The organism is Paenibacillus turicensis (assembly GCF_017873435.1).
In the GTDB taxonomy this organism is placed as follows: domain Bacteria; phylum Bacillota; class Bacilli; order Paenibacillales; family Paenibacillaceae; genus Fontibacillus; species Fontibacillus turicensis.
This window is the reverse complement of the sequence record NZ_JAGGKG010000013.1, coordinates 57672-115342: the sequence shown is the minus strand read 5'-3', so window position 1 is coordinate 115342 and position 57671 is coordinate 57672. Positions and strand designations below refer to the sequence as shown.

48 protein-coding genes and 1 pseudogene (1 of these 49 only partly in view) are annotated in these 57671 nt (G+C 38.4%); 39 read left to right on the top strand and 10 right to left on the bottom strand.

The window, feature by feature from the left end:
- Positions 1-210: 210 nt before the first annotated feature.
- Positions 211-1470 (bottom strand): BaiN/RdsA family NAD(P)/FAD-dependent oxidoreductase, encoded by a 1260-nt coding sequence (locus J2Z32_RS14095; protein WP_210089819.1) that lies wholly within the window; start codon positions 1468-1470, stop codon positions 211-213.
- A gap of 199 nt (positions 1471-1669) precedes the next feature.
- Here J2Z32_RS14095 and J2Z32_RS14090 point away from each other — a divergent pair, with 199 nt between their 5' ends.
- The 5 genes from J2Z32_RS14090 (at position 1670) to J2Z32_RS14070 (ending at position 7543) form a co-directional block, all read left to right on the top strand.
- Positions 1670-3370, top strand: coding sequence for a two-component system sensor histidine kinase NtrB (locus J2Z32_RS14090; RefSeq protein WP_210089818.1), 1701 nt, complete (start codon positions 1670-1672; stop codon positions 3368-3370).
- Positions 3371-3576: 206 nt separating this feature from the next.
- A complete protein-coding gene (locus tag J2Z32_RS14085) occupies positions 3577-4011 on the top strand; it encodes a BrxA/BrxB family bacilliredoxin (RefSeq protein ID WP_210089817.1) in 435 nt (144 codons plus the stop codon).
- A 194-nt stretch (positions 4012-4205) separates the two neighbouring features.
- Entirely contained in the window at positions 4206-4592 is a 387-nt protein-coding gene (gene acpS, locus J2Z32_RS14080; protein ID WP_210089816.1) for a holo-ACP synthase, read from the top strand.
- 24 nt (positions 4593-4616) lie between these two features.
- A complete protein-coding gene (gene mutY, locus J2Z32_RS14075) occupies positions 4617-5849 on the top strand; it encodes an A/G-specific adenine glycosylase (protein ID WP_210089815.1) in 1233 nt (410 codons plus the stop codon).
- A gap of 233 nt (positions 5850-6082) precedes the next feature.
- Positions 6083-7543 (top strand): glycoside hydrolase family 1 protein, encoded by a 1461-nt coding sequence (locus J2Z32_RS14070; RefSeq protein ID WP_210089814.1) that lies wholly within the window; start codon positions 6083-6085, stop codon positions 7541-7543.
- Between the two features lie 87 nt (positions 7544-7630).
- Here J2Z32_RS14070 and J2Z32_RS14065 read toward each other — a convergent pair whose 3' ends face one another.
- Together J2Z32_RS14065 and J2Z32_RS14060 are read right to left on the bottom strand one after the other, a co-directional pair.
- Positions 7631-8395, bottom strand: coding sequence for a hypothetical protein (locus tag J2Z32_RS14065; protein ID WP_210089813.1), 765 nt, complete (start codon positions 8393-8395; stop codon positions 7631-7633).
- Between the two features lie 47 nt (positions 8396-8442).
- On the bottom strand, positions 8443-9009 hold the full coding sequence (locus J2Z32_RS14060) for a papain-like cysteine protease family protein (protein WP_210089812.1): 567 nt from the start codon (positions 9007-9009) through the stop codon (positions 8443-8445).
- 241 nt (positions 9010-9250) lie between these two features.
- On the opposite strand from J2Z32_RS14060, the gene J2Z32_RS14055 reads away from it, so the two are divergent.
- From J2Z32_RS14055 to J2Z32_RS13965, 20 genes are all read left to right on the top strand, one after another.
- A complete protein-coding gene (locus J2Z32_RS14055) occupies positions 9251-9949 on the top strand; it encodes a 4'-phosphopantetheinyl transferase family protein (protein ID WP_210089811.1) in 699 nt (232 codons plus the stop codon).
- Positions 9950-9963: 14 nt separating this feature from the next.
- A complete protein-coding gene (locus tag J2Z32_RS14050) occupies positions 9964-10281 on the top strand; it encodes a helix-turn-helix domain-containing protein (protein ID WP_210089810.1) in 318 nt (105 codons plus the stop codon).
- A 287-nt stretch (positions 10282-10568) separates the two neighbouring features.
- On the top strand, positions 10569-11384 hold the full coding sequence (locus J2Z32_RS14045) for a hypothetical protein (RefSeq protein ID WP_210089809.1): 816 nt from the start codon (positions 10569-10571) through the stop codon (positions 11382-11384).
- 16 nt (positions 11385-11400) lie between these two features.
- Positions 11401-12870 (top strand): class I adenylate-forming enzyme family protein, encoded by a 1470-nt coding sequence (locus J2Z32_RS14040; RefSeq protein ID WP_210089808.1) that lies wholly within the window; start codon positions 11401-11403, stop codon positions 12868-12870.
- The gene (locus J2Z32_RS14035; RefSeq protein WP_210089807.1) at positions 12867-13121 is read left to right on the top strand and encodes an acyl carrier protein; all 255 of its coding nucleotides are present in this window, start codon (positions 12867-12869) and stop codon (positions 13119-13121) included. Before J2Z32_RS14040 ends, J2Z32_RS14035 begins: the two co-directional genes overlap by 4 nt.
- Positions 13122-13297: 176 nt before the next feature.
- On the top strand, positions 13298-13441 hold the full coding sequence (locus J2Z32_RS14030; RefSeq protein WP_210089806.1) for a hypothetical protein: 144 nt from the start codon (positions 13298-13300) through the stop codon (positions 13439-13441).
- Between the two features lie 218 nt (positions 13442-13659).
- On the top strand, positions 13660-14166 hold the full coding sequence (locus J2Z32_RS14025) for a hypothetical protein (RefSeq protein ID WP_210089805.1): 507 nt from the start codon (positions 13660-13662) through the stop codon (positions 14164-14166).
- Positions 14156-14755 carry a CPBP family glutamic-type intramembrane protease gene (locus J2Z32_RS22725; protein WP_425343004.1) on the top strand — a complete coding sequence of 200 codons (600 nt, stop codon included), beginning with the start codon at positions 14156-14158 and terminating at the stop codon, positions 14753-14755. Before J2Z32_RS14025 ends, J2Z32_RS22725 begins: the two co-directional genes overlap by 11 nt.
- Positions 14712-15143 carry a hypothetical protein gene (locus tag J2Z32_RS14020; RefSeq protein WP_210089804.1) on the top strand — a complete coding sequence of 144 codons (432 nt, stop codon included), beginning with the start codon at positions 14712-14714 and terminating at the stop codon, positions 15141-15143. Before J2Z32_RS22725 ends, J2Z32_RS14020 begins: the two co-directional genes overlap by 44 nt.
- A gap of 35 nt (positions 15144-15178) precedes the next feature.
- On the top strand, positions 15179-16318 hold the full coding sequence (locus tag J2Z32_RS14015; protein WP_210089803.1) for an acyl-CoA dehydrogenase family protein: 1140 nt from the start codon (positions 15179-15181) through the stop codon (positions 16316-16318).
- Positions 16319-16337: 19 nt separating this feature from the next.
- Positions 16338-17093, top strand: coding sequence for an electron transfer flavoprotein subunit beta/FixA family protein (locus tag J2Z32_RS14010; RefSeq protein WP_210089802.1), 756 nt, complete (start codon positions 16338-16340; stop codon positions 17091-17093).
- An 18-nt stretch (positions 17094-17111) separates the two neighbouring features.
- Positions 17112-18104 (top strand): electron transfer flavoprotein subunit alpha/FixB family protein, encoded by a 993-nt coding sequence (locus J2Z32_RS14005; protein ID WP_210089801.1) that lies wholly within the window; start codon positions 17112-17114, stop codon positions 18102-18104.
- Between the two features lie 22 nt (positions 18105-18126).
- Entirely contained in the window at positions 18127-18972 is an 846-nt protein-coding gene (locus J2Z32_RS14000; protein WP_210089800.1) for a 3-hydroxyacyl-CoA dehydrogenase family protein, read from the top strand.
- 15 nt (positions 18973-18987) lie between these two features.
- A complete protein-coding gene (locus J2Z32_RS13995) occupies positions 18988-19242 on the top strand; it encodes an acyl carrier protein (RefSeq protein WP_210089799.1) in 255 nt (84 codons plus the stop codon).
- Positions 19243-19304: 62 nt separating this feature from the next.
- The gene (locus J2Z32_RS13990) at positions 19305-20558 is read left to right on the top strand and encodes an ACP S-malonyltransferase (protein ID WP_210089798.1); all 1254 of its coding nucleotides are present in this window, start codon (positions 19305-19307) and stop codon (positions 20556-20558) included.
- Between the two features lie 48 nt (positions 20559-20606).
- A complete protein-coding gene (locus J2Z32_RS13985) occupies positions 20607-29495 on the top strand; it encodes an SDR family NAD(P)-dependent oxidoreductase (RefSeq protein ID WP_210089797.1) in 8889 nt (2962 codons plus the stop codon).
- 27 nt (positions 29496-29522) lie between these two features.
- On the top strand, positions 29523-31322 hold the full coding sequence (locus J2Z32_RS13980) for an ABC transporter ATP-binding protein (protein ID WP_210089796.1): 1800 nt from the start codon (positions 29523-29525) through the stop codon (positions 31320-31322).
- Positions 31323-31477: 155 nt separating this feature from the next.
- Positions 31478-33193, top strand: coding sequence for an ABC transporter ATP-binding protein (locus J2Z32_RS13975; RefSeq protein ID WP_210089795.1), 1716 nt, complete (start codon positions 31478-31480; stop codon positions 33191-33193).
- Positions 33194-33230: 37 nt separating this feature from the next.
- Positions 33231-34277, top strand: a complete 1047-nt coding sequence (locus tag J2Z32_RS13970) for an HAD-IIIC family phosphatase (RefSeq protein WP_210089794.1) — start codon at positions 33231-33233, stop codon at positions 34275-34277.
- Between the two features lie 14 nt (positions 34278-34291).
- Positions 34292-36121, top strand: a complete 1830-nt coding sequence (locus tag J2Z32_RS13965) for a non-ribosomal peptide synthetase (protein ID WP_210089793.1) — start codon at positions 34292-34294, stop codon at positions 36119-36121.
- Positions 36122-36183: 62 nt separating this feature from the next.
- On the opposite strand, the gene J2Z32_RS13960 is transcribed toward J2Z32_RS13965, so the two are convergent.
- Complete coding sequence (locus J2Z32_RS13960; protein ID WP_210089792.1) at positions 36184-36726, bottom strand: hypothetical protein; 543 nt, start codon at positions 36724-36726, stop codon at positions 36184-36186.
- A 170-nt stretch (positions 36727-36896) separates the two neighbouring features.
- Here J2Z32_RS13960 and J2Z32_RS13955 point away from each other — a divergent pair, with 170 nt between their 5' ends.
- The 5 genes from J2Z32_RS13955 to ppdK all read left to right on the top strand — a co-directional run bounded on the left by J2Z32_RS13955 (position 36897) and on the right by ppdK (position 43873).
- Positions 36897-38024 (top strand): MFS transporter, encoded by a 1128-nt coding sequence (locus tag J2Z32_RS13955; protein ID WP_210089791.1) that lies wholly within the window; start codon positions 36897-36899, stop codon positions 38022-38024.
- Positions 38025-38532: 508 nt separating this feature from the next.
- Positions 38533-39150, top strand: a complete 618-nt coding sequence (locus tag J2Z32_RS13950; protein WP_210089790.1) for a helix-turn-helix transcriptional regulator — start codon at positions 38533-38535, stop codon at positions 39148-39150.
- A gap of 16 nt (positions 39151-39166) precedes the next feature.
- Positions 39167-39967, top strand: a complete 801-nt coding sequence (locus J2Z32_RS13945) for a pyruvate, water dikinase regulatory protein (protein ID WP_210089789.1) — start codon at positions 39167-39169, stop codon at positions 39965-39967.
- Positions 39968-40058: 91 nt separating this feature from the next.
- Complete coding sequence (gene glpX, locus J2Z32_RS13940) at positions 40059-41060, top strand: class II fructose-bisphosphatase (protein WP_210089788.1); 1002 nt, start codon at positions 40059-40061, stop codon at positions 41058-41060.
- 62 nt (positions 41061-41122) lie between these two features.
- Positions 41123-43873, top strand: a complete 2751-nt coding sequence (ppdK, locus tag J2Z32_RS13935) for a pyruvate, phosphate dikinase (protein ID WP_210089787.1) — start codon at positions 41123-41125, stop codon at positions 43871-43873.
- Between the two features lie 99 nt (positions 43874-43972).
- Here the strand turns inward: ppdK and J2Z32_RS13930 are convergent, their stop codons facing one another.
- Both J2Z32_RS13930 and J2Z32_RS13925 read right to left on the bottom strand, forming a co-directional pair.
- A complete protein-coding gene (locus J2Z32_RS13930) occupies positions 43973-44164 on the bottom strand; it encodes a hypothetical protein (RefSeq protein ID WP_210089786.1) in 192 nt (63 codons plus the stop codon).
- A gap of 216 nt (positions 44165-44380) precedes the next feature.
- The gene (locus tag J2Z32_RS13925; protein WP_210089843.1) at positions 44381-44995 is read right to left on the bottom strand and encodes a superoxide dismutase; all 615 of its coding nucleotides are present in this window, start codon (positions 44993-44995) and stop codon (positions 44381-44383) included.
- A gap of 533 nt (positions 44996-45528) precedes the next feature.
- Between J2Z32_RS13925 and J2Z32_RS13920 the strand changes: the two genes are divergently transcribed.
- From J2Z32_RS13920 to folE, 6 genes and pseudogenes are all read left to right on the top strand, one after another.
- Positions 45529-45963: a GNAT family N-acetyltransferase gene (locus J2Z32_RS13920; RefSeq protein ID WP_210089785.1), complete on the top strand. Its 435-nt coding sequence runs from the start codon at positions 45529-45531 to the stop codon at positions 45961-45963.
- A 137-nt stretch (positions 45964-46100) separates the two neighbouring features.
- Positions 46101-46661 (top strand): signal peptidase I, encoded by a 561-nt coding sequence (gene lepB / locus J2Z32_RS13915; RefSeq protein WP_210089784.1) that lies wholly within the window; start codon positions 46101-46103, stop codon positions 46659-46661.
- Between the two features lie 196 nt (positions 46662-46857).
- Positions 46858-48045, top strand: a pseudogene (gene queG / locus J2Z32_RS13910) (tRNA epoxyqueuosine(34) reductase QueG); the annotation flags it as partial.
- Between the two features lie 25 nt (positions 48046-48070).
- Positions 48071-49108 (top strand): HD-GYP domain-containing protein, encoded by a 1038-nt coding sequence (locus J2Z32_RS13905; protein WP_210089782.1) that lies wholly within the window; start codon positions 48071-48073, stop codon positions 49106-49108.
- Between the two features lie 125 nt (positions 49109-49233).
- Positions 49234-49473 carry a YneF family protein gene (locus J2Z32_RS13900; RefSeq protein WP_210089781.1) on the top strand — a complete coding sequence of 80 codons (240 nt, stop codon included), beginning with the start codon at positions 49234-49236 and terminating at the stop codon, positions 49471-49473.
- 82 nt (positions 49474-49555) lie between these two features.
- Entirely contained in the window at positions 49556-50149 is a 594-nt protein-coding gene (folE, locus tag J2Z32_RS13895; RefSeq protein ID WP_210089780.1) for a GTP cyclohydrolase I FolE, read from the top strand.
- Between the two features lie 341 nt (positions 50150-50490).
- Here folE and J2Z32_RS13890 read toward each other — a convergent pair whose 3' ends face one another.
- On the bottom strand, positions 50491-51609 hold the full coding sequence (locus J2Z32_RS13890) for a Fe-Mn family superoxide dismutase (protein WP_210089779.1): 1119 nt from the start codon (positions 51607-51609) through the stop codon (positions 50491-50493).
- Positions 51610-51674: 65 nt separating this feature from the next.
- Positions 51675-52685 carry an alpha/beta hydrolase gene (locus J2Z32_RS13885; protein ID WP_210089778.1) on the bottom strand — a complete coding sequence of 337 codons (1011 nt, stop codon included), beginning with the start codon at positions 52683-52685 and terminating at the stop codon, positions 51675-51677.
- 573 nt (positions 52686-53258) lie between these two features.
- On the opposite strand from J2Z32_RS13885, the gene J2Z32_RS13880 reads away from it, so the two are divergent.
- From J2Z32_RS13880 to J2Z32_RS13870, 3 genes are read left to right on the top strand one after another with little or no spacing between them, the layout of a single operon-like run.
- Positions 53259-54014, top strand: coding sequence for an IclR family transcriptional regulator (locus J2Z32_RS13880; RefSeq protein WP_210089777.1), 756 nt, complete (start codon positions 53259-53261; stop codon positions 54012-54014).
- 32 nt (positions 54015-54046) lie between these two features.
- The gene (ung, locus tag J2Z32_RS13875) at positions 54047-54706 is read left to right on the top strand and encodes a uracil-DNA glycosylase (protein WP_210089776.1); all 660 of its coding nucleotides are present in this window, start codon (positions 54047-54049) and stop codon (positions 54704-54706) included.
- 35 nt (positions 54707-54741) lie between these two features.
- Complete coding sequence (locus J2Z32_RS13870) at positions 54742-55395, top strand: GGDEF domain-containing protein (protein ID WP_210089775.1); 654 nt, start codon at positions 54742-54744, stop codon at positions 55393-55395.
- 4 nt (positions 55396-55399) lie between these two features.
- On the opposite strand, the gene J2Z32_RS13865 is transcribed toward J2Z32_RS13870, so the two are convergent.
- Positions 55400-56986 (bottom strand): alpha/beta hydrolase family protein, encoded by a 1587-nt coding sequence (locus tag J2Z32_RS13865; RefSeq protein WP_210089774.1) that lies wholly within the window; start codon positions 56984-56986, stop codon positions 55400-55402.
- 58 nt (positions 56987-57044) lie between these two features.
- Positions 57045-57671, bottom strand: the 3' portion of a protein-coding gene (locus J2Z32_RS13860) for a DUF1648 domain-containing protein (RefSeq protein ID WP_210089773.1). It continues 477 nt past the right edge of the window; 627 of the gene's 1104 nt are visible here — the last part of the coding sequence; the start codon falls outside the window, past its right edge; the stop codon is at positions 57045-57047.

The following is a 57671-nucleotide window of genomic DNA, read 5'->3' as shown; positions in this document are numbered from 1 at the left end:
AATCAGTACTTTACAACAACTGGAAGCTGGTAGCTACGTTCCAGAGAGTTCTTACGATTGTTGTTAAAATCATATTCCTTTTTATTGAAATAAATTTATGGATGGAATATGATTTTAAGGGACAATCTTCAGAATCTCTCTGTCTCTTCGCTAGTTTGGGTTAGCTGTCAAGCACTGATTTCAAGATTGAGCCTCTATTTGAGTTTGTTATCACCGTAAAGCAGCGTGATAACCAGCGGTATGTCCTGTAGAAAAAGCCGCGGTAATATTGTAGCCGCCAGTATACCCATGAATATCAAGCACTTCTCCACAAAAGAACAGTCCAGCCTTTAGCTTCGATTCCATAGTAGAAGGCACGATTTCCTTTAAATTCACACCACCACCAGTAACAAATGCTTCTTCGAACGAACGTGTGCCTGTCACTTCAAGCTTAAAGCCTTTCAACAGCGCAATAAAATTACTAAAGGCATCCTTACGCAAATGCTCAAAGGTAGTATCACCACTTAATTCGCTTCGTTCCAATAGTATAGGAAGTAATCTTTCAGGAATGGTTCCTTTTAGCACATTTTTTATTGCTTTCTTTGGTTCTGCCTTAAGCATGGTCTGTAATTGCTGTTCTAACTGACCTATTGATACATCTGGAAATAAGTCTAGTACCATGGTGACCGTAGGTAAGCCGCTTTTTTGCTTCACACCACGAATAAAACCACTACAGCGTAATGCGATTGGGCCAGAAAGTCCAAAATGAGTAAAGATCATATCGCCTTGGTGTGCGACCACAGGTTTTCCTTTGGCATTAAGAACAGCTAACTTCACATTACGAAGCGATAAGCCTTGTAGTTCTCGATTGGTGATAAAAGTCTCTTTAGAAATAATGGGAACCTCAGTGGGAAACAACTCAGTAATAGTATGACCTGCTGCTTGTGCCCAAGGATAACCATCGCCCGTAGAGCCAGTATGTGGTACAGATTTTCCACCTGTTGCAACCACAATGCTATTAGCTAAAATCATCTCCCCAGAGGTTAGCTGTACACCTTTAACTTCATGCTCGCGATATAAAATTTCAGAAACGGTCTGATGGACAAGTAGCTCAACACCAAGCGTCTTGGCATACCCAACAAGCGCATCTACTACGGTTTTAGCTCGATCGGAAACGGGAAACATTCGACCATGATCCTCTTCCTTAAGAGCAATGCCAAGCCCTTCAAAAAATGAAATAATGTCCTTATTATTAAATTGAGAAAGCGCGCTATGTAAAAAACGCCCTCCACCTGGGATATACGTAATCAGCTCTGAAATTTCTTTGTTGTTAGTCACATTACAGCGGCCTCCACCGGAAATCCCTAGCTTGCGCCCTAGCTTATTTCCTTTATCTAAAAGGGCTACAGTGGCACCTTGCTTAGCAGCCGCGATAGCAGCCATCAGTCCTGAGGGACCTCCGCCAATGACGATAACTTGATAGGTATTCATAAACAATTCCTTTCTTTGCACAATCCTAACATTTATATGCATTTAAAGTAGTTTGAAGAGGATTATGATATTGTAAAAAAATGTCGATTATGGTTTAATCGTAGTGAGCCTAAATGTCACATAATTTATACGTACTTACATAAATCAACGTCTACGGCATCTTTGGCAAATGTTTATTCTTCCCCTAAGGAGGGAGAACGTGGTTGTATTAAAAGAATTTATATTGCAATTATTAATAACTAGTATACCCGCTTTTTTATTTCCTTTAGTGTACGGTTCGCCTGTTGGACTATGGAAAACTCATGACCACCTTTTCAGTATGGAACGATTTCGTACAAATATGATGATGGTTTGCATGTTAAGTGTATTTCTCTGTTATTTATTCCAAAGTGATCTTTGGGACGGAGTCATTATTAATTTTGCACTTTTTCCAATTGTAATTACTATTTTGTACGCAAAGTATTGGGAAGGGCTTGTTTTAATTGTGTTTCAAATTGTATTATATACTTTTTTTACGGAACAGTTTAGTATAACGGGCTTACTTTTGGAAACCGCAATTTTAATCTATCCTATTGTATTGATATGTTCAGTACGTTTTAAAAAGGAAAATCCGCTTGTTAAGTTTGTATGGACATTAGTTTTCTTTGTTTTGGCACAAGGACTTTATGTTGGTGCGCAATATATGAACGCTACAGATCAACTGCATCTTATGTATTTTTTAGTGATCTTTATTGAAGTTCCGATTATAGCATTAGTAGCAGGGCTGTTCATATATATGATTGAGTCTACTTTAGAAAGAGAAAAGCTAAGACTACAAGTTACTTTGATGTCGTATGAATCTGGCAAAGAGGCTTTAAAGCTACAGCAGATGATGGATGCAGCACCCATTTGTATCATTTTACTAGATAATGATAACCGAATAATTTCCATCAATGATACATTTCTGAAGCTTTATCGTAAAGATTTTCCAAATATTACTATGGACGAAATTATAGGCTTAAATATAAGCGAATTTTTAAGACGCTCTAAACTTGATCCTTCACAAATTATGAGGTCGTGTGGTTCGGAGAAAATGAGTCAGTTTATTCAGATTGGTTTAGAAACCTATCTTACTAGTGTAACCCCAATCACAAAAGGTACTTCAAATGAAAATATGGGTAGTATTATTATGATTCAAGATATGACGGAGCTAGAAACGCTTAAGCTAGAGTTAAGTCATGTCGAACGTTTAGGGGTCATTGGACAAATGGCAGCAGGTATTACACATGAAATACGTAATCCCATGGCAGTGGTTCGAGGTTTTTTGCAATTAATGAGAGAGAAAAGCTCTGATAATTTAGATCATTATTATCGAATCGTTTTAGACGAGTTAGATCGTGCAAATAGTATTATTAATGATTTTCTAGCCCTGGCACAAAATAAAACAGAGCAAAAGGAAGAGTCACGATTACATGATATTATTCATGAGCTGACGCCTTTGTTGTGGGCAGATGCGAATTTGCGGGGACAATCGATTGAGGTTGATTTAGATTATAAGGTTCCCGTTTTGATGCTTAATCCAAAAGAAATCAAACAGCTTATTTTAAATTTATGTCGTAATGCAATGGAAGCGATGGATGACAAGGGGCAGCTCACTATTATGACCCATGTTGTGGAAAATGGTGTAGAGCTTCATGTGAGTGATACTGGACCAGGAATTTCCCCAGAGGAGCAGGTGAAATTATTTCAGCCTTTTTATACGACAAAAACTAAGGGAACAGGGCTGGGGCTTGCCTTATGTCAAAGTATTTTAGAAAAGCATGGTGGTAATATTAGTGTCAAATCAGAGCTTGGTGTTGGGACTACATTCGTTGTGTTATTACCAATTCCATCAGAACAACTACTTCAACAGCAAGCATAAAAGTAAATATAACAGCAAACCAAGCAGCTAACATTCATTATGCTAGTTGCTTTCTTTTGTTAGGCAGATATAATAAAATAGAATATGATGTGTTAGTACAATCACTGCTATTTGTACATTCTCATGTATAATGTAGCTACTTCTCATTTATTTAAAATTTGAGTTGAAATTACACATTAGCTTTTTAAAAAAGGAGTGTCTTAAAAATGTCAATGTCATTTGATCATTATATGCGTGATATGGTTCAGCCGATGCGCGATGAACTGACTACGCTTGGAATTCAAGAATTGTTAACACCAGAGGATGTAGAGGAAAAATTACCTACCCTTAAAGGAACAACCTTAGTTGTCGTTAACTCCGTATGTGGTTGCGCTGCTGGACAATGTCGCCCAGGGGTTGCAAAAGCACTTGAGCACGATATAACACCAGATCATTTGTTTACTGTGTTTGCGGGACAAGAGAAGGAAGCGACTGCAAAGGCGCGTGAATACTTTGCACCTTATCCACCTTCATCTCCATCTATTGCATTATTAAAAGATGGTGAGCTGGTACATTTTATCGAACGTGAGCAGATTGAAGATCGCTCTGCAAATGATATTGCAGAAGCATTAACAAATGCGTTTGATCGTTTCTGCCGTTAATTTTTAGATTAAGGCTGGAACAGGCTTGACAATGATATACTTGGATTAATTAAAAATCAGCTCCTAACAGGGGATAACCCCCAGTTGTGGGCTGATTTTTGTGTATAATATGGAAGACTCGCTATTGATTCCATATACCTGCTACAATATAAGCATATGTGCACATTTGGCTGACATAGAAAGAAGGGGTTAGCTTGATTTATGGAATTGGACATGACGTTGTAGAATTAGAACGGATAAAACGTATGTTTGACAGAGGGATTGGCGAAAAGCTAGCCCAGCGTATTTTGACAACAAATGAGCTTGCCTTATCAGGGATGAATAAACGTCCAGTGGAGTTTTTGAGTGGGCGTTTTGCTGCTAAAGAAGCAGTGACGAAGGCATTTGGCTACGGAATTGGTAAAATAATTGGATTGCATGACATTGAAATTTTTGCGGATTCATATGGTAAGCCTTATATAGAAATATGTAAGCCTGCTTGGCAACGGCTTGAATTAGATTCGCAGCAATATCAGCTTCATTTATCCATTACACATGAACGTCATCTTGCCTCTGCATTTGTTGTTATTGAACATAATTGAACTATCATTTTGAGGGAGAGAATAATGCACCAGCAAATAAATAGTAGACAATATTTTAGTATTGAATTATTAACTTGGTATGAGCGAAGTAAACGAGATTTGCCATGGAGAAGATCACGTAATCCTTATTATATTTGGGTATCTGAAATTATGTTGCAACAGACAAGAGTGGATACAGTTATCCCTTATTTTGAGCGCTTCATAGATCGTTTTCCAACGATTGAAGCTTTAGCTACAGCACCAGAAGAGGATGTCCTCAAGTGTTGGGAAGGGTTAGGCTATTATTCACGTGCTCGTAACTTACAGACAGCAGCACAGCAGGTAGTAGAGCTTCATGGTGGTAAAGTGCCTGATGATACAAGTGCTGTTGCCGCCCTAAAAGGAGTAGGCCCCTATACGACAGGGGCAATCATGAGTATTGCCTTTAATCGTCCAGAGCCTGCGGTGGATGGTAACGTGATGAGAGTGTTATCTAGATATTTTCTAATTGAAGAGGATATCGTAAAGGTAGGTACACGCAAGCTCATGGAGAAGCTGGTGGTTGAACTTATTCCTGATGGGAGAGCCTCTGATTTTAATCAGGCTTTAATGGAGTTAGGGGCATTAGTGTGTACACCGAAGTCGCCTTCTTGTCTAACCTGCCCAGTTATGGCTTATTGTGCGGGACGTATTGAAGGGATGGAAATGCAATTACCTATAAAGAGTAAGAGCAAACCACCTCGTCCTGAGCTACGGTATGTTGCATTAGTGGAAGGAACGGGTGAACATGCTGATAAAGTATTAGTTCGTCGTCGTCCAGACACAGGGTTACTTGCAAAGATGTGGGAGCTACCTCATGTGTTAACAGAGCAGAAAAATAGAAACTCTAATCAAAAAGCTGCAGAAATAAAAGCTAATAATAAGCTTTCTGAAAATAATTCTAGCCATCTAATGTTAGATGCGCTGGCTAGTCCACTAGATGCTGAACTATTGACCGCGGGATTCCCTGCTAAGCTACAACAGCATTTTATGAATATAGAACATATTTTTAGCCATATATTGTGGGAAATGCATGTGTTTAAATATGTTGAAATAGAGCAAGCAGAACAGGTACTCGTTGCGGTTGCGGAGCAACAACAAACTTATGATGTAAATCATTTAGGTGATGAATCTTTAGAATATCGTTGGATTACCCAAGCGGATATGGAGAGCTTAACCTTCCCTAATGTCTTTCTAAAAATTTTAAATCAATATTTTAATAATCATAAATCAATATAATGTGGGCTCAAACATAGATTTGTACTCCATAATAAGCAAACTTAGCGGAGGGACAGATGGATGGTGGAAACGTGAAAGATGTTGTCAAACCATTTTAAAAAATGTTAACCTATGAGTGGGATTGTTACTGAAAAGGCGAAACCCAAGACATACTAATGGTATGTGTTGGCTTTCGTCTTTTTTTATTGTCTATTATGTTTTATGTTCTCAAATACTTAAGGAGGTAATTTAGAATGCAAACATTAAAGCCAAATCAAGCATTTCCAGCAGGTTTTTTATGGGGTGGAGCAACAGCCGCGAATCAATTGGAGGGTGGATACCGCGAAGGTGATAAAGGACTTAGTACAGCCGACATGGTTACAGCCGGAACCCATACTATACCAAGAACCATTACGTTAGAGCTTGAAGAAGGTGCGAATTACCCAAGCCATGAAGCGATTGATTATTATCACCGATTTAAGGAAGATATTAAGCTGTTTGCGGAAATGGGCTTTAAAGTATTTAGGATGTCTATCGCATGGTCAAGAATTTTCCCTAATGGTGATGACGCTGAACCTAATGAAGAAGGCTTGAAATTTTATGATGAAGTATTTGCAGAGTTAAAAAAATATAATATAGAGCCGCTGGTGACAATTTCTCATTATGAGGCACCGTATGCTTTAGCTCAAAAATATAATGGATGGTCTAATCGCAAAGTAATCGACTTTTATGTGCGTTATTGTGAAGTGATTTTTAACCGCTATAAAGATGTCGTGAAATATTGGTTGACCTTTAATGAGATTAATATTTTATCGATGAAATTTGGATTTTTTGTTGCAGGTGCGATGATGCCAAATGGCAACTCATCCTTTACAGATATAGAGGGAATCGAGGAACAAATGTTGTTCCAATCGTTACATCACCAATTTATTGCAAGTGCGAAGGCTGTAAAGCTAGGGCATGAAATAAATAAAGATTTCAAGATTGGCTGTATGATTGCCTATATGTGTTCCTATCCATTAACATGTGCTCCGCAGGATGTACTATTGGCTCAGCAAAAGGATAATATGAGCAATTTCTTATGTTCTGATGTACAAGTTCGTGGTGCTTATCCTGGTTTTGCTATACGTTATTTCCATGACAACGATATTAACATAGTGATGGAGCCAGGGGATGAGGAAATTTTAAAGTCAGGTTGTGTAGATTTCTATACATTTAGCTACTATTACTCTGCTTGTGTAAGTGCTGATCCTAATCAGGAAATGATCAGTGGCAACTTTGCATTAGGTATTAATAATCCATATTTAAAGGCAAGTGAGTGGGGGTGGCCATTAGACTCAACGGGTCTAAGATGGACGCTAAATAACATTTATAACCGTTATCAAATTCCATTAATGGTCGTTGAAAATGGTCTAGGTGCCGTAGATACTGTTGAGCCAGATGGTTCCATCCAGGATGATTATCGCATTGATTATTTACGAGCGCATATCAAAGATATGAAAGAAGCTATTATAGACGGTGTTGAGCTTATTGGCTATACGCCTTGGGGCTGTATTGACCTTGTAAGTGCAGGCACAGGCGAGATGAAGAAGCGTTATGGCTTTATTTATGTCGATAAGGACAATGAAGGCAAGGGGACTTTAGATCGCTCACCTAAGAAAAGCTTTTATTGGTATAAGCAAGTGATTGAGTCTAATGGAGAAAAGTTGGATTGATGTGAAATCGCTAAAATGTAAACTAGATTAGAAATAGAGAGGAAAACAGGTTAGGAGCACTTTAGTCCTGACCTGTTTTTTTGGTGCTTATTTCAACTTACTAGAAGCTTTTCTTTTATTAATCAGTACTAAGAAAACAGGAATTGCAAATAGAAGAGATAAACCAAATAAAATAATAGGTTGTAATAAGGAGGTATGGCTAGAAGTAGAAGCAGAGAGGTTAGAACCGCCACCAACTAAAATTGCGCCATCACGAGTTTTTTGTTGTACATCATTTGAAGCGTCTGTTGAGTCATTAACCATGTTCATAATTTCTGTAGATGTTATACTTTCTTCATTGGTTAGATTAATATACTCTTCATTATTTGCACTTTCAGTATAGAGGTAATTTAGGTCATAACGTTTATCGTCAATGAGCTCGATCTTGCCTTGATTTGCATAATCAGATTCTAATTGCTTAATTGTATTGTCAAAATCGTTATGGTTACTAATATTGAAAATTTTCCATACACCTGATTCTGATGTGGCATCAACTACGGCAACCTGCTCTCCCTCAAGATAGAGTGGGAATTTATAACCTAGCAATTCATGCGAAACTCCATCGCCTTGGACATTTAGCTTATAATATGCAATACCTTCCCCAAGAGTAGCTTCATGGAAACTGACTTTCCCATCGCCATGAAATTCACTTTTTTGCGATTCAAGGGATTCGGCATAAAATTGACTATATTCCTCCTGAATTGCATTCGTAATCGCAGCATCCGCTTTCTCGAAACCTGAATCTGCATATGCAGCATTGCCCAAAGTTAACATCGCAAATAAAATCGTTAATATAATTGTGCGAGTTTTCAAAACTACCCCTCCAATAATATTCAATTTTTAGTGTAAGTTTTTAAAATTTAATTTAGTTTTATGTTACTTACTGTATTAACCCATTTTTGTGTTGAATTGCTTTTGAAGGTGGAATAGTTCGAAATGTTGCTTGAAGCATCTGTTGGATCTACATAATATAAATTTTGAGTGTTATTAGAGGTGTTATAATAATATCCTTTAATCACAAAGGCATGGCCAATCGAAGAACCAGTCCGACTCGTAAAGGCTAAAACATTAGAATAATTGTCGATGTTACTTACAATTGTGTTGTAGGAGGGGACTGAAAGTGAAGCAGAAGAGCTTATCCCATAACCTGATAACCCTTGTTGTGCATCGTAAACCGTTCCGGTAGTGTCCATATATACGCCTTTGACGTTTTTTACAATGTTATATTGGGTTGCATTAGATTTCCCTAAATATTTTCCAGCCATACTAGATACGGCCGCCCAACATAAATAGTCGCCTTCTTGCTGTTGTGCAGTTACATCATGAATCATAGCCCCAGAAGCAGCGTATACACTAGCTGCAAATAAAGAAAGGGACATTATCGAACACATAATAATAGAAAGCGTTTTCAACTTTATTTTTTTCATATTTTCAAACCCTTCTTAATGTATATTGATTCATCGGCCGAAAAATCTATTGATAATACTATCATATTAAGAATATTGTGGAAATTAGTAAATTAAACATTTTTTGTGGAAAATAAAGATTATATGTACATTCATTAATTAAATCATCATAAAATCGTAAATAAGGTTATATATGGTTTTTTTATTGAGTGAATTATATTATTATATATCTCATAATTCATTTTCGCTGGGAGAAAAAAAGATGCTGCAAACTTATGCTGTAAAAATAACAGAATTTCCCCTTACATATTTAGTTGCATTATATAATAAGCTTCCTACTGAAAGGACTACAAAATTGCGAAGGTTTCACCATTTAGTAGATACATTACGAGGGGTCACTGGAGATATTTTAACTAGAGTTGTATTATCTGAAATTTTACATAAGCCTGCATATAATCTCAGCTTTTCAAGGGATTTCTATGGGAAACCTCATTTAGTTGATTTGGATGTGCATATTGGCTTTAATATTTCTCACGCTGGAGACTGGGTTGTCCTAGTAGTTAGTTCATCTGAACAGGTAGGGGTAGACATAGAACGAATACAGAGGGTAGACCATGGAATTGCCCAAAGGTTTTTTGCTGACGAAGAATATGCATCAATAACAAGCCGATCCGAAGAAGACCATCAGTCCTTACATTTTTATGAAATTTGGACTGCTAAAGAAAGCTATGTTAAGGCTGTAGGCAAAGGATTATCTATCCCACTGGATAGCTTTTCAACTGTAAAAGACAAAGAAATGGCTAGAGTAAAAAGGATTGAGAATAAGGATTGGTATTTTCAACGTTTTATGATTGATCAAAACTACGTAGTAAGTACTTGTGTTGACATGGTGGATGAATGTGAGGGAATACAAATATTGGATATAAGATCAATTGTAGATGCTTTTCTAGAATTAAATTAGAAAGGGTGAACCTATTGATACATACAGTTGTGGGCTCAAGAATTAAGTTTTTAAGAGAGACGAATAATTATACGAGAGAAGTTTTCGCAGAGATGGTAGGGATATCCTCAAAATTTTTGTACGAAATTGAAACTGGGAAAAAAGGATTTTCCATTGATACTTTATACAATATATCACAAATTCTTGGCGTAAGCTGCGATTATATACTAACCGGATATACCCATTACCCTAAGTGTGACCCAAGAATAGTGAATGTCATTGAGTCATTTGATGCAAAACAGCAAGAACGTGTGAAAGATATTTTACAGTTAATTTATAAACTAAGCCTTTAGAAAATAAGGTTAGAAACACTTACGACCTATTGTTCCTATGTTTAGGCACAATAGGTGGTTTATGTAAATAATGATATTAGATATCATATGAGAAAATATTATACATTTTCCTGTCGTTTTTTAGTTTTCTCTTATTTATTCGAGAGTAACTGGGGGGATTTAATATCAATGATTTATTAGGACATGAACCACACGTAGCCATACATTGTTTAACGGGAAGTATCCGAAATCATTTTTTAAGAATTGGGAAATTGATCCTTGAATCTGATCTAATCTGCTGCAATAACATGCTAGATACAGAGTATAACATTGATATAGGAGGCATTTTTAGTCCAATTAAGCAATTATTTGATAATGCAAGCAAAGAGTTAGGAATCACCCTAACGAGTCACATCTCAGAAAACCAACATAACCTATTAAAACGTAAAACCTCTGCTAAAGACATGACTATCTTACATATAGATAGTAGCTGTCTAACTTACACACCTACCTTCACGACACAACTTACAGTACACTCCAATCATTATGTTAATGTATTTGATCTTAATCACAATAAATACTTGATTAGTGACTCTTATATTCCAACAATTCCTCCGTCAGCCTACCAAGGATGGGTTGAAATTGACGATTACTACATAAGTAAATCAGTCATATTTACACTAGATCCAGAAATAAAGAAATCCCATACTGAAGAAAAGCGCAGTGGTTATATCCACGAATCTCTTAAAAGCTATTTTAATGATGAAGAAAAAGGCTACAACAATTTCGATAAGCTGGTAAAGGAAATAGAATCTATTATGAATGGAGAAAAAGACGTTCATGTTTCAACTCATATGCTAGAAATGGCAGCATGTATTGTTGTTAGTGGGTTATATGCTTCACGCATGCTTTTTCTTGAAACGATTATGAATAGTAGTATATCTGATACAAAAAAAGAGATTGCAAAAAAAATTGTAGAAATTGGAAGCATGTATATGGGCTTAAAGCTGTTATTTACCAAATGTTCATTTTCTAATCGGAACCTCGATTATTTATCCGCGATAAACAAAATATATGATATTAAAAAGTTAGAGCGCTCTGTATTTCATAGACTACTTATATAAGGGGGAATATAGCATTATGTCTTATTACAACCTTAAAGAAATAATAGAAAATATGAAATCTAGCTATTCAATAGCATTAGTGAATTGTAAGGATGAGCAATTAAGTTATAAAGACTTGTTCACCTTCTCTGCAATTGTAGCGAATAAGTTGAAGAATAGTAGTAAAAACGTCATTATGTTGCTTCCTAATGACTTTCCATTTGTTATTTCGCTTTTTGCAAGCTGGTTTGCTGGGAAAACAGTCATCCCCTTAGGTGAACAACTTACAGATGCTGAAATAAGCGCTATAGCTGAGAATTGTAATGCGGATACTATTATTATGGAATCAGCAGACAACAATAGAGAGCTTACTGGATTGCACACAATTGTTTTAACAGAGCATCTAGTTCAAGAACAGAAGGATATTAATAACAATTATGAATCCAACTATGACTCTGAATTAGAGTATAATCCACTTGCCTTGATTTTACCCACAACAGGCACATCCTCAAATCCAAAATATGTAGAGTTAACTCATGGTAATATTTTATCAGCATTGAAAGGAATAGCTGAGTCCTTCGAGTTAGAAGAAGGAAGCTGTGAATTAATTATTGGTCCACTACGTTACGTAGCATCTCTAATTGCCCAATTACTCGTTGTGCTATATCACAAAGGAAAGCTTGTTATTTATCAAGGAGCTATTAATCCTGTTAAAATTGCAAAATTAATCAAGCAGTATGAGGTCGTATTTTCAGGAGCTACTGCTTCTCTAGCTAAAATTGTTTTTAATAACGCATCTGCTGAAGACTTAGCTTCATTAAAAGGTTTAGTTATGGGAGGAGAGCCTGTAACTAAAAGCTTTACAGAGGAGCTAGCTAATACTCTACCTAATTGCCGAATTATGCAATGTTATGGCATGACTGAGACATGTTCTATGATCACTGGATATGTCGGCGACGGGGCGGTTCCACTTGGTTCTGCGGGGAAACCCATGCCTCATATAAAGATTGCCATTATAGATGAAAATGGAGAGGAATGCCCAATTGGGACACGTGGTCAAATTGTCGTTAAAGGTGACTGCGTTACTAAAGGGTACTATAAAAATCCCACTATGAACGCAGTAACTTTTGTTAACGACTGGTTTAGAACTGGAGATCTTGGCATGTTTGATGAGCAGGGGTATTTATATGTTTTAGGAAGAATTAAAAATATGTTAATTGTAGGAGGGCAAAATGTATACCCTGAAGAGATAGAAGAATGCCTGTTATCTCACCAAGATGTACAAAATGCATTTGTATATGGCGTCAAACATGAGGTGCTTGGAGAGGCGCCTATTGCAAAAGTTGTTCTTGTTTCAGGGGCTAGTGTTACGGAAAAAATGTTATACCTCTATTGTAAGGAAAGGTTAAGTAGTTTTAAAATTCCAAAGCAGATTTTATTTGAAGAGCAAGTCGAGCTAAATGCAACAGGTAAACAAGTACGTATTAAACAGGATAATTTAACATGAGCACTAGAGAAGGAATAACAGAAAAAATATATGCAATTATTGCTAGTCATTCGCCTGTCACTGAAATCAATGATTCTATGAGCTTACTTGATGATTTAAGAATTGACTCTCTTAGCTATATATCAATTGTTACAAAGATCGAAGATGAGTTTGATTTTCAATTTCCCGAAGATGATTTAACGATAAATGAACAGTTTACCATTTCAGATTTTATAAGCATGGTTGAAAACTTGTTAACTCATAGAATATAAATCAATGCACATCGTCAGAGGAAGGAGGCAGGTCACATGTTCAATTTGTTCAAGAAAATATTAAATGTTAAACACGACAGCTTAGAAGTACCTCAGATGCTTAAAGGCAAAGATCCTGAACCTAAAGAGACTTAATATTATTGTAAAACAATGAAATGAATAAAGGAGGTGCTGCCATGTTAAGTTTTCTCAAGAAATTACTCAATAATAAAAACAACAACATAGAACCACCACAAATGCTTAAAGGTGGATCAGGAGGAGGTTCAGGTGGCGGCGGCGGAGGCGGTGGAGGAACCGGTCCAGTACCAATTCCTATTTAAATCCCTCTTTCAGTATTTAATTAAAGTAAGGAGGTGTTCACATGTTAAAGTTGTTCAAGAAAATATTCAATGCTAAGTCCAACAGCTTAGATGTCCCTCAAATGCTAAAAAACAATCCAAATCCATAATTAATATATTCCTTAATTAAACCAGCAAAAATTATGTCGATGTGCATTGTTGAATATTCTATGAGAGCTTTTTATTTAGGAAGTGAGAGTATGAAAAGAACTGAATATGAAATTGAAATAAGACAAGCATTACTTCCTCGGGAAAAGGAATTTATAACAGAGTGTACGAAAAAAAAAGATTTTCAAAAGTTTATTGGTACAATCTCAGAATCAATTCTGTATGATGCGTACCTCTTCTATTATGGAGAAGAAATCTTAGGTGCTTTTTGGCCCCAAATTTCTAACAAAACAGGAGTAAGGATTGCAATGCCAAGTATATATATGACAAGGCGCTTAAGTAGATTTACTGTTGTTTGTATCGGGAAAATGTTAGCAGAATTATTTTCAAGCTTTCATGTGGATAAAGTGTTAACGCCAGTTTACAGCAATAATAAAAGTGTTTTGAATGGGATGAAAAATTATAACTTGTTTTTAGAAGGGATATTTTCTCGCGGATTAATCATTAATGATGAGCCTGTTGATATTTATTATTATTCTATTTTGCCAGATGAACTAGAAAATATGAAAAGCACGTATCGAGAAGTTTATGGAATTTAATTTCATCGTTTTACTACTGTTGCTCGCTGTGTATTATTTCGTAAAAAGATATGTCAATCATTCTTTAGTTATTTTTCTCGAATTCATAATTATGCTGATGTTTTTCAATCACAAGGTAATAAATTTTGAGCTAAAGCAGTTTGTTTTCATTGCAGTAGGATATTTCCTTTCTTCGTTCTTAACATCCATAACTAATTTAATTGTCAAAGGCTCCTTCATCAAGCCAGACATCAAAATACCCCTCAATAATCTACACATTGTGACTGGAATTTGGGAAGAAGTCTTTTGGAGAAGTGTTGTATTTACTCTAATGTCAAAAAGCTTTATCTATTTTTCCAACCATTCATTAAACCTAATTTTTGTAGTCCTATTCTCTTCTTTGGTTTTCGTTGTCATTCACAAATATAAGAGTACTGCAGATTATGTAGAAATGTATCTATTTACGCTATGCTTAACTGTTACTGCCATATACATTCCTTATATGAATGTTGGTCTTCATATAGGTAGAAATTGCTTTATATTGAAATTACAGGAGAAAAAAGATCGTGAGCAAATTCAAAAATCTGATAATTGTAAAGAAGCAAGCTGATGAAGTAGAAGAGTCAAATATGCTATGGAAAAATAGCATTTGTAACGATTTGGTTCTCTCACAAAACTTTGCTGTCATAAAAAACAAGAAAATATGTTGTTATTTTTCGGTAAGTGAAATTGAAAGCTATATTAATGTGTCACTTATAATTAATCAAATTTTGTTTAACGGAAATTTAATTAAATTCATATGTAAATATATTTTTGAGCAATGGCCAGCGAGCCATAAAATTGTGCTTTATTTATTGCGAAATGACTGGTATGGCTGTTATTTAGCTAAGGTAGCGGGGTTTACACAAGAGGTTGTTTTTCGGGAGCATTACCGCGTAAACAATAAGAAAGTAGATTGTATTGTATTCACTACATTTAATAACGAAGTACTTAGTTAGCATTGTTGATCTCAAAAATGAGAGGAGTCACGGCTATGATTTTTACACCTACCAAGGATCAAAAAGAAATTAGAGATGAGATCATAAACTTTACCCTTGCCAATTTAAATGATCCGAATGAAAAAGATTGCTTCTCAACTAAGTTATGGAACAAAGTATCTGAATTTGGTTTGCTGGGCTTGAACTTGCCAGAAGAATATAACGGAATGAATCAAAATTATACAACAGCGGCAATGGTCTATGAAGCATTAGGTTATACCTGTGAAAATAATGGGCTTGTATTTGCAATCAATAATCACGTATGGGTGTGTCAGCAATTAATTTATTTATATGGATCACAGCAATTAAAGAATAAATATCTTCCCAGAATGGCTTGTGGAGAAATGATAGGTGCGATAGCAATTACTGAACCTGATGCGGGTTCAGACGCCTATTCGATGCGAACGATTGCCAAAGAGGTAGAGGGTGGCTATGAGCTGTCAGGAAGTAAAATGTTCATATCCAACGGGACTGTGGCAGATATTTTTATCGTTTTTTCTAAAAATATATCAGATAACAGATTGACTGCCTTTGTAGTTGAAAAAGCTTTTGCAGGGGTAAGCTCAGGGCAAGATATTGAAAAAATGGGGCTAGAGGGCTGTCCAATGTCAGAGATTAGCTTCAATGGCTGCATCATACCTAAGGAAAATGTTCTTGATGAAGTAAACTTTGGCGACCATATATTGCGAGACGCACTAGAGCTGGAACGTTGCTATGAATTTGCACCTCATGTTGGGGCAATGCAACGAGTGATGGAAAAATGTCTACAGTATGTAGAAGAACGTGAGCAATTTGGGCGTAAGCTTTCTTCCTTTCAAGCAGTCACGCATAAAATTGCAGAGATGAAAGTAAAAATTGAGATGTCCAGATTGATGCTCTATAAAATTGCGGGTTTACGGGACGATGGGAAAAATACATATATGGAGACTTCCATATTTAAACTATTTGTCAGCGAAGCCTATATTAAAACATGTCAGGATGCCATACAAATTTTTGGTGCTTATGGATATACAAAAGAATATGGTTTGGAGCAGGAGCTTAGAGATGCTATCGCTTGTAGCATATATTCAGGTACTTCAGAGGTACAGAAAAATATCATTTTTACATTATCTCAAAGTGAGATGCTTTTAAAATAAGCAAAATGAAAGGGCTAAAATGAATATTTTAATATGTGTGAAGGCTGTACCTTCAAAATTGATGGGGAATAATTATGCAGGCCAATCAGCCTACAGTATTAACCCATATGATGCTTATTCTATCGGGCAGATGTTGGAACTCCGTAAAGAAGTACCAAGTACGATCACTTGTGTGTGTATGGGTCCAGAAGGGGCAAAAGAGGTGTTGGTTCGGTGCCTTGCGATGGGTGTGGATGAGGCAGTTTTAGTTTCTGATCCCAAATTTGCAGGCTCCGATACCTTTGCTACTTCATATATTTTATCCAGAGCAGTTGAAAAGCTACAATATGATGTCATTGTGTGTGGACATATGGCTGTGGATGGGGAAACAGGTCAAGTTCAATATGGCTTGGCACAAAGATTAGGGATCCCTTGCATCTCCAATGTGCAGGATGTCCAAGCTCCAGTAGATAACACCTTATCCCTTAAATATGTAAACGACAGAGATATTCATCTGGTAGAAGCGCAGACACCTGTGATGATATCTTTCAATAATCTCTGTGAATATACAAATATCAACCTATTTAAACTTCAACAAGCAAGGAAAAAGCCAATTACAATATGGAGCGCTTCAGATATATCTCTGAATCAAGAGGAATGTGGTTTGAAGGGTTCTAAAACGAAGGTATTTAGATCAAGACGATATAATACACTGTCTCGGGAAACTGAATTGCTAGATGATACAACAGTTAGCATTACTGATTTTTTAGTTAATCAAATAAAAATTCATCAATAATGATAAAGGAAGAAAACAATGATGATAATGGTTATTTGTGATCCTAGTTCTCCAGATATTACTTCTAGTCTTGAAATGATTAGTAAGGCGAGTTTGTTAGCTAAACAATCTCAATCTACTGTAGGTGCAGTTTGTCTAGGGATGTATGACAACTTCATGTATGACAAGTTATTTATACACGGTGCTAATCATATTGTTTGTATTCAAAATGAGTTTGAAAGTGATGATTATCTTGCTTTTTCTAGTTTGATTGGAGAGGTCATTAAGGAACATGGGGCAGATTTAGTGATGTTTCCTGAAACTACATTGTGCAAAGCGATAGCCGCCACGGTATCAACACAATTAGGAGCTGGCTTGACTGCGGATTGTATAGATATAGATCTAGTTGACGGTAAATTTATATTTTCACGGACAGCGCTAAACTCATCAGTTATCGCAGATATTCAATGTATTAATACAAAATATCAATGTTGTACAGTCAAAAATAGAGTATTCCACGATTGTATTCATGAGATTGAAATGATTGAAATGGTTGGAAATACTACCGGCACGATCGAGTTTAAAGAAGTGTTTCCCACAGCTTCTATATATAGATCATTAAAGCGAATTGGAATAGAAAGGTTTCAAAAAGATGTTGTTAACATAGCAAGTACAAAAATCATTTTTGCAGTAGGTAGGGGGATTAACAAAGAGGATTTTTATTCGGTTCGACAGCTTGCTGGGCTTGTAGGCGCAGAGGTAGGTGGGACTCGGATTATGGTTGAAAATGGACTGATTCCAAAATCAAGACAAATTGGTCAATCTGGCATACATGTTGTTCCTGATTTATACGTCGCCTTTGGGATCTCAGGTGCAAGCCAGCATATCGTAGGGATGAAATCCTCTAAGACGATTATCGCGATTAATCATGATAAGGAAGCCCCAATTTTTCGTTATGCAGACTATGGAATTGTAGATGATGCACACAATGTGATTACGAGCCTTTTATCGGCAGTAGAGCAAAAGGTATAAACCAAGTCATATAGGAGGCAATATGAAAATTGGAGTAATTGGAGCAGGTACAATGGGATGCGGTGTTGCACAGACCTTTGCCGAATATGGTTATTCTGTTTTGCTATTGGATGTTTCAGAGGAAGCTTTAGAAAAAGCAAAAATCAATATTTATAACATTTCTAGGTTTCGTGTGATGCAGCAAACAGAGAATCAAAATATCGATCCACAAGGAATTATTGAAAGAATCCAGTTTAGCACAGATATTAGCATCATGAAGGATGCGGATTTTGTTGTAGAAAATGCTGTAGAAAATCCTTCTATAAAAAAGGAAATCTATGAGCAACTAGATGAAATTTGCAAAAAAGACGTTATCTTTGCTGCAAATACGTCCTGTATATCTATTACGAGCTTGGGTTCCTATACAACAAGACCCCAGCAAGTGATTGGAATACATTTTATGAATCCTGTCCCTCAGATTAAAGCAGCAGAGGTCATTAAAGGATTCCTAACCTCTGAAGATACAATATCGCGGGTCGTGGACTTGCTGAGCAAAATTGATAAAGAAAGCATCGTTATCAATGATTCACCTGGTTTTGTTTCTAATCGTATTTCCCACTTAATGATGAATGAAGCTATATTTCTCGTTCAAGAACAGTGTGCGGAGCCTAAGGATATTGATGACATATTCGTAAAATGCTATGGGCATAAAATGGGGCCTCTTGCAACGGCAGATTTAATAGGGCTAGATACAGTTATGGATTCACTACATGTGTTATATGAGAGTCTGCAAGACTCTAAATTTCGCTGCAGTCCATTGCTTAGAAAAATGGTAGATGCTAGAAAACTAGGCGTTAAATCAGGCGAAGGCTTTTACAAATATAATTAATTGGAGGCGTATGAGATGAGTCATACAGAAATTGAATTGAAGGTAGCTAACTTTTTAAAAAGATGTACGAAACGTGAGCAATTTGATCACGGGCAAAGTTTTCAGGAAATGGGCATTGTGAACTCACTACTTATGATGCAATTAATTTTGTTTATTGAGAAAGAATTTGAACTAACCGTGGGAAATGAAGACTTGCGTAATAATACACTTAGCTCAATCAATAATATCGTTGAATACATTGAGCATAGAACCAGTTCTGTTACCAATTAGGCTTAGTTAATCATTACTATAGCTGCAAGCATAGTCGCAAGCGAAAGAAAGGATAACGTGATATGGAAAAATTCGCTTTTTTATTTTCAGGGCAGGGAACCCAGTTCACGCAGATGGGGAAAACCTTTTACGATAACTATACGATTTCAAGACAAACCTATGAAGAAGCTACTGAAGTTGTAGGGAAGGATATAGCTAAGCTTTGCTTCGAGGGTAGCATTAGTGAATTGAGTCAGTTTACCAATATGCAGATTGCTATTGTGACAACTGAAGTTGCTATTTTCCGGGCATATATGCACGAATATGGCATTAGCCCTCAATTTTCATTAGGGCATAGCATTGGTGAGTATGCAGCATTAGTGAGTGCAGGTGCGCTCAAGTTCGGAGATACACTTAAAATTTTGCAAAAAAGAGGAGAACTCGTTGAGCGAATTGGAAAAAAGGACAACTCGAGAATGACAGTGATTGAAAATCTGGATATAGATAGTATTCAGCAAGAAATAGAGAAGCTTGGGATTGAAAAAACAGTATACGTTTCTTGCGATAATTCCAGTAAACAAGTGGCTATCAGTGGATTGAATGAGGATATGGATGTATTAGAACAAAAATTAGAATCGATCAATGGAATTGTTACGCCTATGTTTTTTAGTCCGCCGATGCATTCCCCAATTATGAATGAATGTGTGGAGGAGTATAGAGAGTTTTTAAGTAGATTTACAGCCTATCCATTTAGATTTCCAATTATATCCAATGTTACTGGCCGTGCTTTTTCGGATGACACAAGTTTATTTGATTTACTAGCTACACAACTAATTTCTCCTGTCCTTTGGAGGAAATCTACAAACCTACTTTATGAATATGGAATTACTGCAGTAATTGAGATGGGACCTAAATTACTTTTGACTAAATTTATTAGTGAAGAGCAGCCAAGTATCCAAACGTATTGTTATGGGCTTGGCAATGATCGTAAGGAACTCGCAGAGTTATTTAACAATGATATGAATTTTGCTAAGGATAAACCTGATTTTGTTGGCAGATGTCTAGCTATACTTGCATCTACACCAAATTACAATTCTGATTCTAGAGCATTTCAAGATGTAATCAAAAATTATAACTATATTAAGAAGCAGCATGAGGCATTGGCTAATTATCAATTTGGCTCTATGAATGAGCAATACCAAGAAATACTACACAAGCTAATACAATGTTTGGACATTAAGCAGCTTCCAAAAGCAGAAATTAGAAACCGTGTAAACATGCTTTTGGATGAAACAAATTTGTTCTATACGTTTAAGGACATTGCCGAAGCGATTTAATTTTATGAATCTCATAACTGAACAAGAAGTGGTGGGTGAGCTAAATATATGAATCGAAGCATGGAGGACATTGCAGTAATCGGAATCGGGTTAGATATTGCAAATGTGACAAGTCTCAAGGATTACTGGCAACTATTTGATGACAATATAGATTGTATACGTGAAATACCAGAACATCGGAAAAAGCAGGTTGCTAGCTATGCCAGATTGTATCTAGATGAGGACGAACCTGCTAGTTATTTTCAAGGTAGTTTTTTAGAGCATATTGATCAATTTGATCATGAATATTTTCGGATTTCTCCACGTGAAGCACAAACGATGGACCCTGTGCAGCGACTTTTACTTCAAAATATTTTTCATACCTTTGATGATGCTGGATATACACCAGAGCACCTAGCTGGCAGCCAAACTGGGATATACATTGGTTATACCGCAGGGGCAATTAAGGATAATTATTTTACTAATATTATGTTTTCACACCCTGAACTGTTGAGATATTCTATAGTTGGAAATATGTCGCCGATTCTCCCGTCTAGAGCTTCACATCTGTTAGACCTACGTGGTCCAACGATGTTAATTGACACAGCATGCTCCTCTTCTTTGGTATCGATACATGAAGCATCTCAAGCGATTTTAAATGGTACTTGTTCTATGGCGATTGCGGGAGGAATTAAGATCAACCTTCTACCGCTTATTCTTGAAAGTATGATGATCGGAATTGAATCTACCGATGGAAGAACACGTGCATTTGATGATTATGCGGATGGTGCTGGAGTTGGCGAGGGTGTGGCATGTGTTTTGCTAAAGCCTTTGGCGCAAGCAGAGGCAGACGGAGACCACATTTATGCAGTTATTAAAAGCACTGCAATAAATAATGATGGGAAATCAAGCAGTCTTACCGCACCTAATCCTGCTTCACAAGCTCGGGTAATCTTAAGTGCATGGGACAAAGCAGGGATACATCCTGAGCAAATTGATTATATTGAAACGCATGGTACAGGGACGTTATTAGGAGATCCGGTTGAATTTCATGGTTTAACCAATGCCTTTGAGACATATACAGACAAAAAGCAGTTTTGTGCGTTAAGCTCTGCAAAAAGTAATATTGGGCATTTATTTGAGTGTGCTGGAATTGCTTCCTTTATTAAAGCTGTTGCCGCTCTGAAATACAAACGAATTCCGGGAATGCGGAACTTTAAAACCCCGAATAAAAACATCGATTTTTGTGATTCCCCATTTTATATCAATACAAATGTAAAAAAATGGGATGATCCGATAAATGGTAGCCTGAGAACATGCGGAATTAGCGCCTTTGGGCTTAGTGGAACCAACTGTCATGTTGTAATTCAGGAGTATATTAATACTGAAAGTAAGAGCGAGACGTTTACTGCGCCCTACAATGTTTTGTGTCTATCAGCAAAATCTGATTATAGTCTACAAGCACTCATCCATGAATATGAGACCTATCTTACAAATCAAGATGAGGAAGTCAGTAAAATTGCTGCATGTGCAAATTTGTATCGTGAGCATTTACCCAAACGCCTTGCCATTTCCTTTAAGGATAAAGCCGATTTACAAAGTAAATTATATGAGTTAACTAAAACAACTCCAGATTTATGGATGAAATTGAGCGGAGTGAATTACAATCCCAATGCGGAGGTAGGCTTTGGTGACAGCTCAAAAATTAACGCTACGTTAGAAAAATGTAATGAACTGCTTCTGAATATCAATCAACTCAATCCATTAAATCAACAGGATCACACCGAGGATGAGCTTTTAACGATGCTCCAATATGTGGCTCAGGAGTATTGCAACCGTTCTGTTGTGAACTGGACTAAGCTATATAAGGGAATACATCTTCCTAGAATGTCATTACCTCTGTATCCTTTTCAAAAAATCCCAGCCTGGGTTCCCATCAAAGAAAAGCCACACAAGAAAGAGGATGCACAATTCGTGGTGGATTCCACTGCTTCAATAGAATCGAAGCCATTTGATGTTGATCATTACTTCTATGAAAGATGCTTTGTTGAGTCACAGACACCTTCATCTAGACACTACATGTCTAATTGTCTGTTCATTTACCGTGAGGATCATATCAACAAAGATTTGCTTAGACACCTTAAAGCCCATTTTCTAAATGTGAATAGTTTACCTATTAATATCGCAGATGCCAGCAAACATGGCGTGTCTTCCTATTTCTCAAATTGCTATAAAAATATAGATTTCTCTCAGATTACACATATATTACTGGCATCAGATCTTTTTGCACAATCACCAGCTCATGGGAATGAGCTTACAGACTACGTTAATTTCCAAATGTTTAGCATCATTGAATTGTACAATCAGCTTATTCATGTTCAGCATAGCATTTCCATTGCCCATGTCACAGATCATGCTTTTTCAGTGACGGGAACTGAAAGCTACCTTCGTCCTGAAAGTACAACCTTATTTGGCCTAGGAAAAGCATTTAACCGAGAATATCGTCATTTGCACATGTATACGTTGGATGTGGATGCAGGGACAGATGTGCTGTCTATCGTGAACGAATTTTGTAATGATGATAACCAAACTAATCATGATATTGTACTGTACAGAGAAAATAAAAGATTTATTGAAGGCATTAGAGAAAAAAGAATTTCTGAAAATAACCATAATATTTTGCGAAATGAAGGTGTATATCTTGTCACGGGTGGTCTAGGTGGGATCGGTTTTGAAACAGCCTTAGAGCTTTCTAGGAAAGCAAGGGATATTTCACTAGTTCTAATCGGAAGATCACAACTCCCGTATGAGGCTGAATGGGATGTAATTCTTCAAGCCGAGTCGGAAGGCGAACGTGCTTTACACATCAAACGATTGCTTACCCTACGCAAATATGCAAAAGCTGTACAGTATGTACAGTGTGATGTAGCGAACGAAGCAGCTGTAACTTCATTAGTGGAGGAAATACGCCATAAATATGGGAAGCTAAATGGGGTTATTCATGCAGCAGGCGTAGGTGGTGGCGTTACACTAGACCAGTTAAGTGAAGACAGAGTCATGAGCATTGTTAAACCTAAAATTATAGGAACGTTCCTATTGGACACATTAACACGAGGCTTCAATCCTGACTTTTTTGTCATGTACTCTAGTAATTCTACAGTTTTTAGTAGCTCAGACCTTCCTGATTATATTGCTGGTAATATGTATTTGGATGCATATAGCAGTTACAGAAAGCAAATTGTCGGGGGGTTAAGCTTAACTATAAATTGGGCGACTTGGCTTGAGACAGGAATGTCTGTAAAGCATAACTTTACCGTAGACACGTTGACTAGATCGATCACAACTTCGGATGCCATGAACATGCTATTCACTGCAATGAAGGGAAACAGTGCCAGCATGATGATTGCTCAGCTAAATTTAAAAAACAAAATTGCTTTGTTGATTCGCAAATATCCTGTGGTGCTATCTCCAAATATTTCTGCTTCATTAGATAAACTGGCTTCATCTAGTGATACCTCCAGTCCATCCAATACAACTCCTCAAGGTAACACTGTTACCTCTAATGCGGGGTATTCTGAGACGGAGAAAATTATCGGAGGTATTTGTTGTAATGTTTTAGGCTATGAGGATATCGATATCGTTAAAAACTTCTTCGAGCTGGGAGCAGACTCCATTATGCTCACACTAATCCTTCGGGAGTTAAATGAAGTCTATCAAGGTCTGCTTAATATAACAGACATGTTCTCATATCCTACTGTTAAAGCCTTGTCTCAGTATGTGGCTTCTAAAGTGGATTATTCTGACCAGTCCACGGACCATACTCCAATAGAGGATATGGACAATAAGCTGTCTGCTGAGTTGTCTAATGATATGACGCTATCCAATGAAGATGAGAAATATGATGAGGATGGCATAGCCATTATCGGTGTGGGGTTAGACTTACCCAATGCAAGCGACTTGAATTCATTTTGGGAAATATTATTTAACGGCATTAATGTTGTTAGAGATATTCCAGATGACAGAGCTGTTGATATTACGAAACATCTGAAAAATCAAGGGATACTAGATGAAGATTTAATGTTCAGAAAAATGGGCTATTTGGATCGCATTAATCAATTTGATTATTCATTTTTTGGTATCTCGCCAAGAGAAGCTTCCATTATAGATCCTGTAAATCGTCTATTTATGCAATGTAGTGCCAAAGCCATTGATGATTCTGGATATGGTCGTACTGGAGTCAAGGGAACTCGCACTGCCATCTTCCTAGGATATTCTGCTAGTAATTGCAATACGTATAGTCGTTTATTATATGAAACGGATCAAACACTATTTAATGATTCCCTACCCGTTAACCAAGTCAGCATGGCAGCAAGTAGAGTGGCGTATGTATATGACTTAAAAGGGCCAAGTATGGTCATTGATACTGCTTGTTCTTCTTCATTAGTTACGTTGCATATGGCTTGTGACGAGATTAGACAAGGAAGAAGTACGATGGCACTTGCTGGAGGCGCATTTGTTGCACATATGCCTTTAGATAATGGCAGTGATGTCGGTTTTGAATCACAGGAAGGTATTACGAGAGCTTTCTCGCAGGATTCTACTGGTTCTGCTGTTGCCGAAGGGGTGGGCGTCGTCCTGCTGAAATCCTTGAAGCAAGCGATCCAAGATCATGATGATATCTATGCTGTCATTAGAGGAAGTGGCATTAATCAGGATGGAAGCTCATTTGGGATTGCTGCACCTAACTTCCAAGCGCAATCTGAGGCGATTCAACAAGCGTGGGAGCAAGCAGGGGTTACTGCTGAAGATATCACCTATATTGAAGCACATGGTACAGGAACACAATTAGGTGATCCCATTGAAGTCGCTGGTATTAAAAATGCATTTGAAGCCTTCACAGATCGGAAACAGGTTTGTGGCATTGGTTCTATTAAAACCAATTTCGGTCATGCTAATGAAGCCGCTGGAATGTGTGGTGTGTTCAAGCTAATCGGTATTTTACAGCATAAAATAATTCCACCAAGCCTGTTCTTCAAATCACCAAACAGTAATATTGATTTCGTTAATTCTCCATTATATGTCGTGAATCAAAAAATGAACTTAAAGGAGATCAACGGAAGATATCTTGTTGGGATTAGTGGCTTTGGCATGAGTGGTACGAATGCGCATGTAGTATTAGAGGATGCACCTAATCAGAAGCAAATAAGACATAACGATAAGGAATTCCCATATATTTTCGTAGCCTCAGCAAAATCGAAGACATCCTTACGACAGCTTGTCCTAGATTATCGAGATTACGTGGCAACATTGAAGCCAGATCAAATGGTGGATTTTTTCCATAACTTGACGTTAGGAAGAAGTCATTATAATCATCGGTTTGCTTTTGTCGCTCATAGTCAGGATGACATGCTCACAAAACTTGAGCAGGCATTGAGAACAGGGAAACTAAGCGCAAGTGAATCAAATGGAAGCGAACATACTTATTTAGGTCAACATACTATCGTTTCGGAAAGTAGAACTAGTCGCTTAGATCATGAGATTACAATCAATGAACAGCAACAACTGACAAATGAATGCCATCATATAGTAAGTCAGCATGGTACTAAGGATTGGAGTAAGCTTCTAGCGCTGTATGTTAAAGGTGCTGAGGTGAACTGGTCTAGTATTTACACTGATGCCTACAACAAAATGCATTTGCCAACCTACGTATTTGAAAGTCATAACTGTTGGTATCCAATCCCTGATAGCAGTCCTGAGTTCGAAGAACTGGATAGTTATCACCATGGAAAAACATGGGTGAAGCTAGATCAGGATAAACAGTTAGAGCTAAAAGAGGATGCTTATACACTTATTATATATGACCAGACCAATTACGACAGCCTATTTACAGAGGCGGTAAAGGCAAAATGCAGCAATATCATTAATGTAATTGCGGACGATGATAGCGAATATAGCGTAAATGAATTTACAGTAACGATGCCTGCGAATGAAAGTAGCTATCAACGATTGTTTGAGGAATTTGCTGATAAACGAATTGAACATATTATTCATAGACGTTCGATTATTGGTGAAAATGTTCAAGATTTAGATACAATGCATGATAGCTTGGAGAAAGGCTTTTTTGATCTGATTGCTGTGTTTAAAGGTCTTGCCAAAGCACATGTGGAGCAGGACATAACAATCTGTACGATTGCTAACTCAGCTTATGGAATCTCACAACATGAAGAGTTTACTTTACCTCATCAGGCAGTGACCTTAGGGCTTGGAAAGGTGATTGAGCAAGAAAACCCTACGATTTCTTGTCGTGCAATCGATATTGATTTAAACACAAGTCATGCCATTGTTGCAGAAGAGATTTTTGCGGATCACAACATCTATTTGGTTGGCTTTAGAGATAATGAACGTTATGTAGAGCAGTTTAGCGATGTGCAGATTGAGCCTGTCCTCCTCAATCGTTTTAAACCAGGTGGCGTGTACATTGTTACAGGTGGTACAGATGGACTTGGTTTAGAAACAGCTAAATATATTAGTGAAAATGAGAAATGTAATGTTATTTTGCTAAGTCGTAGCGGATTTGTAGATGAGGCATTATGGCAGGAATATGGTCATGATGAAGCATATCGCTCTAGGATTTCTGTCATGAAGGAGATCAAAGGCAATGGCTGTGAGTTAGATATTTTTAGCTGTGATGTGTGTGATTATGATCAGCTTAATCAAATCTTACAAACAGTTCGAAACAAATATGGAAGAATCAACGGAATCATCCACTCGGCAGGGATCAGTGGGGCAGGATACATTCTTCGTAAAGACAGAGAATCCTATACTCAGGTTATGGAGCCAAAGATTACTGGAACTTGGAACCTGGATCAGTTAACTATCCAAGATCAGCTTGATTTTATGGTGCTGTACTCCTCAGGGGTAACAGATGGTGGAGAGGCAGGCCAAAGTGATTATCTAGGTGCAAATGCCTTCTTGGATGCCTATACAGATTATCGGAATTCACATAATAGACTCACTTACACGATTAACTGGTGCTCTTGGAGAGAGACAGGAATGTCTTATCGCTATGGGGTAAATGTGGACTCGATTACCAAAGCGATGAGTACCAAGGAAGCGATTGGGGCATTAGATGTCTTCATTCGTGGGGGTAAGGAACATCGTGTCATGATTGGACAATACAACATTAATGACAACTTCTTTACTCTGATGCAGCATATACGAAATTACTTGGCACCAACATTTAAGGAAAAGATTCAATTACATCCTGCGAACGGAAGCTTAGATAAGGATCATATGAATCTTAGCAACGGACAACGTGATTTTGCTCAGATTCGTAAGGGAAGAATTGTGTTTATTCCGAAGTCAGAGAAAGCAAAAAGTCGGTTAGATCATGTAAAGGATTTTAAACTGGAGGGCGACCCTGCCAATCAATATTCGGCAACAGAACATCAGGTTGCCAAAGTATACAGTGGCATACTTGGATATGAAACGCTCAATGTGTATGATAACTTCTTTGAAATGGGTGGAGATTCGGTCATGCTAGCGGCGATGCATGACATGCTGGATGATATGTATCCCAATATTATTAGGGTAGCCTTCCTATTTGAATATTGTTCTATTCGTAGCTTGGCAGGATTCGTAGATTCTAGGATCAACAAGGCAGACAAGCAGGCTGAGCCTTTGGATGACAAGGCTATTCAACCTACTCCTAAGGCAGAGGAAGAGTTCCATCCATATTTCGAATTAAGCTCACCTCAGGTGCGAATTTACTATGAGAGTCGATTAAGAAAAGGCGAATTTGCCTACAACAATCCGTTTTTTATTAACGTAACTGACATTCCAGATCAGGAACTAGAGCAGCTACTACAAGCACTCATTACACATCATGAAATGCTTCGGATGTCATTTAAGATTGTGGATAGTAAGCTTGTTCAATATATTAATCAGGACACGCAAGTCAAAGTGGATTACATCGATGTATTAGGGGATACGGTTATTAATTATCATGATTATTTAACAGAATTTAAATTGAACGATAGCCTTTTATATCATTTAACGGTATTTAAATATCCTGACCAAAAGATTTTATTTTTTGATGTTCATCATATGTTGCTAGATGGATTTTCTTCGAGCTTGCTTCAAAAGGATTTTGATGATCTCGTTGCAGGTAAGAAGCTCATAGAGCATCCACACTCTTATAGAAGATATGTTGATTTTGAAAAGAAGTTTTTTGTTTCCGATGAATACAGCGCGATGAAGGAGTATTGGCAGGACAGACTTTCTGGATTTGATTTCTCTAATCCGTTAGAGCCTATTGTTAATCCGACGGAGCTGACTGGCTCTACAACTCTCATCAAGCAGCTACCAGCATCCATAATATCTGATATTGGAATGGTAGCTAGAGGGCAGCATACGACGATGTTTAATGTCTTAATTTCAAGCTTGGCACTCAGTGTAGCACAATGTTATGCAGTGTCAGATCTAGCTATTTTGACAACGGTTCTAAATCGTTATGAATCCCAGTTTAACAGTATCGTAGGTGTGTTTACGAATTTGATTCCGATGCGGTTTCAAGTGGATCCTGACGAGGCGCTAGAGATAGGTTTATCACAGCTCATGAAAAATCAATTTAACGATATTAAAAATCAATATTATCAGTATCATCATTTAAGAAATGATTTCAGTGGACAGAAAACAGAGTTTTATCTGTATTTCAACTTTGAAGATACTTCTATGAAGAAAGTGTATGGAGAAGATATTCCATATAATTCACCTACATCGTTATTTGATCTTGATATCAATATTAAGAAGCGGAATGAGCAATATGAACTCATCGCCACTTACAGGGCAGATAAATATCAACAAGATGATATCGAGAGCTTACTGAGTAACTATGTAAAGGTATTACAGCTTGTTACGAAAGACATACCAAGTGGCAAAACGTTAATAGAGAAATAGAGAGTTAGATGAGGAGCTGAAGAAAGCATGAAGGTAAAGCAGGTCATACACAATCTGAGGAAGATTTTCTCCATTATAGTTACACAAAATCCAAGGTATCTGCTTTACTCCATGCTGCAGATAGTTACCTCTATCATTGAACCGTTTATTAGTATTTTTCTCATTAAATACATGTTGGACGCATTGGATCAAGAGGTATCATTTGAAACTAGTGTTGGAAAAATATTGCTATTTTTAGCGATTGGCTTGATCGTCGGTAATCTTAAAATTGTTGCGGATAACTTCACCAAGCTATATGCCAAAAATCAAATGATACCAATGTCCATGCTGTTTTGTAAAAAATCGATTGAGATGGATTACCAGAATATTGAGAATCCAGTGATTTCAAATGAAATGAATCGGGCAATTAATGTATTGCTGAATAAGGATAGCTTAGAGCGCTATCTTGGCTCTGTTAATTCAATCTGTATTGCACTCGGACAACTCATCATTACGATGATGATTATGAGTCAATTAAATTATTTTATTCTGATTACAATTTTAGCGATTACTGTTGGCAATTACTTTATAAACCTTACATCTGAAAGGCAAAAATATAAGATTCAAAGGGAGATTGCACCCATTGATAGGGAGTGGAAGTATTTAAGGTCATTAACCCATGATGTATCTTTTGGTCAAGCAATCCGAATTTATAATCTTAATTATTTCCTTTTACAGAAGATTGATCATAACCGCAACAGATTTATGTCCATTAAGAAACGTATGCTGAATCGCGATTTTAGTCGCAGTTTATTTGTAGATATACTCAACTTTGTACAAGAAATCATTATCTTTGTCTGGCTTGTATTTTCTGTTATTTATAATCAACTGTCACTAGGTAACTTTTCGATTATGTTTAATGCTTCGCAACAGCTCACTGAAAGCTTCTCTGGACTTTCTAACGCTTTTGTTAAACTGTATGAAAATGATAATTACATTAATGATTATTTCTCCTTTTTACAAAGGGAAGATCATATTAGAAACACTAACGGCGTGCATATCAACCAAAACAGTGGAGTAGGAGACTTACAATTCCATCATGTGTCCTTCAAATATCCGGGATCTGAGCGTTATACTATTCAGAACTTAAATTTAACTATTAAGCATGGAGAACGAATAAGCATTGTTGGTGATAATGGTGCAGGGAAAACGACCATAGTGAAGCTGATTATGCGGCTGTACGATGTAACCGAAGGTGAGATTACTTACAATGGCGTCAATATTAAACAATATGATTATGATGACTATCTAGCTATGATTTCCACGGTATTTCAGGACTTTAAAATATTTGCGACGAGTATCTATGAGAACATTGCACTTGATCGCTATGAGGAAAGTGAAATCCACAAGCTTGATCAGATTCTAGAGAGCTGCGGCTTAGCAGATAAGGTTCAGAGCTTGCCAGGTGGGGGCCAAACAATACTTTCTTATGTGTATGACCATGAGGGGATTGAGCTATCCGAAGGACAAAAGCAAAGTGTAGCTTTAGGCAGAGCAATATATAAGGATTCACCCATTGTTATTCTTGATGAGCCTACGGCGAGTCTTTCTCCAATGGCAGAACGTGACTTATACACTTCTTTTGATAGTTTAATTGAAGGTAAGATGGCGATTTATATTTCGCATCGACTAAGTAGTGCCCAGATTAGTGATAAAATCTGCGTCATTCAGGAAGGAACGTTAGCGGAGTATGGGTCACATGAGGAACTAATGAATTTAAAAGGGATTTATGCCAACATGTTCGTGTTGCAGTCCAAGTATTATGAACCGTGTGAGGTAACTAGCTGATGGGAAATAATACGAAATCCATAAATGTAAATCTTGGAGACTCTATCTACAATGTCTTTCGACTGTATCAGAAAATTTGGAGTTTTAACAAAAGGTACGTATGTATAGGGATGTTTGTTACCTTGTTACTTGCCCTCAAACCTTTCAGCGGATTATTGTTTATCAAGCTTATTCTCGAAGAGCTTAGTCAGGGGAAAGACATCAAAGTTGCGATTGTATTTGTACTGATGATGGCAGTCACTAATGGCTTATTAAGTTTATTAGATGATGCTTACCGGAAATATGATGAGCAGCAAATTGAACTTATTAAGACGAGGCTATTAAGTGAAGTTGAAAATTTAACGATGAATATCCCCTATGAAAAGTTTCAAAATACTAAGACGCTGGATAACCATGCTAAAGTGCTTGAAATATTTAACCCAACACAGGCAGCCTATATGGATATGCGTAATTCGATTCTTGTCTTCAAATCATTAATATCATTTGTATTACAAATGATTGGACTCACAATGATTTTAATTAGTCTAAATTGGCTTGTAGCAGTAGGCTTAATTGTTGCATGTGTAATTAGCATTGCTATCGATGCCATCGCAGCAGAGAAGGAATTTAAGGTGTGGGATATTAGCCTTGTCCATTTTGGGCGGAAGGTAGGGTACTTGCAAAATATAAGTATGGATAAAGAACATGCGAAGGAACTTCGTAACTACAGCTTGTCCAATTGGGTCACACGCAAAATGAAAAGTATTACGGATTTGACGATGAAGGAAGTTAGAGGGACGGTGAAAACCTTTTCTATTACCTCTATGATTTCTAACTCGTTAATGCTGATCGTGAAGTCTGCATTATATATCTACATTCTATACCTTGCTATGCAGGGTGTTATAACCTTGGCGGACATTGTTGTTTACTTTAATTCAATTTCTATCGTCATTACCGTATTGATCAGCATCTCCTATTGCTTATTACTTATTTATAAATCAGGGCTTTATACCAGTGTATATTTTCGGTTTTTGGAAGACCATGGAGAGAATTTATCAGAAGCTAGAATGAAAGAGGAATACATTACTCCTATTGAGGCTGATATTGGGCTTGATCCGAATGTTCCAGAAGAGAGCTTTATTGTGTTTGAAAATGTATGGTTTAAGTATCCAGATCAATCCCAATATACGCTCAAAGATATCAATATCACAATAAATAGTAATCAAACGACCGCAATCGTTGGTGATAATGGAGCAGGGAAAACAACACTAGTGAAGCTCATCTTACGTTTATACACGCCGAGTAAAGGCAAAATTCTTTTAAACGGCAAGGATATCAACCTCTACGCTAAAGAGGAATATTATAAGCTAGTCACTGCGGTATTTCAGGACTTTAATATTTTGAATTACTCATTAATAGAAAATATTACTTTCGATCGTCATTATTCTCAAGAAGCTATGGATAAAGTGATTTCAGATTTAGGTATGAATAAAATGGTAGAGCAATTACCAGATTCCTATGATACCGTACTCGGAAAAATGTTTGATGAGTCTGGCATTGAGCTATCTGCGGGTCAAGGACAGAAGATTGCGATTGCTAGAGCGCTAATTAAGGAATCTAAAATGCTGATTATGGATGAGCCAACAGCGATGCTCTCTCCTATAGCAGAATATGAGATCTATACTCATTTACGCTCACTAACAGAAGGAAAGACCGCGATATATATTTCCCACCGAATGTCGAGTTGTAAATTTTGTGACAGTATTATCGTGCTAGATCAGGGACAAGTTGCTGAACAAGGAACTCATCATGAGCTGATGGAGCTACAGGGGATTTATTGCGACATGTTTCAAATTCAAGCGAAGTTTTATAACGAGCTACAGCCTGCATAAAGAAGTAGAATTATAAATCCATGTAGAGGTGATAGAGATGTCAGCAAAAAGTATTAAATTATTGATATGGGATTTAGATGACACCCTTTGGCAAGGGATTGTAGGGCAGGACAGCAATGTCGTTCTAAGAGAAAATATTAGTGATATTATACGAAGTCTTGATGCTAGAGGGATTTTACAGTCTGTCAGTAGCAAAAATGATTTTGAAATTGCGATGAGTAAGCTAAAGCATTTTGGACTTGATGAATATTTTATTTATCCACAAATCAATTGGGATCCTAAGCATGCCAACATCAAAACGATTATTGAACAAATTAACATCGGAGAGGATACCGTTGCCTTTATAGATGATCAGGAATTTGAACGTGGTGAGGTGGGCTATTATTTGCCGCAAGTCACCTGTATTGATGCCAATGAAATCTCATCTTTGTTAGATCGGGAGGATATGACGCCTGCCTTTATTACTGAGGATTCTGGGCTTCGTAGAAAGATGTACCAAGATGATATTTTAAGAAAAAATGCTGAACAGGAATTTAAAGGAGACTCTACAGATTTTCTAAAAACACTAAATATGGTGGTAACGATTGCTAGAGCTGAGGAAAGTGATTTACTTAGAGCGCAGGAACTGACAGTTAGAACACACCAGTTAAATTCTACAGGCTACACTTATTCACATGATGAATTAAAAGCCTTGTTAGATGATGATCGTTATCAGGTACTGGTGGTTGATTTAACTGATATTTATGGCACTTATGGGAAAATTGGGCTCGCACTATTAGAGTCAGATGAAGACAGATGTGTCATTAAATTATTAATCACCTCCTGTAGAGTCATTAGCCGAGGAATAGGTACAACGTTATTAGGCTGCATTATTAATCAAGGATTAGAGCAAGGCAAGGGTGTGTTTGCTGAATTTATTAAAACAGATCGCAATCGAATTATGGAAATTACTTACTCCATGATGGGGTTTAATGTGGTAGAGGATAACGAGGGTACACAGCTCTTGAAATATGAAGGGGATGGGAAAATCCAGCTTCCTGAATATGTTACCATTCATTATCGAGTTGAAAATATTAAAGCTTAATGGAGGTGAGTCTCATGTCACACTTATATACGCTTTTTTATGAACAGGTAGAGCTTCATCGGGATAAAATTGCTTTAACCTGTGGTGAACAGTCAATGACGTATTTACAGCTTGCTTGTGAAGTAGAGAAAACCGCAACCCTACTTGAACAGCACAATATTGTAGCTGGTGACTATGTCATCATTTATATGACAAACTCGATTGAAGCCATTCAATCCATGCTTGCTATTCATAAAATTGGAGCAGTGGTGTTGCCGTTGGATGTAAGCCTACCTCTAGAGAGAATTAAGCGGACTTATGAGGACACTCATGCGGCTGTAGTTTTGAGTAACCATGACAAATTGAGCACCTTGATGGATGTGAACACTATAGTTATTCCATCTCTTAATGTAAATAAAGATGGTGACACTGAATTGTGCTTATCTGAATACCAAGCATCTGAAAATGTCATGCCCTCCCTTTACAGACGTTCCGAGACAGACATTGCCTTTTGTATTTATACTTCTGGCTCTGAGGGAAAACCCAAGGGAGTACTACTACCTCATCATACAATCTGCAACCAGATTGAAGGGAAAAAACAATTACTTGGACTTTCAGCGAATAGTATATTGTGTCAAAGTCTGAGTATCGGATTTGTTGCTTCCATCTGGCAAATATATGGTTCTTTAACCCTTGGGGCACATCTTGTTATCTATCCCGACGATATCATCAAGAATCCATTAGTTCTGTTCGATAAAGTAAATCAGGATCGCGTTGATGTCATCTCCATCGTTCCTCAATTGTTAAGATCCTATTGCTTGTTAATTCAAGGAAAGCATAATAAAGCTAGCTTTGAGCATTTAAAATATGTCATTTTAACTGGGGAAAAGCTCAGTGGAGATATTGTGCGGAGCTTTTATCAACATCATCATATTCCTATTATTAATGCTTATGGTCAAAGTGAATGTTCTGACGATACGTTTTATTATGAGGTTCCATTTGATTTTGCTGATGTACATGTCCCTATTGGATATCCAACCATTGGCGTTTCTCCGTTCATTTTAGATGAACAGCTCCATATTCTTGAAGGGGCATGCAAGGGGGAACTAAGTATAGGTGGGCCTTGCCTTTCCAGTGGATATTTGAACGACACTACACTAACGAATGTGAAGTTCATCTATCCTGATTCCCATACCACAAAGGTGTTTCGTACTGGGGATTACGTGGAAAGAACAGAAGAAGGCGTATATATATATTTAGGAAGGTTAGATAATCAAATCAAGGTACGAGGGTATCGAATTTCTTTAGAAGAAATAGAATATTATATGCAGCAATTTTCTGGCGTAGAAAAGGCGGCAGTCGCAGCCCGTGAAGATGGAGCAGGCAACAAAGAAATTATTGGATTTTATCTCAGTTCAGATGAGGTGGATCATCCTTCCTTAAAACAATTTTTACAACAGATATTAGCGCCATACGCTGTTCCTTCACGCTTTATTAAATTGGATCAGTTTATTTATACCGCATCAGGAAAATGTGATCGAAAAAAAATGTTAGTGGAGTATGCAGGTTCATCTACTGATACAACAAAAATGGATGCAACAGAGCTTGAGTTAGAAGATAAAGTATTAAAGATTATTAAAGCCGTTGTGTCTGCTGATAGTGTAGGAAATCTAACAAAGCATACTACTTTTGAAGAACTAAGCATAACTTCCATGCTTTTTATTCAAATTGTTGTAGCCTGTGAGGATCTATTTAATATTATGTTTGATGAAGAAATGATCTCGTATGCGCAGTTCCAGCAGGTTTCTGACCTTATATCCTATATAACAACTAAAAAGGATACTGCTAAAGAAGTGCATATCTAAGCACTGAAACTAATTAGGAGGGAAACAGGGTTAAAGAAGGATATAACATCTTAATAAATCCATTATTTTCTACCATACTTTTCCTTCCAGTAGTCCAACCACTGATCATAACTCATTCCCTTTATTTCACTCATGCCTTTTCCTTGTATTGATGACGGGCCTCCTACCATCAAAGTTTCTATCACTTTATAATTTGGTAAGGATGTTCCACCTATAACATTATGGTCAACAATCATAACTGTAACTAAAATATCGTATAAATCATGAGAAAATATTTTCTGAAGTGGATGATTGGTAACCGTAAAATTAAAAGAGTGAATATCTTTTCCGATATACTGCTCTGGTTCAGCCTTTTGAACCGCCCAGAGCTTTTGTTCACCTAGATTTTTCAGCAATTCTCGATCTAATGTATATTTTGGGTATTCCCCGTCATAGCTAACAATGGTGTAGCCAAGTAATTTAATAAAATTAGCAGCAATTTGCTCATCGGTTTTATTTAAAATATTGGGACTACAACCCGTTATGGGGATTAACAAAAGGCTTAGAAGAAGGCATATTACTATTTTCCTAGTTCGTAATTCTGAATTCATAGCATTGATTTTCAAAATTAATCCTCCAGTTTTTCCTTCTTAAAATTGACATACTAGTACAATGAACTATTAATAATTCTATTATATAATGAATATTATGGTAATTTAATAGATTAAAGATTTTTTAGGGAAAATAATCCGAAGAAGGTGCTCTATTGAATCCCCAAAAGCTATCCCTTCCCCTAATGCTAATCGCTTTACCTAACATTTTTTTAGGGGTATTACTTCCGATGTACACCAACGAACTTGGTTACACGACATTTCAATATTCGATGACCGTTTCTGCGCTTGCCTGCTCACAAATCATCATGAAGCTTATATTAGGTAAAGTATCAGATCGTTATAGTCGGCGTTTTATTTTTATAAGTTCTTTTTTGTGCTTTTCTGTCACCTATTTTATGTTTTCAGTGGCTACGCAATTATCGATTATCATTGCGGCGAGAGTAATTAATGGGATTTCAGGCATTTTGCTTACTATGGCGACCGTAGGTCTCATTTCCGATAGTAATAATAGCTTTGGACAGCAGAGGGGATTCTTCGATAGTAAAGGGCAAATTGGCGGCTTGATCGGCGTAGGTGTATGTTATTTGGTATTGACCAACTATGACTTCATTAAAGGTTGGAATGTGTTGTTTATGATTTGTGGTGGTGCAGCAGCAGTAGCGGCGCTATATGCCTTTAAATTGCCTAAGGAAACTAAGAGACTCGCTACTAAAAGTAAGCAGAAAACAAAATTGTCAGTGAAGCAACGTAAAATCTGGATACTAAACTTATATATTTGTGTCGTAGCTAGTATGTCGGGGGTTATTTTTATTCCATATATGCAAAAGGTATACGATGCAAGCATGGAGCTAATGACGATTGTGTTCCTTGTTCCGATGATCCTATTCCCATTTATCAGTGCAAGGCTAGGAAGGGTGGGGGATCGCAAAGGGTATCGCAAAACGATCATTGTAACTACCGTAGCCTGTAGTATAGGCGCCTTAGGACTTGCCTTTTCGCCAACCTTACTTATTTTTGCAATTGTTTGTACGATATTTGATATATTTGCCTCGATTAAGGGTTATGCGATAGATGCGTTATTTATTCAAGGTACACCACAGGCGCAAATTGGGGATGCCTATGGGAAATTTTCGATTAGCAATAACTTGGGATCGATGGCTGGTTCTGCATTAGGAGGATATTTATTTGATGCCTATGGATTTAATGTGCCATATATTGCGTTTGCTGTTTTAATGCTCCTGTTTATTCCATGTGCATTATATTTGATTCCTCGAAATCAAGATGATCAGCGTGGGGAAATGATTGCTTAGTTAGACTTAATACAATAATCAGTGCTTGACAATCAATGAAGTAAGAGGCTACGTAGCAGGGAGTAGCTTCAACCGCTGTTAAGGCCCCATTTTCTTTATAACATGTGCTGAAAGGATGAAATTGTGGCCTTAAAGTGTTTATGCTCCCGAAGTATCTTTCTTGCAGAAAGATTGTCATGCTCTCGCTTCTCCACCATCCCCCTGCTCCTTCGCTTCGTTAGCTTATTGTCAAGTACCGATTCTTATGTTGAGCCTTAGTTTATTAGTGGGTCTATATTTTACTTGAATGTTACATTCAGTGAGAAATAGGCTTTTTTTGCGTGTTATATGTGGATTTATTAGCTTTAAATAGTTATATAATTCAAAAAATATTAAATAATACGCATTATATAATTGTTTTTTCTGAAATAATGTGTATTATATAATTTATAAAAGGTTTTAATGAGATGTTAAGACGAATGAAAGTGCTGTAAAGGAGGTTACGATTATTAAACTGACACCAAGGCAGTTGCAAATATTAGAAATTGTTAATAAATATGCGCCAATCACTGGCGATCAAATTGCTGAGCGGCTGAACTTAACGAAATCAACGCTTCGTTCTGACCTGACGCTGTTGGTTGGATTAGAGCATATTGATGCGAAACCAAAGGTAGGTTATTCGCCTGGAAATCGTAGCGTGAACCGTTTAGGAGTAAAGCTAAGCGATACGTTAGTAAAAACAATCCAAAGCATGCCGATCATTATTCGAGAGACAACAACGATTCAGGATGCGGTGGTTACGTTGTTTTTGCAGGACGTAGGGACATTGTTTGTATGTGATGCAGAGGAGCGTCTAACAGGGGTGACATCGCGTAAAGACTTTTTAAAGGTGACTCTTGGCAATCCAGCGGCGGCTTCAATGCCGGTTAGCATGGTCATGACACGTCAACCGAAAGTGATTACCGTTCATCCAGAAGATACAGCGTTAGATGCGGCACACAAAATGATTATGCATGAAATCGATAGTTTACCTGTCGTTGTTCCCGTAGATGGAGAAGATGGCAGTGAAGGGATGAAGGTGGTTGGTCGCTTAACCAAAACCTCCATCGTAAAGCTAATACTCGATTCAGAAACAAATGGAGGCTAGGAGGGAGAGCAAGCACATGGAGCAACCAATACACCGTATTACGATTTGCTCAGATTCACTTGGTGGCACAGCAGAGGCGGTAGTTGAAGCGGTGATTCATCAATTTGAGCATCAAGCCGTTGAGATTAAACGGTATGGAAATGTACGCCATGAGGATGAGTTAAAGGCATTAATGGAGGATGCGGCCAAGTACCGCGGATTTGTTGCCTACACGCTTGTTCAGCCAGAGCTAAGAGAGATGATTCGTGAGGAATCGATGCGATTAAATTTGCGAATTGTGGATGTAATGGGACCGATGCTAGAAGCGTTTATCGACACCTTTAACGATGCGCCAAGTCAGCGATTAGGTATGTTACATCAGTTAAATGATCGTTACTTTGACCGGATGGAGGCCATTGAATTTACGGTTGAATGTGATAGTGGACGTAATTTGAAATCATTGCCCCAAGCGGATCTCGTTTTAGTAGGTATTTCTCGTACTTCTAAAACGCCACTCGCGATGTTATTAGCACATCGTGGGAAAAAGGTATTCAACTACGCTCCAGTTCCGGAAATTGCACCACCACCTGAACTGTTAGCATTACGACCTGAACGCATTATCGGGCTTACGATGTCTGCTGAAGTGATGTTAGGCATACGTACAGAACGGTTAAAGGCGTTAGGCTTACCGCTTGGCTCCCAATATGCAACACTTGCGCGCATTCAGGAGGAATTGACCTATACAGAAGCATTGTTTAAACAGCTACAATGTCCTGTTATCGATATTACAGAAAAGGCAATAGAAGAAACCGCAGGGATCATTATGGGGCACATTTAGTTATGAACTATCAATTATGAATGGCACAGTTGAATTATGAGTTATTGAAAGCAATAAAATAATATCCGAGTGATATGAGGAGGAATGACAGATGGAACGCGAATTAGCATTAGAAATTGTAAGGGTGACTGAGTTAGGGGCTTTAGCCTCGTCTCATTGGATTGGCAGAGGGGATAAAAATGCCGCGGATGATGCGGCAACAACTGCAATCCGTTCTATGTTTGATTCGGTTGCCATCAAGGGCACTGTCGTTATTGGTGAAGGAGAAATGGATGATGCGCCAATGTTATACATTGGTGAGCAGGTTGGAGATGGAAATGGACCTGAGGTTGATGTTGCAGTCGACCCATTAGAAGGGACGGAGGTTGTGGCGGCAGGACTACAAAATGCACAATCTGTCATTGCAATTGCGGATCGAGGAAGTCTCTTACATGCACCAGATATTTATATGGAGAAGCTAGCATGTGGCCCTCAATTGGCTGGATTACTGTCCTTAGATGACGATGTAAAAACAACATTAAACAAAGCTGCGCATCATCTTGGTAAATCCTTATCTGAATTGACGGTGATGGTGTTAGATCGTAAGCGTCATGCCAAACTCATCTCGGATTTACGCGAGGCAGGAGTAAGAATTCGATTACTTAGTCATGGAGATGTAGCAGGCGCAATTGCCGCTGCACTTCCAGACAGTGATGTCGATTTGTATCTTGGCTCAGGGGGAGCACCAGAAGGTGTGCTTGCTGCAGCAGCTTTGACCTGTCTTGGAGGCGAAATGCAAGGGCGTTTATTGCCACAAGGACCATTTGAACAACAACGTTGTCTCATGATGGGTATTTCTGACACTTCTCGTGTATTGTCTCAGCGAGACATGGTTGGGGATGGAGATGTTATTTTTGCTGCTACAGGGGTGACCTCTAGTGATTTTTTAAGTGGAGTTCGTCAAATTAACAAAGATTATGCTGAGACGCATTCCGTCATTATGCGGGCGCAAAGCCGTACGATTCGCTATATTCGCAGTATTCATTATTTGCCTAGTAAAAACATTTCGACACCACAACCTCAGGTTGTAGAGCAGCAAGCCAAAGCAATCTAAGGTTAAAAAATAGATAGAAGCTTCGATGATTTGTTCAAATTTATAACTGGGGGATGAACAGCATGAACGCTCAAACTAGTGTAAAGATCAAGGAACAGAGAAAAAGCATTTATTTCTTCCAAGAAGGTAATGCCACAATGAAGGACTTACTTGGTGGAAAGGGTGCTAATTTAGCAGAAATGACAAAGCTAGGCTTACCAATCCCGCCTGGATTTACAATTACAACTGAAGTTTGTAGAGACTTTATTAAATCAGGTGGGTATTTGGAGCAACAATTACTGAATGAGATTGACAGTAGTGTAGAACGACTAGGTGCAGAGATGAATGCACAGTTTGGTAGTATGGAACAGCCATTACTTGTTTCTGTTCGTTCTGGCTCCTTAAATTCAATGCCTGGCATGCTAGACACTATTCTTAATCTTGGTTTGAACGATCAAACTGTTGCCTCGTTAGCACAGTGGGTCAAGGATGAACGTTTTGCTTATGATTGCTACCGTAGATTTATTGCGATGTTTGGAAATATCGTGCTTAATGTTCCTCATGAGCGATTTGAGGATGAGCTAAAGGCGTTAAAGGCTTCGATACAGAAAGATAATGATCAGCAACTCACAAGCGAGGATTGGAAGCAATTAATCGAAGCGTATAAAAAAGTAATTGAACAATACGGCACAGAATCTTTCCCGCAGGATGTATATACTCAGCTACACTTGGCGGTGAAGGCAGTATTCCGAAGCTGGGGGAATGCGCGTGCTAAAGTATACCGTAAGTTATATGGGATTCCGGAAGATCAAGGGACAGCGGTCAATATCCAAGCGATGGTGTTTGGCAACCGTGGGGAAGATAGTGCAACAGGTGTGATGTTTACACGTAACCCTGCAACGGGTTCTCGTCAGCTTTACGGCGAATTTTTAGTTAACGCACAAGGTGAGGATGTAGTGGCAGGCATTCGTACACCATCTTCGATTGAGGATATGTCACGTTTATTCCCTCAAGCTTTTGCGGATTTGGCAAATGCGGCTGCGATTTTGGAAGAGCACTATGAGGATATGCAGGATATTGAATTTACAATTGAACAAAATCGCTTATATTTGCTGCAAACCCGTGTTGGCAAAAGAACAGCGCAAGCGGCGGTTAAAATTGCGATGGATTTGTTGCATGAAGGGCAAATTACCCCTCAGCAAGCGATAGCACGTATTGATATGCAGCATCTAAATCAACTGTTGCATCGGACTATTAAACCATCTGAGAATCTAACCCCCTTATCCTCGGGTTTACCTGCCTCTCCAGGTGCGGCTACTGGCGTCATTTGCCTTGACGCAGATACGGTAGTGCATTGGGTACAGGAAGGACGCTCAGTAATTTTGCTAACAGAGGAAACATCTCCAGAGGACATCCACGGCTTGGAGGCAGCAGAGGGAGTACTTACAGCGAAGGGTGGAATGACTAGTCATGCTGCTGTAGTTGCTAGAGGGATGGGAAAACCATGTATTTGTGGTTGTAGCGATTTAAGTATCAACAAGGCAACCCGTACAATACAGCTTGGTGGGCTTACCCTGCACGAGGGGGATGAGTTAACGATTGACGGTAACCTTGGGCAAATATTCAGTGGCTTGCTTCCATTAACTGAGCCAGAACTGAGCCCAGAGCTGGAGGAGCTGCTCAAGGTAGCAGATGAAATCCGCACGCTTAAAATATATGCTAACGCCGATAGTCCAAAGGATGCTGTAAAGGCAAGAAAATTAGGTGCAGAGGGCGTTGGACTATGCCGAACAGAGCATATGTTTTTCTCTGAAAAGCGTTTACCGATTGTACAAAAAATGATTTTGGCAGAAAATCGTGAAGAGCGAATTCAATGGCTTACACGTTTGCTCCCAATGCAGCAAGCAGATTTTGAACACATTTTTGAGGAGATGGCTGGTTGCTCTGTGACCATTCGCTTACTTGATCCACCACTACATGAGTTTTTGCCTAATGAGAGACAGCTTGAGCGACAATTGGCTGAGCTAAATCAAGTCGATGTTAATCAAGTTGATATGAATAATGATGATGTGAATCAAGACGAAGTTAATCAAGATGAGGTTAATCAAGATGAAGTAAAGCAACGGATTGCTGAATTGGAGAGTATGCTAGCAAAGGTACGCGAATTGAAGGAAAATAATCCGATGTTAGGTCTTCGAGGATGTCGATTGGGCATTCGTTTTCCTGAAATTTATGATATGCAGCTAGAAGCGATTTTCCGTGCTGCCTTGTCTGTGCTTAAGAGAGGAATTGAAGTTCAGCCAGAAATTATGGTGCCATTAGTTGGAGATTCCAATGAGCTTAAATGGTTGCGTGATATGGCGGATGAGGTTGCTAAACAAATTTTGGGCCCTGATTATGTAAACGTGAAATACGCTGTAGGTACGATGATTGAAGTGCCACGCGCTGCGCTTTTAGCAGAGGATATCGCCAAGTATGCAGACTTTTTCTCCTTTGGTACAAATGATTTAACACAGATGACTTATGGCTATAGTCGTGATGATGCAGAAGGAACCTTCCTTAAGCATTATTTAGATAATGGGATATTAGCAAGCAACCCTTTTCAAACCTTGGATAGTAAAGGTGTTGGGCAACTGATTGATTGGGCTGTTCAAAAGGGAAGAACAGGTAAGCCTAAGCTGAAGATTGGGCTGTGCGGTGAACAAGGTGGCGATTTTAATAGTATCTCATTTTGTCACAAAATAGGATTAAACTATGTGAGCTGCTCACCGATGCGCATTCCTTTTGCACGCCTTGCCGCTGCACAAGTGGCGCTTGCTGTTGATGATCAATAATACATTTTACCAAAGATATAATTAACCGTGATAAAAACCAAAGGCTCCCCACAGGATCAGGATGTATAATAACCTGTCTACTGTGGGGAGCCGTTTAAGTCAGGTGCGACGATTTTCAACGTCCTTCATGTTGTTTTGCTCATCGGTTAAGCGATGAAGCTCATTAATTTCTTCATCTTTAGATACAGTTGGTTCGGCTTGGTGCTGAACAAACTTCGCAAATTCCTCTTTTTGTTTATTTAATGCGTTTTTAGCTGCCAGCCATTCCTGTGGATCGTTGGTTGGGCTCATCTGAGATTCCCTCCTTATTTTAAAGGCTCTATTTAGAAATAAGTACATGACAACGACTAGAGTGTGGTAGCTACGATCCAGAGCGTTCTTGCGATTGTTGTTAAACCATATTCCTTTTTATTGAAGTCATAATATTGGTGGAATTTGATTTGTCTCTTCGCAAGCTTGGGTTAGCGGTCAAGTACGGATTTCAAGATTGAGCCATTGTAAAAGTATTTATTTTTTTGTATCCAAATAACGGCGATTAACTTCGTCCCAGCTTACAACGTTCCAGAAGGCAGAAATGTAGTCGGGGCGTTTATTTTGGTATTTTAAATAATAGGCGTGTTCCCATACATCAAGCCCAAGAATCGGTGTTAAGCCTTCCATCAGAGGGCTATCTTGATTAGGTGTACTTGTAACGGCTAGCTTACCGTCTTGTCCCACTACGAGCCATGCCCAACCACTTCCGAAACGAGTTGTCGCGGCTTTTGCAAAATCCTCTTTAAACTTGTCAAATCCACCTAACTCTGTGTCGATGGCTTTAGCTAGTTCTCCCGTGGGCGCTCCACCACCTTGTGGACTCAAAATCGTCCAAAACAAGGAGTGATTCGCATGACCTCCTCCATTGTTACGTACAGCCATACGGATACTTTCGGGAACTTTATTTAAATCTGAAATCAATGCCTCCACAGTTAAGCCTTGGAGCTCTGGGGCATTCTCAAGTGCTGCATTTAAATTGGTAACATAAGTATTGTGATGCTTATCATGGTGAATATTCATCGTTTGTTCATCAATATAAGGCTCTAATGCGTTTGCTTTATAGGGTAATTCTGGTAACTGATAGGGCACCGTAGATGAAACCTCCTTTTGGTTGTTAAATACATGTAAAGCTTGCTCCGTGTTTGTAGTCATCTCTTTTTCACATCCACTTAACAAAAAACATAAGGAACAAATGGAAAACCACTTTATCCAGCTCGAAATGTAAATCACCTCCAATGATCAGACCTATTTTTGGCAAAAATCGTCTTTTTATACATATTTATTTCCAATATATGAAGATTTTTAAGAAAGTTTAAATGTAAACGCTTAATATAAAGCGCTTTCACGAGAAAAATGATGTATTATGGTGATTTATATGGTTTAATGGACAAAGAAAGCAGTTTTTGTCTGAATCAATTGTTTAATTCATGTAAACATAGGTAGCCTTTAGCGTTCCAATATTTTGCATATGTCAATTAAACATTTAAATAGACGAATAAAATGTTTTCGTTTTTTTTACTTTGTTTCATCAATTTTATTTTTTGCATAATTGTCGTTTGCATCATTGTTGCTAGTTGTTTAGTTTAATGATTTTATCTTGCGTGAAAAAAGGAGATCAAAGCATGCGTATTCGTTCCTTTCAGTTGAGTGATGCTAGTCAAGTGATGGAGCTTTTGCAGGTTGCCTTATCGGAAGATTGTTATGAAGATACGAAACGTGCGTTTGCTAGACAGTTGTCCTGGGATTCAGAGTTAATCATGATTGCTGATGTTGAGGATGAGATTGTAGGCGTATTAATTGGAACCATAGATCACAATCTTGGTTGCATTTACCGCACTGCTGTGCACCCTGAGTATCGGAGACGTGGCGTAGGCAAGGGACTTGTCACCGCAATGGAGCAACGATTCCAACAACGTAATGTTCGTCGTATTGTGATTGCAGGAGATGAACATAACAAGGCTGTTATGCCACTGTATGAAGCAATGGGCTATGGTGCCAATAAGTTTCTTGAGGCATTTCAGAAGCTAAATATTGCGGCAGTTCAATCGTTGTCATAATCGTGACAACAATAGTGTCAACAGATGTCTTTCATCGTATTGTTTTTTAGTAAGCATATCCTCTGCTCATTTTATGGGTGAAGGATATGCTTTTCTATTGTAAAAATATTCCATTATACGCAAGGGAGTGACTAGTTATGCCTGAAGAACATCTTGACGAAGTACCTCACAAAAAGTGGCGAAGAGACCTATTTTTTATTTTGAAGACATGTATAATCGCATTTGTAATTCTGTTACTCTTAAATCAATACGTCTTTAATTTAACTGTAGTAAAAGGGCAATCGATGTTACCGACATTGGCTAATCAAGAAAGAATGTTTATAGATAAGCTAGTTTACTACTTTTATGCCCCTCAGCATGGCGAGATTGTCGTGTTAAAGGACCCTACTTCTAAAGATAAAAACAATTCATTTTTAGTAAAACGTGTTATTGGTGTTCCAGGTGATCAGGTTGAAATAAAAAATCATAAGCTCTATGTTAATAATGAAATTGTAAATGAGCCCTATACGGATGTTGAAATAGAGGATGATGATATGCCCCTTATTAAGCTTCAAGCAGGTGAGTTTTTTGTAATGGGAGATAATCGACATGCGGGAAAAAGTAAGGATAGCCGATATTTTGGAAGTGTACGAAAAGAAGATATTGTTGGAAGAGCTGAATTTATAATATGGCCAATTTATACAATTCGTAGTTTGTAACCGATATAGATAGTGTGGTTTGTCTATGATGAATAGTACCAAATGTCTATGATAATAAATAAGGCGATTGTTTATGGTGATAACTAGTACCAAATGAAATGTAGATGTGATATGTAGCGTGTCTTACTGATGATATATTGCACGGGTTTTATATAGAATGTAATGCATCAATGTGAAGGAGGAGCAAAAAAGCGGAATGACGACAACAACCACACCGATACAAAAAACGAGCTCTTGGGAGCAATTAAAGCAGGAAATTAAAGCCGCTGCCTTTGATTTAGGTATTGATGACATCGGTTTTGCTTCGGCGGATCCTTTCCTATCTCTAAAGCAGGTACTCATCGATCGTCGTGAGAAGGGCTACGAGTCTGGTTTTGAGGAGCCTGACATAGAAAAGCGTATTTATCCCGAATTGTCCTTTGATGGCACGCCTGCGTCGTTAATTTCGATCGCTGTCGCTTACCCTTCTAAGATGGAAAAACCTCCTAAATCAGAACCCGGTGAACGGCGTGGCATTTTAGCAAGATCGGCATGGGGAAGAGATTATCATTATGTTCTACGTGAGGCAATGCACAGACTAGAGGCGTTCATACGTGAACGTGTACCGGAAGCAAAGCTAGTGAATATGGTGGATACAGGTGCGTTAATGGATCGTGCTGTTGCGCATCGAGCGGGAATTGGCTTTAGAGGGAAAAACTGCTTAATCATTTCGCCCAAATGGGGTTCTTGGATTTATCTTGGTGAACTAATTACAAACATTCCATTTTCTCCTGATACACCCGTGACAGAGGATTGTGGGGATTGTACGAAATGTCTGGATGCATGTCCGACAGGGGCATTAGTTGAGCCTGGTGTGCTGAATGCACAACGTTGTATATCGTTTCAGACACAAAATAAAGGATTACTTGAAGAAGAATTTATGGTAAAGATGGGAAATCGCTTATACGGCTGTGATACGTGCCAAATCGTATGCCCTAAAAATAAAGGGAAGTATTGGACACACCGGCCAGAGCTTCAGCCTGATCCCGAAGTCGTTAAGCCATTATTAATGCCAATCCTTGATTTAAGTAATCGAGAATTTAAAGAAAAATTTGGGATTAGTGCGGCGGCATGGAGAGGCAAAAATCCAATTCAACGTAATGCTGTAATTGCCCTTGGTAACTTTAAGGAAAAGGCAGCCGTGCCTAAGCTTATTGAAATTATGACAAAGGAGCCAAGAGCATTTATGCGTGGCACAGCGGCGTGGTCGCTAAGTCGAATTGGTGGGCAAGAAGCGCTGGAAGCAGTGGAGCAGGCACTTGAGGTAGAGCAAGATGAATTAGTGCTTGGGCGTTTGCATCTCGCGAAACAGCGGTTAGAAACGCAAGCCATAAACGATCAACAAGAATAGGTCGCAGGGGGATAAGGCCATGAGATTTTTAAATGTTGATGATATTGAGCCCGGGCAATATTTAGGGAAAACGGTGTACTCTGCCAATGGAACGGTGTTGTTATCGGCGGGTATACAGCTCACTGTCTACATGATTAATACGCTAAAACGAATTGGTGTCACGATGATTTATGTCAAAGATAACGATTTGCCAGATGTGGAGCTTGAGGATGTTGTCAATGAGACAACGAAGGTTCAGGTTTATAAAGAAATGAACGAGCTTCAAGGAGCAGTAAGGTCAGGAAAAGAGTGGAGCACTAAAAAAATATTTAGCAGTATGGATACGTTGTTAAATGAAGTGCTGAATCAAAAGGGAGTATTGCTTCAGCTCACAGATATTCGGACCGTCGATAATGCTCATTATTTACACGCCATGAACGTATGCCTCTTATCCGTTATGATGGGCATTAATATGGGGCTCAATTTTTCTCAGCTAAAGGATTTAGCAATTGGTGCACTTCTCCATGATATCGGCAAGTCGGTGGAGCATCCAGACGATCTAAACATTGCGGGTGTGAAGGAGCATCATACGTGGAGAGGGTTCGAAATGATTAAGAAAAAGCGTGATCTTAGCCTAATGGTTGCGCATATCGCTCTCCAACACCATGAACGGTTAAATGGTAGTGGTATACCACGAGGTTTAAGTGGAGATGAAATTCATTTATACGCTAAAATTGTCGCTGTCGCTAACCTCTATGATAATTTAATAGGAGGTAGTGGTGATACAGGTAGACGTCCACTTATGCCACACGAAGCTTGTGAGGAATTAATGGCGCTCTCGGAAAAGGAATTGGATCGAGATGTGTTAATCGAATTTACTAGAATTATTTCCGTATATCCTAATGGGACTGGGGTAAGGTTGTCTACCAAGGAAAATGGGGTTGTAGTTCGCCAGCACCGTGGGTTGCCAGGTAGACCGGTTGTCCGTATTATTCGTGGTGTGGGCGAAGAGATGGACGTCAAGGAAGTGGATCTTGCGGTAGAGACTACGGTGTTTATTGATGCTGTCTTAGCCTAGATTTGACTTAAAGTGAAAAAAGAGTGACTTAAAATAAAAAAAGATCGATTGCTTGTCTTATATTAGGAATGATATGATAAGCTTGTTTTAGCATATCTAAATTAAGCTTAAGGGTGGATGAAGTGATGATTTATGTAGTAGGAATTGTTGCTCTAATTGTAGGGTTGATTGCTGGTTTTGCAATTGGCGTATTCTATTTGAAGCGTCAGCTTACCAAAATGCAAAGTGATCCACAAATGCTGCAACAAATGGCGAAGCAAATGGGGTATAACCTCAATAACAGGCAAATGCAGCAAGCGCAGCAGATGATGAAAAACCAAAAGAATATGCCACAAGGTGCAAAAAACCGTAAAAATAAAAAATAACAGAGAATAACGAATAATAATGATGTTGCAGTTATCGTGATTTTTACAACATGTTTTTCCTAAGGAATAGGAGTGGCCTCTAATGTCAGGACTAAAGGATTATACCAATAAGCACGTTGGTGAAAATCGAGCTCAGATCGAACATCATATTAGAGAGATTCTGAAGCTCGTAGGGGAAGATGTTGAACGTGAAGGTTTAATTGAAACGCCTGCCAGAGTTACTCGAATGTATGAGGAAATATTTGGTGGGTATGGCATTGATCCCGTTGAAGTATTAGGTGTTACCTTTGAGGAAAATCATCAGGAGCTTGTCATTGTAAAGGACATTGTGTATTACAGTCAATGTGAGCATCATATGGCTCCTTTTTTTGGTAAGGTGCATATCGGATATATTCCGAGTGGACAAATTGTTGGCTTAAGCAAGTTAGCCCGATTAGTTGAAGTCGTTACACGTCGCTTGCAGGTACAGGAGCGAATTACTTCACAAATCGCGGATATTTTAGATGATGCCTTAAAGCCAAATGGCGTTATGGTGGTTGTTGAAGGTGAACACCTGTGTATGTGCTCGCGTGGCGTCAAGAAACCAGGAAGTAAGACGATTACGTCTGCGGTTCGCGGGAGCTTCCGTTCCCATGCAGCCTCTAGAGCGGAGTTCTTATCTCTAATTAAAGAGTAGTTTCAGGTGCTATAAAAAAATTAGTAGTTGATAAAATGGAGTTGGAGGCTACGAACAGAGAGTTCTTTCGATCGTTATTAAAACCAGATTTCGGTCAGTATGACGTTGTTTGTTGAAATCCGGTTTTAAATACGAACGTTACACTTCTCCAGAATCTCTCTGCTTCTTCGCTAATCTGGGGTGTTTATCAACTACTCATTTAGAATTCATGAACCTGAATTAAGGAAAACGAAAAAATGGAGGACGGCTGTGTATGAACAGCCGTCCTTTATTTCACTCGGAAGAACCCTCTGTCTCGTAGCTACCACCTTCAGCATTGTCTACCACTAATTTTATCTTTTTTAATACGGCGTCCACATCAGCTGTTTAGCATAATCATAACGGTAGCTAACCTCAGGCCAATTGACCACGTTCCACCAATCCTCAATATATTTTGCCCGCTGATTTTGATGCTTCAAATAATAAGCGTGCTCCCATACATCAAGTACAAGCAATGGGACAACATCCCACTGGGACAAGTTTTGATGCTTTTCGGCAGTTAGAATCTCTAGTCGATGGCTTCGTGGGCTCCATACTAGGATCGCCCAACCTCCACCCTCAACATTTTCCGCCGCTTTAGAAAACTGCTGCTTAAAGGCATCGTAGCTTCCAAAATCACGTTCGATCGCCTTAAGCAAATCACCCGCTGGCTTACCGCCTCCATTAGGACTCATAATGGTCCAAAATATCGTATGCAAATAATGCCCCGCACCATTAAAGGCAAGCTCTCGCTCCCAATGCTTAACTAAGTCAAAGTTCCCGCTTTTCCTTGCTTCCTCTAGCTTAAGTTCTGCTTTATTTAGCCCATCGACATACGATTGATGATGTTTATCATGGTGAATGCGCATCGTTTCCTCATCAATATAAGGCTCTAAAGCATTATACGCATACGGAAGAGGTGGAAGGGTGTGCCCGCCAATTGGAACAGGCTGTGGGCTTCTAGTTTCTGCTAAAGGAGTCTCTAATGTTTGCTGCGTCTTTAATTCCTGTTGCTCACTTACCCTTGAAAGGGAGTCTGTAGAATTAATGAAGTATTGTGATTCTGAAATGACGTGTCCAATCAAGGATTGCCCAAGCGGTTGGTTTTGCACAGCTGTGCTATGATTTGTTAAGTTATGCAGCTGTCTTGCAAATTGATCAGATTGCTCCAGCGCGACCTGCAACAAATGTTTGGCATTTTCAACCCAAAGTGATTCAGTATCTCTTACCGCGATAGTGCCTGTAGTTTGTAGTAAAGTGGCAGCAGCACGCGACGTCGTTGTAAATAACTGTTCCCATTCCTTTAACAAATTGACAAAGGGCTCTTCTAAATCAGGGGTGGAGGATTGGATTAATCTTGCATGCTCCGTTTCTTGGATCTTCCAGAAATTTATTTCCTCCAGAATGCGAACCCAATGGTCGGGTTCGTTCCTATAAGACATAAAATAAGCCTCCTCAAGAAAAAGTTGTTTCTATCAACTTATTCGCAGGGAGGCCCACTTTATGTCTATTCCTTTTGTGATTCAGGACTTGGATTAATACTACCAAGAAAGGAAGAGACTCTACGTAAATATTCTTTTGGATGTTCACGGAAAATAAGCTCATGATGAGAGCCCTCTACGATCCAAACCCCTGACTTCGGATTGGTCTGATTCGCTGCTAATTGCTCAGCGATTGGATAAGGTGCTTTTACATCCTGTGTGCCATGAATAAATAAAGTTGGAAATGGATAGTCCTTTGATTTCACTTCCTGATAAGGAATTTGCCCTAGACTGGTACCATTTAAGACAGGTAACAGCATCCCGATAATTTCAAGTGAAGGATGACGGGGCAAGGCAATGTTTTGTCTAATGTTATGATACATCGTATCTGGTTCAAGCAAAAAAGTACTATCTAAAATCATCGCATCAATGTCAGGGCTGACCAGTGCTGTTTGTAATGCTGTTCCTGCTCCCATGGAAAAGCCCCACACCACGATTTCTTTTGCTCCCTTTTGCTTCGCTAATTCAATCGCTCCAAGCAGCTGCTGTGATTCCTTTTTACCGCCTGTAGCAACCTCACTATTGCTATGGTCAGCAAACCCGTAATCAAACATTAAGACATTAAACTTTAGACTATGGGCATAGTGGGCTAAATCATACATTGGTATCCAGGATTCTTCCCGATTTGCGCCATAACCATGACTGAATACAATCGTTTTTGTTGCATTTTCAGCAGGAATATACCAGCCGTTCATATAACGACTACCATCAGCCGCGGGGAAACGAACATCCTCATAATCCAAGTTTTTGGACAACTTCGGATTGGAATAAATTGGGGCAACGGTAGGGTTAGACAACACCCATGCAATATATCCATGTAACGAGATGAAGCAAAAAATTAAGAAAAATAAAATGGATAGCAATAAAGCAACCAGAATATGCTTCAGTGAAATTCGCCGAGTTGATAATTGCACAGGAGAGCTTGCGTCTCTAGATCCAGCCGATAAAGGAAGATCTTGGGGTGAGATCTGATTCATACGCTCCCTCCTAACGATAAAAATAAGTTTGAGATAGACTAGTCCTTCTTCCTAGGGTAATGCAAGGAATATGAGGATTTAGTCACAATCTGTCGAACTATAATAATACGAAGTTACAGCAAATTGAACATGGAGTCAATGTCCATTGGTCAATAAATTAGCTACGCTCCAGAGCGTTCTTGCGATTGTTGTTAAATCAACTTCCTTTTAATGGATCAAAACAGAAATCGGTTCTTGACAATCATGAAGTAAGAGGCTACGTAGCAGGGAGTGGCTTCAACCGCTGTTAAGGCCCCATTTTCTTTATAACATGTGTTGAATTGATGAAATTGTGACCTTAAAGGCGGGCGCGTTCGCTTCTCCACCATCTCCCTGCTCCTTCGCTTCGTTAGCTTATTGTCAAGTACCTATTTTAAGATTGAGCCCTTTTTATTGAAGTATATTTATCGATGGAATTTGATTTGATGTTTATTTAAGCATATTAAAGTGCATTGACGAATAAAACACTTCTCCTCTATAATTTATGTAACCATGTTTCATGTAATGAAACAAGAGGAGGTTAATAAGGGTATTATGGAAGATAAAAAACTGACTGTTCGTGCTGTGGAACGGGCACTTGATATATTATTATGCTTTACCCAAACCAGAAAGCTGGGCTTAACTGAAATTTCTTCACAAATTGGTCTACATAAAAGCACGGTCCATCGTTTGCTAACAACGCTGGAGGAAAAGGGCTTCGTCACTAGGGACGATGCTACTGAGAAATATAGTCTTGGTCTTAAAATATGGGAGTTATCCCAGCATTTATCCCAAGAGGAGGATCCAGCAGTATTATTGAAGCCCCAAATGGAAATGCTTCGTGATCAATTAGGAGAAACGGTTAGCTTATATGTAAGAGATGGTATGGAGCGCTTACGGATTGGTGCAGTACAAAGCGATCAGGCGATCCGTCGAGTAGCCCCAGTTGGTGCTAGACTTCCTTTATATGTTGGTGCCTCTAGCAAAGTACTGGTAGCCTATGCAGAGGAAGCAATCCAAAATAGAGTGCTGTTGTCGCCAGATTGGCCTGTCTCTCTGGATCGAGATGAGTTTACTAGACAATTAAGCCAGATCCGTAAGCAAGGTTTTGCCACCAGCTATGAGGAACGAGAATTAGGAGCTGCATCAGTCTCTGCACCGATATTTGACCGAGAGGGTAAAATTGTCGCTGCGTTATCCATCTCAGGTCCTGTTAGTCGCCTTACAGAGGAGAAATTAGTGGAGCTCGGTGAACCTGTTGTCAAGGTTGCTCGTCAAATGGGCATGATGGTACCGAATTGGCGTGTGTAAAGAGACAAAACGATAGTATAGGAGGACTTATCGTGTTTGACAACGATTGGGATGATATATTATATGAAGAAACACAAAAGGACTATTTTCAAAACCTACGTTATACATTAGCAAGAGAGTATAAGCAATTTACTATATTTCCACCTAAGGAATATATCTTTTCTGCATTAAAGCTAACACCTTACAGCAAAACGAAGGTCGTTATTTTAGGGCAAGATCCTTATCATGGGATGGGGCAAGCACATGGACTTAGCTTTTCGGTGAAACCCGGAGTAAGCATACCTCCTTCGCTTAAGAACATATATCAAGAGCTAGCGGATGATCTCGGTATATCTGTTGCAAATACAGGCTATTTATTACCTTGGGCGGAGCAAGGCGTACTTATGCTCAATGCAGTGCTTACGGTGAGACAAGGTAAACCAGCATCACATCGGGGATTAGGCTGGGAGACGTTTACGGATGCCATTATGAAAAAACTAAACAAGCGTAAGGAGCCTATTGTATTTATTTTATGGGGGAGCTATGCGATAGCCAAAGGTTCTTTTTTGGATGGAGCTAGACATAAAATTATTACTTCTCCGCACCCAAGTCCATATTCAGCGGATCGGGGCTTTTTTGGGAGTCGTCCATTTTCTAAGGCAAATCAATTTTTAGTGGAGCATCATATTGAGCCGATTGATTGGAGTAATTAATTAGATCATTTTAAATTGACGATAAGGATGAGCCTATGCGACATAAAGGTAGATGGTTTGCAGTCGTGATTGCGGTTATTTGCTATAGTTGTTCCGTTTTATACAGCTATGTACAAACAAATCAATTTGATTATTTAAGGTTAATCGGCTATCCGATTTTTTTAGGCTTAGCTTATTGGTGCGGTAAGTTGTACGATAAAGCTGTATTTTTCTCAATTCGTGACCCGCTTACAGAGCTGTTTAATCGAAGATATATAATGGAGGCGTTTAAAAAATTAATTGCATCACATAAATGGAATAAAAAAACGCCATATGTGGTTGTAATGGATTGTGATAATTTTAAATGTGTGAATGATCAATTGGGACATGAGACAGGGGATACTTTGCTCAAAGTGGTGGCTGACATTATTTTACGGAATATCGGTAAAAGAGATCTTGGAGCCAGATGGGGTGGCGATGAATTTCTCATCTTAGGCTTAACTTCTGGCTCACAAGAATTAGAGTTATTAGTGGAACGCATTGAAGATGATATCCAGATTACTTTTCAGGCTCACAATTGGCCAAATGCGTCTTTATCTATTGGAACTGCGATGTATTCTAGTGATAAACCAAGCTTAGAGAAGCTGGTTCATATCGCAGATCAAAACATGTATCTAAATAAAATGAGTAGAAAGCAACTAGACCTTTAAATTACTACTTGCGTAATACCCATTTAGCAATATCCTGAATGATTGGCTCAAACACATTTGAAGGCAGGTAATATTCCTGTGCGATCGAAGGCTTCTCATAGCTTGCTAAAACATGGTTTACGTTAGGATAACTTTTGAAGGTCACATTTGTATGATCCTTTAGCGCTGATTTCCAACCATTAAATTGCTTCATTGATACTTGTATATCATTTTCCCCTTGAATAATAAATAGTGGGGTATTTTGTGTTTTAGCTAACTCTGTTGGTACATAATCTCTTTGCTCATACCACCAATATGGGGATGGAAGTGGAAAATTTTTAGGTAAATTCTCCTTAGAATATTGCTTATCATTCAACATTTCTGCAAACCCTTTAAAATATTCCGCTTGTTGCTCATATGGCTTCACATCCATGCCAAGTTGCTTCGCTCTAGACACATAATTAGTTGTTTGCTCGACAATAACTTCTGCAAAGGTAGTGCTTGGTCCTGCTATCGATATTCCTCCAGCAATGTCATGCCCTGTATCGTTTGCAAGTATTAAAGGTAACGCAAATCCACCTTGGCTATGACCCGCTACAAAAATCGCCTTAGGATCAATTTTTTTATTTGACTTAACAAACTCTACAGCTCGATTTGCATCGTCTACGGTTTCTTGCTTTAAAGCAAATTTAGGTTGTGATGTGATCTTATAGCTATGCGTGTAGGTTACTTTGTCGTATCTTACTGTTGCGATGCCTTGAGAGGCTAGACCTACAGCCAAATCACGAAATGGCTTTGCTCCACCCATAGCTTCGTCCCGATCATTTGCCCCCGAACCATGTACAAGGATGACAACAGGAAAAGGCCCGTCACCCTTCGGTAATGTTAAAGTACCTGGTAAAGCAAATTTACCTTCCCCAATCGTAATTTCCTCTTCCGTATAAGAGTTAGGGTGATCGTAGCTTGGCTTTTGATAAACATCAGGGACTGCTGCTGACACATTTAAATCATCTACAAGCCCATTGGCATCCATTCTAACGATGATTGTTAACGGAGTAGCCTTGGAAGTGAAACTATACACAGCATTACGATGAACCGAATCCTGTGTCACCTTTTTTGCAGTAGGTTGTATTGGAATGTAACCAAATTGTCCTTCGAGTGATGACCAGAGCTTACTAAGCAATGAGGTAGGAAGTGCCTCTGCACTACTGGTGCTAACATATTTTGCGGCCTCAGTACCCTCACCTTTACTTAACAAATCAATAAAAATATCCTCAGGTGCTTCTGCTAACACTTGCTTCATAAAGTCCTCGTCCACATAAGCTGTTCCTTTCGTTACTTGAATAGGTTGCTCAAGGGATAATGTTTTACCATTTAAAACGGCCTCTTTCTCTCCAATGGTAAGTACCAATGTAGTTTTGTTTTTTTCTAATGTAATTTTCTTAGTTGATGCTTCCCATGACAGCTTTGCCCCATTGTCTTGTGCAAATGTACGAATAGGAACAAGTGATTTTGCTGGTTGGTCCCCTTGCTCTGCCGCTGATAGAGAAGAGATAGGAATTAACATACAGACAGACATTACGGATACGAATAGCTTTTTCCAAGATTTCATTTTGTTACCTCCCCAAATTTTAAAATCTAAAACTATGAAAAATATATCTCAAAATAAGTTACTTACTAAGAAGTGAGCTTATTATGATGAACGCAATAATTCCAATTAGAATTACCCAACTTAACGGATGTGCAAAGTTAAGAGTCCAGCCAATTCCATTCCGTTTTTCGATCGAAAAGGAGGGATCGTTACGATTAAAATAAATATATCCTAGCTTCCAATGGACATCATCATTAACTGGCTGTGCTTGGGATCGCTCTTGTTCGTTTTTAGGATTACGAAGGTCTCCGCCACCTTGTCTACTTAGTAGAGAAATAAGTAAGGCGCCTAATATAATGAGAACGGGTATGGTGAAGCTTACCATCAGTAAAAGTAATGGATGTGGAACTAACATATTAATCTGAATCATCGCGAATAAAAAGGTGAGTAAAAAGCTAGTAACGATCGTAAATAAAGACCATCTTCTACGGAATTTTATGTTTTTTACCGCAAACGTAGTAGGGTTAGTTACAGATAACTGTTGTTTGCTTTTTTTAATACTCCAATTGACAAACATCATTAACCCGATTGTTGAGAGCTGCACCAAACTTAATCCCATTACAGATAAGTAGGTTTTGGGTGCGCTTGAGGTTACGTTACCTTGTAAATCAAATTTCATTGGGATTACATTAGGCAAGGCATCATA

Coding starts and splice junctions, on each gene's coding strand:
- J2Z32_RS13985 (WP_210089797.1), top strand. CDS start 20,607: ATGAATCGAAGCATGGAGGACATTGCAGTAATCGGAATCGGGTTAGAT.
- J2Z32_RS13955 (WP_210089791.1), top strand. CDS start 36,897: ATGCTAATCGCTTTACCTAACATTTTTTTAGGGGTATTACTTCCGATG.
- J2Z32_RS13945 (WP_210089789.1), top strand. CDS start 39,167: ATGGAGCAACCAATACACCGTATTACGATTTGCTCAGATTCACTTGGT.
- J2Z32_RS14030 (WP_210089806.1), top strand. CDS start 13,298: ATGTTAAGTTTTCTCAAGAAATTACTCAATAATAAAAACAACAACATA.
- J2Z32_RS13880 (WP_210089777.1), top strand. CDS start 53,259: ATGGAAGATAAAAAACTGACTGTTCGTGCTGTGGAACGGGCACTTGAT.
- J2Z32_RS14010 (WP_210089802.1), top strand. CDS start 16,338: ATGAATATTTTAATATGTGTGAAGGCTGTACCTTCAAAATTGATGGGG.
- glpX (WP_210089788.1), top strand. CDS start 40,059: ATGGAACGCGAATTAGCATTAGAAATTGTAAGGGTGACTGAGTTAGGG.
- mutY (WP_210089815.1), top strand. CDS start 4,617: ATGCACCAGCAAATAAATAGTAGACAATATTTTAGTATTGAATTATTA.
- folE (WP_210089780.1), top strand. CDS start 49,556: ATGTCAGGACTAAAGGATTATACCAATAAGCACGTTGGTGAAAATCGA.
- J2Z32_RS14035 (WP_210089807.1), top strand. CDS start 12,867: ATGAGCACTAGAGAAGGAATAACAGAAAAAATATATGCAATTATTGCT.
- J2Z32_RS13990 (WP_210089798.1), top strand. CDS start 19,305: ATGGAAAAATTCGCTTTTTTATTTTCAGGGCAGGGAACCCAGTTCACG.
- J2Z32_RS13980 (WP_210089796.1), top strand. CDS start 29,523: ATGAAGGTAAAGCAGGTCATACACAATCTGAGGAAGATTTTCTCCATT.
- J2Z32_RS13890 (WP_210089779.1), bottom strand. CDS start 51,609: ATGTCTTATAGGAACGAACCCGACCATTGGGTTCGCATTCTGGAGGAA.
- J2Z32_RS14000 (WP_210089800.1), top strand. CDS start 18,127: ATGAAAATTGGAGTAATTGGAGCAGGTACAATGGGATGCGGTGTTGCA.
- J2Z32_RS13995 (WP_210089799.1), top strand. CDS start 18,988: ATGAGTCATACAGAAATTGAATTGAAGGTAGCTAACTTTTTAAAAAGA.
- J2Z32_RS14060 (WP_210089812.1), bottom strand. CDS start 9,009: ATGAAAAAAATAAAGTTGAAAACGCTTTCTATTATTATGTGTTCGATA.
- J2Z32_RS14025 (WP_210089805.1), top strand. CDS start 13,660: ATGAAAAGAACTGAATATGAAATTGAAATAAGACAAGCATTACTTCCT.
- J2Z32_RS13905 (WP_210089782.1), top strand. CDS start 48,071: ATGAGATTTTTAAATGTTGATGATATTGAGCCCGGGCAATATTTAGGG.
- ppdK (WP_210089787.1), top strand. CDS start 41,123: ATGAACGCTCAAACTAGTGTAAAGATCAAGGAACAGAGAAAAAGCATT.
- J2Z32_RS13900 (WP_210089781.1), top strand. CDS start 49,234: ATGATTTATGTAGTAGGAATTGTTGCTCTAATTGTAGGGTTGATTGCT.
- J2Z32_RS14045 (WP_210089809.1), top strand. CDS start 10,569: ATGCTAGATACAGAGTATAACATTGATATAGGAGGCATTTTTAGTCCA.
- J2Z32_RS13885 (WP_210089778.1), bottom strand. CDS start 52,685: ATGAATCAGATCTCACCCCAAGATCTTCCTTTATCGGCTGGATCTAGA.
- J2Z32_RS14005 (WP_210089801.1), top strand. CDS start 17,112: ATGATGATAATGGTTATTTGTGATCCTAGTTCTCCAGATATTACTTCT.
- lepB (WP_210089784.1), top strand. CDS start 46,101: ATGCCTGAAGAACATCTTGACGAAGTACCTCACAAAAAGTGGCGAAGA.
- J2Z32_RS14095 (WP_210089819.1), bottom strand. CDS start 1,470: ATGAATACCTATCAAGTTATCGTCATTGGCGGAGGTCCCTCAGGACTG.
- J2Z32_RS13870 (WP_210089775.1), top strand. CDS start 54,742: ATGCGACATAAAGGTAGATGGTTTGCAGTCGTGATTGCGGTTATTTGC.
- J2Z32_RS14085 (WP_210089817.1), top strand. CDS start 3,577: ATGTCAATGTCATTTGATCATTATATGCGTGATATGGTTCAGCCGATG.
- J2Z32_RS22725 (WP_425343004.1), top strand. CDS start 14,156: ATGGAATTTAATTTCATCGTTTTACTACTGTTGCTCGCTGTGTATTAT.
- J2Z32_RS13930 (WP_210089786.1), bottom strand. CDS start 44,164: ATGAGCCCAACCAACGATCCACAGGAATGGCTGGCAGCTAAAAACGCA.
- J2Z32_RS14040 (WP_210089808.1), top strand. CDS start 11,401: ATGTCTTATTACAACCTTAAAGAAATAATAGAAAATATGAAATCTAGC.
- J2Z32_RS13865 (WP_210089774.1), bottom strand. CDS start 56,986: ATGAAATCTTGGAAAAAGCTATTCGTATCCGTAATGTCTGTCTGTATG.
- J2Z32_RS13970 (WP_210089794.1), top strand. CDS start 33,231: ATGTCAGCAAAAAGTATTAAATTATTGATATGGGATTTAGATGACACC.
- J2Z32_RS13920 (WP_210089785.1), top strand. CDS start 45,529: ATGCGTATTCGTTCCTTTCAGTTGAGTGATGCTAGTCAAGTGATGGAG.
- J2Z32_RS14070 (WP_210089814.1), top strand. CDS start 6,083: ATGCAAACATTAAAGCCAAATCAAGCATTTCCAGCAGGTTTTTTATGG.
- J2Z32_RS14055 (WP_210089811.1), top strand. CDS start 9,251: ATGCTGCAAACTTATGCTGTAAAAATAACAGAATTTCCCCTTACATAT.
- J2Z32_RS14015 (WP_210089803.1), top strand. CDS start 15,179: ATGATTTTTACACCTACCAAGGATCAAAAAGAAATTAGAGATGAGATC.
- J2Z32_RS13965 (WP_210089793.1), top strand. CDS start 34,292: ATGTCACACTTATATACGCTTTTTTATGAACAGGTAGAGCTTCATCGG.